The organism is Chloroflexota bacterium (genome assembly GCA_035652535.1).
GTDB lineage: Bacteria > Chloroflexota > UBA6077 > UBA6077 > SHYK01 > DASRDP01.
Genome location: DASRDP010000001.1, coordinates 1 through 51,553 on the forward strand (window position 1 = coordinate 1; position 51,553 = coordinate 51,553).

Sequence of the window (51,553 nt, forward strand, 5' to 3'; positions counted from 1 at the left end):
AAGGAGGTCCCGCGACCGATGATGGGAATCCCGCGTCGGCCCCAGATCACGCCGAAGATGTACGGGGAGATGGGCTACAAGGCGGCCATCCTGCCTGGCGTGCTTCCAGCGGCCGAGGCACTCGGCATCGCGGGGGTCCTCAAGTCGCTCATCGAGCACGATAGCGATGCCCCGTTCTTCGAGTCATTCCCCGATGGGGCGGAGCTGCGAGCTTGGACGAGCAGAATCGGCGGAGCCTGGGCCACGGATATCTCGAAAAAATACCATCCGGCCGCGGCGAGCCGAGGAGGCGGCGGACACTGATCGCGGGCAGGGGCGGCCATGGACGCTCGCGGAACCATGCGGCCGGTCGGAGGATGATCATGACTTCGGTACAGACGGACGCGGCGAAGGACCGTTACCGAACGCCAGGGGATCCGCTGCTGCTACCACGGCTGGGCGTTCGACGTCGATGGACGAGTGATCGACATTCCCGGCGAGCCATCGGCCGCGAGCATGAAGAGCCGGATCGTTCACAAGCGGCGGCTTCGCAGCGGCAGCGGCGCGGTCCACTACCGGAACTCCCAGGTCTCGATATTCCAGCTCATGTTCGACTCGCCCGCCACGAGCTTGGGCCCGGTAAGGCCGGACACGAACGCCCAGGGCTGGGTGACAAAGAAGAGCGAGATGGCCGGTAGCTGGTCGGCTTGGAGCTTGGCCATATCGACGAGCTGCTGGAGGCGCTCGGCACGGTCGAGGGTGGTGGCGTAGGCGTCGGCGAGCCGATCGAAGTCGGGATTCGACCAGCCGCCCCGGTTTCCGCCCTGCCACCGGTTCTCCGCCTTCGGGATGCGGACGGTCATGTGATTCAGCAAGGCCGGCTCGCCCACGGAGGTGTTGTTCACCCAGATGCCGGGGAACGTTGCCCGGAGCTGGTTGTCGCGCTCGAGTCCGCCGCCCACCACGTTCTGCTGCATCTCCAGCCCGAATTGGGTCCAGGTGTGGTCGAGAATCGCCAGCTCTGCCTCGTTGTCGGTGGCGGCGTTGGTGGCCAGCTCTGAGTGGAAGCGGCCGAAGGATGGACTCGTATAGATGCCATCTGCTCCGCGGCGGAATCCCGCGTCTTCCAGGAGCTGCTCGGCCGCCCGCGGATCGTACGTGTGCTTGGTGATGGCGCGGTCAATCGCCTTTCCGGTCTCGGTGAGGGGCGGGATCATCGTGTTGGATATCAGCGAATTGCCCTCGTAGACGGCCTCGTTGATCGGGTCTTTGTTGACCGTCATGGCGAGCGCTTTCCTCACCCGAAGATCCATGAGCGCCGGCTGTGTCAGCACGTCGGGCCGAAACTGGAAGAACGCGGCGCGCCACTGATTCGGGTGGAGGATCACCGTCCCGCCATCCGGTCCCCATTCGCGCCTGAGAATCGAAACTTCGGCGGTCCGAATCGAGGTGTCGGCTGAGAGCTGGACCACGCCCGAGAGCATGTTGGCCAGCGCCGTGTTGGAGTTGCTGATGAAGAGCACCTTGATCCGCTGAATCTTTGGCGGCCCGTTCACGTGGCCGGCGAAGGGTACCGCCTCGTAGAAGGCGCCGGGCTCCCAACGGTCGAGCCGAAATGGTCCCAGCCCGATGTACTCGGTGGTCCAGAAGGGGTGGTTGACGAAGGCGTCCCACTGGCCGTCGGCGTAGGTGCTTTCGAGAATGTGGCGCGGAAGCGCGGGAAAGTACGCGTCGCGCGTCGTAAAGCTCTCGGCGTCGGGGTATGGCTGCCGCCATGTGATCATGATCGTCCGCGCATCGGGAGCGCTCACCTCGTCGATCACGCTCATCGGACGACCGATGGCGCCCAGCTCGGGCGTCGAGTAGACGCGCCACGAGAAGACCCAGTCGTCGGCGGTAAGCGGCTCGCCGTCGTGCCACGTGAGGTTCGGCTTGAGGTGGTAGGACGTCTGCATGCGTCCATCGGGGAAGACCTGCCAGGAGTCCGTGTTGAGCTGGGGAAAGGCCTCGACGAGGTACGGGCGGGGAGTTCCCGTATCGTCGAGGATCGCCAGGTCCGCGTTGAACATGCGACTCGAGAGATACACGGCGACGCCCTGTTCCCGCAGCGACCGCTCGGCGAGCGTGAGTGGCTCGACGCGGACCGCGGCCACGAGGGTTCGCCCGGGCTCAGAGGGCGCGCTCGCCCCGGCCGGCGCGGCTGGCTCTCGCGTCGACGGCGCGGTCGCGCACGCCGCTGTGATGAGGAGAAAAGCCGAAGCCATTGCCCGCGTGAGCATCTGCGCATCCCCCGTCCGCCATCCGCGGCGAGGCAGATCGTATCATTCCGCTGCGATCGGTGCGCACGGTCGGGGCTGCTCCCGCGAAACAGCGTTGTCGCATCGGTCGAACGCGGCGCGTGGAGGCTCGCGTGCGAAACGGCTACCGGATCTACGACACAGACACGCATAGTCGCCCCTCGGCGGAGTCGATCCGCCCGTATCTCCCCGCTTCCGTGTTCGAGCGGATTCCCGACCTCGAGGAGCACCGGACGGAAATTCGCGTCGGGATGGCCAGCGAGAAGCGCGAGCCTCCCTATCGCCACTGGTATCGTTTCGACCGCGGGGGCGGCGGGTGGGGAGCCGACCGGCCGCGCATGCTGGGTGAGGCGGCGCCCCGGCCTGACGCGCAGCGCGAGCGCCAGGTCTTCATGGGCTCGCGCTATCCCACCGAAGGTGGCGGCGACTACGATCCGGACGCTCGTCTCCGCGACATGGACGACGAGGGGGTCGACGTCCACTTCATCGTGCATAACTCGAGTGCGAGCCACCCCGACCCTGAGTTGGACATGGAGTTCATCCGAGCGGAGCACCGCTACCTGCACGACTTCTGCGGTCGCGACCCGCATCGGTTGAAGAGCTGTCTGCTGGTGACGCCCCGGGCCGTGGAGGCCTCAGTCGCGGAGATCCATCGGTGGGGACGCGAGACCTGGGCCGTCGCGATCCATCCGCAGCTTCCGCTCGACTACCCCCTCGATCATCCTGATCTGCGCCCCATCTGGGCCGCTGCGCAGGACGAGGGCCTCGCCGTCATTCACCACAGCTTCTCGACCGGCTACCCCGGCTATCGCGATCTGTGGAGCAACCCGTTCCTCGGCCGCCTGGCCTCCCACCCCTGGGCGGCGATGCGGGCGGTCGCGGCATTCGTCGGGTCCGGCCTGATGGAACGCTACCCGGAGATCCGGTTTGGGATCCTGGAGTCTGGATTTGGCTGGCTACCCTTTTGGGGACGCCGAATGGACGACCAGGCCGTCTACATGGGCTACGTCGCCGAGGAAATCGAGGGCAAGCTCAGCGACTTTTTGACCGGAGGACGGTTCTTCGCGGCTATCGTGTTGCACGAGGGGCCCGAGATGGTCCGAATGGTGACCGACATGCTGGGCGACCATGTCCTCATGTTCGGGTCCGACTATCCCCACCCGGAGTCGCGCTTTCCAGAATCGGCGGATCGCGTCCTCGAGTGGCAGGCGTTGACCTCGCACGAGATGCGCAAACTCCTGTGGGATAACGCGGTTCGCTTCTTCGGCGAGCCGTGATGGCTACGTCCGCTTGAGCCTGCGCGCCCGGACCTCCCCCTGGGATCGCACGGCCACCCGATGCCAGATCTGCCCGCGGCGCATCGCTCCCAGGGAGGGCGCGCCTTCGGGTACTCCGCGAAAGTCCCACGTCATTCGATTCGCTTCAACGCTGCAGACGTACGGCTCAATCGTGGTCAGGTCCCATGGCGGGCACTCGCCTGAGACCTCCGCGATAACCTCGCCACCTTCCACGCGAACGGTGAGCTGCGGGTTCTCCAGCTCCACCTGGCCGACGCGCGCCTTGGATGCGCGCCAGCTTCCATGGGGGAGCGGATCGATTAATGTCGCGTCTTCCATGGTGAGAATCGATCTCCAGTTCGCGGCTGCGCCGCGGCGCGTGTCCCGCCGCGGGCTTCGAGACCGCTGAGTTCCGTGGATGATACCGATCTGGCTGCGAGACGAGCGATGGCCCGATAGTCATATCCCGAACGTCGCGCGCGATCACGCCCCAAGCGTGCGGAGCCAGCCCGGGCGGGTGAATTAGTTCGTCGACAGTGGAGCGGGGCGCCACGCGCGGACTTCCACCGCAACGGCGTAGCCGTCGCCGTCCGTTTCAACCTCCGCGAAGTCGCCGACGTATGGTCGCGGGGCGGCGCCGATGGCCCACGCAACCCAGCGTCGGCCGACGCGTAGCCCGTAGGCGTTCCACTCTTCGACCCATCCAGCCACCGTTGAAGCGGTTGGTCGATCTCGATGGTCCGAAACGTATCCCACGCGTCCATTTTAGAACGGGTGTGCTAAATTCGCCACTCCCGCTGGCGCGCTTTCGGTCGGCCGAGGCGACGGCTTAGCCGCTGCGGGCTCGCGCGGGCTGGTTCTTGGCGGCAGTGGATCGCGGCGCGAGGCTCCTGCGCGCCCAGAACACGGCCCGCACGGCGAGGAGGGCGCCGACAACGACTGCGTAGGCCAAGGGCTGGCTCACGTCGAGCTTCACGCGCCAGATGAAGTGCAGCACGGCCAGCCCGCCCGCGAGATAAATGAGCTGGTGGATCCGAGCCCAGCGGCGATAACCCAGCCGCCGCACCCACGCGTTGGTCGACGTTATGGCCAGCGGAGCCATCAGCACGAGGGCGCCAAAGCCCACCGTGATGAACGGACGCTGCACGACGTCCTCGACGATCGCGCGCCAGTCGAAGAATTCATCCAGGACGAGATACGTCAGGAAGTGAAGCGAGGCGTAAAAGAACGCGAAGAGCCCGATCTCCCTGCGCACGCGCATCTGCCACGTCCAGCCAAACAGCCGCTTAGCCGGCGTGCAGGCCAATGACGCGACCAGGAAGATGAGGGCGGTGAGGCCCAGCTCGTTCTCGACTTCGGCGATGGGGTTTGCGCCGAGCTGACCGGCCATGGCCCGCCAGAGAACGGCGGCCAGCGGCGCCAGGCTTCCCAGGAAGATCCCGGACTTGAGCCACGGATTTGGCTCGCGGCGTCGTGTCCGTCGGAACACGCCGGCGACGGGTATCAGATCGAAGACGGATTGCTGGGTGGAGGCCATCAGAAGTTGGCTCGTAGGTCCATGCCCGAGTACAGGCTCGCGACCTGGTCCGCGTATCCGTTGAAGGGAAGCGTCTTCCGCCGCTGGAACTCGCCGATCCGTCGCTCGGTCGCCTGGCTCCATCTCGGGTGGTCGACCTCGGGATTGACGTTCGCGTAGAAGCCGTATTCTCGAGGCGCGGCGACCGCCCAGGTGTTCTTGGGCTGCTCGCGGGTAAATCGGATCGTAACGATGGATTTGATGCCCTTGAACCCGTACTTCCACGGAACGACGAGCCGAAGCGGCGCGCCGTTCTGCTTCGGCAGCTCCTGGTTGTAGAGGCCCGTGGCGAGCAGGGTGAGCGGGTGCATCGCCTCATCCAGGCGAAGCCCCTCGACGTACGGCCAGTGCAAAATGGGCGAGCGTTGGCCCGGCATCTGCTCCGGGTCCAGCAGGGAGACGAACTCCACGTACTTGGCGTTCCCGGTTGGCTCGACGCGCTTGATGAGGTCTCCGAGGGGAAAGCCGTTCCAAGGAATCACCATCGACCACGCTTCTACGCAGCGCATGCGGTAGATCCGTTGCTGGATCGGAAACCAGGTGAGCAACGAGTCGATGTCGATGGTCTGCGGCTTCGTCACTTCCCCTTCGATGGAGACGGTCCACGGGCGCGGGCGCAGGGTGCTCGCGTGTCGCGCGGGATCGCCCTTCTCGACGCCGAACTCATAGAAGTTGTTGTAGGTCGTGACGTCGCGGAACGACGTCTCCGCCTCGTCCGTATCGAAGGGACTGCTTTCGGCAACTGGCGGCGTCGGCGCGTCAGCCGGCGCTTCCTGGGGCTGGTCCGGCGGCGGGCCATTGCCGATGAGCCACAGGAGTCCACCTCCCACCGCCGCCGCGGTGCCCAGGGTCAAGCCCGCGTTTTTGATGAAGGCTCTGCGGTTCAGGTAGAGCCTCTCGGGCGTAATCTCGCTGCTGGGAGGGTCGGGAGGTACGTCTCGCATTGTGCCCTCGGCTAGAACGGCCGTCTACCGGCGCTCTCTACTGTGGTTACGCTGCCCGAGAAGCCGCGGATGCTGAGCCGGCCGGCCGCAACGGCCCGAGCTGGCCGCCGCGGGCTCGGGATGATCGAGCCGCGCCTTGTCGTGGGGCGGTGGCTCATCCACTGCCGCATCTGCACAGCGGTGCACGGACTCGTCAACTTGGCGCCCATGCCGCTAGCTCGACCTCGTTGCCGTCTGGATCGTCGACGTAGATGGCGTCGACCGGGAGAAATGGGTGGGTACCGGTGCGCACTTCGAGACCAAGGCCCTCGAGGCGAGCGCGCTCGCGCGGGACGTCGTCGGGAGCGATCTCGAGACCGATGTGGTGCACCGATCGCAGTCGCCGATCCGCTGGAAGAGCAGGCGCGTCCGCCGGCCGCTGCACGAGGACGACCTGTGAAGGAAGGCCCGGTCCTGCCGCGCCGGCTCGGAGGAAGCGAGCGTTGGTGATAGTCGAAGGTGAGATGACGTCGAGCCCGAGAACGTCGCGATAGAACGCCGTTGACGCCTCCAAGTCCCTCACCAGGAGCACGACTTCGGCGAGCCTGCGAATTGCAGAAGGCATTCGGCCTCTCCTTCCGTGAACGGCAAGATCATCCACAATCGTCCGCAGACGTGGTCCCGAGGAGTTTGGCACGCGTTATGATTCTGCACCTTCGCGCCTGACGAAACAATTCGCACCCTGTAGAATGTGCGCGATGAAAAGCCCGCGCGAGCTGACCGAGCATTTCCGTCAGCACGGCCTCCGGGTGACGCCGCAACGTCAGCGGATCTTCGAACTCCTGGGCAGAACGCTGCCCATCCCACCGCTGAGGCGGTGTATGCGGCTGTCATCAAAGATATGCCGACGGTGTCGCTGAAAACGGTGTGTGAAACGCTAACCGAGCTTGTCCAATTGGGCGAAATGACCAGGCTAAACCTGGGAGCTGGCGCATGGCGTTTCGATCCCAATACGGACGCGCACCATCATCTCGTCTGCGTGGAGTGCGGCGCGGTCTGCGATTTCTACGCCGATTTCGGCCACATCGCGGTGCCTCCGGACCAGCAGTTCGGATTCGTGATCCGCTCGAAGGAGGTGACCTTCCGAGGCCTCTGCCGGAACTGCGCGGGCGCTCCATCGCGGACACGCCCGGGCGCCGGGCACGCGGAACCCCAAAACTGAAAAGGGAGAGCGAACCATGGCAACGCCACAAGCCGCAGTCCTCGATCGAAATATGGGGCGAAATCAGTGGTACGTCCACCTCAGCCGCGTAGAGGGGGCAGATGTCAACCACATCAGGCGCGTCCTCAAGAAGTACCGCGAGGACTGCGGCATGCTCCAGAGCGGGATCAAGACCGTCATCGCATTCGGCCCCTCGCTTCTCAAAGACCTGACTAACGACATCCCCAACGACTTTCAGCCGTACGAGACCTTCCGATCGATCGATGGGAGCGGGAGGGAAGCCAAGGGGACGCAGGAAGAGCTGCTTCTGTGGCTCCATTCCGACGACAAGGGCGAGCTCTGGAAGGCGCAGTACGACGCCCGGACCGCACTGAAGGGTCACATGAAGGTCGCGCGCGAGACGATGACGTTCATCTATCGAAATTCGCTCGACCTATCCGGCTTCATCGACGGCACCGGAAACCCGACGCCGGACCGCGACATCGAAGTCGCCATCGTGCCGAACGGGCAGCCGGGCGCTGGCGGCACGCACATCATCGCTCAGCGGTGGGTCCACGATCTCGAAGCATTCCACGCGCTCCCCATCGAGGAACAGGAGAAGGTGTTCGGTCGCCGGAAGACGGATTCCGAGCGACTCAAGGTACAGCCGCCGACATCCCACCTGTCGCACGTCGAACTGCGAGAGGGCCAGACCGGCGATGACACGAAGCCAAAGCGCGACGAGATCTCACGCCGATCGACCCCCTATGCCAATCCAGATGGCGTCGTCGGTCTCTATTTCCTCGGCTTCTGCCGGAGCCAGGCACCGCTCCGGGAGCGAATGCGCGCGATGTATGGGATGGACGGTCAGGTGCGCGATCGCCTGACCGACTTCAGCAACCCGGCGTCGGGCTCTTTCTACTTCGCGCCTTCCCTCGAAACCCTCAACGCGATCACAAACGTTTGAGCCGGGGGTAGTCGCGATGGGGGCGGTCCCGCCGAGCGGGACCGCCCCCATCGCATTCCAGCAGGCTTGCCACCCGGAGCGCGACCTCCGGGTATTTCTGACACGTCATCGGTGGGCGACGCCGCGGTGACATCGGGTCTCTCGGCGGAGCGGGCCGTCCGCGGAGCCGTGGTCGTCGCGTGCGCGGCGTTCGCGCTTTGGCTCCATACCGCAGCGTCGATCGGCTTCCAGGGGGGGCTCCATCCGACCACGCTCCGAGACTTCGGGGCCTTCTGGGCAGCCGGGGACGCCGCGAACGCGGGCCGTGACCCTTATCAGACCACGGCGCTGGCCCGCGCGGTCGTCGCGCCAGGTGGCACCGAGCGCGCGACGAACCTCAATCCGCCGGTCAGCGTGCTCGCCTTTCAGCTGCTCGCGCGCGTTCCCCCGGCCGTCGCGTTTCGCGCCTGGCAAGTCGGGTCCGCGCTCGGCTACGTCGGGATGGTGGCCGGCCTCACCCTTGGCGCCCGGCCCCATGCCTGGGGTCGAGCGCTCCTGGTCCTGCTCTGGGAGCCCTTCTGGTCCACGGTCGATCTCGGCCAGATCTACGTCGGGCTCGCTGTGGCAGTGCTCGTGGCGACCGCGCTCCTGCGCCGCAACCCTGCGGTCGCGGGCCTCGTGATCGGCGCCGTCGTCGCCCTCAAACCCCAGTTCGTCCTGTGGCCGCTTTTTCTCCTGGCGGCCCGGCAGCGAAGACCGGCCGTCGCGGGGGCGATCAGTGCCGCGGCGCTGTCGCTCCTGCCCGTCGTGTTCGGCCACGTGGACTGGTACGTCGGGTGGTGGCACGCCATCGCGCGATGGAGGTTCCTCGCGTTCTCGGACAATCTCTCGCTCGTGAGCATTCTCGCGCGCGCCGGCGTGCCCGACGGTCTCGCCGCCGTGGCGACGGCTGGCGTCGTGGGGACGCTGGTGGCGTTTGCACGTCATCGACGCATCGACTCGCAACGCGCGTCGACGGTGGGGCTCGTCGCGGCGATTCTTGCGGGCCCCGTGTCGTGGGTCGGGTATGCAACGGTTCTCGCTCCCGACGTCCTCATCCAGCCGAAGTGGTCTGAAGCCACGCTCGTCGCGGCGGCGCTCCTGGCCATCCCAGGAGCGCTCATCTGGTGGTCGGACCAAGCCGGCTTTCTCGCGTACGACGTCGCCCTCGCACACCTGTTGCTGGGCTCGTTCCAGCGGCCGCCAGATGCTTTCGAGGGACCTGTAGGTAAGGTCGAGAGGGCTGCCCACCAGCGCCTGCCCCCGGGCGCGTTGGCGGAAAATTGACCTCTTCTCGGCGTCCGCGTATCGTCGAGCCGCCGACGCTGGCCGCGCAGTCGCGCCCGGCCGGCGCATCACATCGCCGTGGAGGACATGTGCGAAGCCGGTTGATCGCCACAACCCTCGGTTCGGCCTTCCTGGTGTCGGCGCTCATGGGGAGCTGGGGCCCGCCGGCCCTGTCCCAAAGCAGCGAGGGCGCCGGGGACGGCATCACCTACGCCGCGCTCGGGGACTCGATCGCCGCCGGAGTCGGTGCGCGCGCCGGCTATCCGCAGCTTTATCGAGCGTCGCTCGAGGATCAGCTCGGCGTGTCCGTCCAGCTCATCGATTTCTCGCGTGGCGGCGCCACCAGCAGCGATCTCGTGGCGGCGCTCACCACCAACCAGGCGGTGCGCGACGCCGTAGCCCACGCGCAGGTCATCTCATGGAATATCGGCGGCAATGACCTCCTCGCCGCCCGAGCAGCATATCGGGCCGAGCGGTGTGGCGGGGACGACAATCAAGCCTGTCTCCAAACCACGGTCGATCGGTTCGAGCAGAACTGGGATCGAAGTCTCGACGAGATCGTCGCGCTCACCAGCGGGCACGCCGCTGTGGCGATCACGATGGACATCTACGATCCCTATGTGCGCCTCGATGCGAGTGCCGCCTCAGCCGGCGCGGGGTCGGACCTGGACGTGTTCGTGCCATATCTGGACGAGGTGAACCAGCACATCGCGACGACGTCCGCCGGTCGCGGTGTTGATGTGGCTTCGGTGCGGGAGGCGTTCAACGGCCCGAGCGGCCGTGACGACCCCGCCGCGAAGCGGCTGATCGCTGCCGACCTCCTCCATCCCAACGAGACCGGCCAAAAGATGATCGCCGATCTCCTCATGGACGCGGGCTCGTCCGACGTTGCTCGACTGCGCGCCCAGGTCCTACGCTGAGATCATCCGCGCCGCGACGCGGTTCGCCATTCGCACGCTGTAATTCTGCCCACGGTCCTCGGGATAGACCTGAAACATGTTGGCGAGGTAGACGCCGCGGAGCGGCGTTTCGTGGGGCGGGATGTGCTCGTGGTAATCGACCGTGACGATCGGCTGGGCAAAAGGCGCGGCGAACACGTGGGACTCCACGACCCAGCCCTCGTCGAAGTCGGGATTGATCCGGCGCAGGGCCGACGTGAACTCCTTCAGGACCTCTTCCCGGGGTTTTCGGAGCAACGGGTCGCTCATGGGGAGATAGTTGCCCAGGTACACGACGTGTAGTCCATCGTAGTCTGATGCGGGCATGAAATTCGTGTGCTCCACGACGGTGAGGAACGGGAAGCCGGGGTCGTGGATGTTGAGCCAGTAGGTGCGCTCCATGAGCTGGCGATTCAAGCCGAGGATGACCGAATGGGCGCCATAGTACTCGCCGGTGTCGTATCGACTTCGATACTCGTCCGGTAGGTTGACGGCCAGACGCATGAACACGCGCGTCGGCGTCGTCACGAGGAGCTGGTCGAAGTCGAATGCGCCATCCGAGGTGTCGACGTGCACGGAGTCGTCGGAGCGGATGGACTTCACCTCGGTCTTCAGCCGCATCTCGGCCCCGCTCTGCTCGAGCTGCTCGGCGAGGCGGGCGTACAGCCGATAGAAGCCGCCGCGAATGTAGCCCAGCCGCTGGCTCCGAAGGTGCACACGGGACCAGAACCACGGCATGGCGATCTGTTCCGCGAAGTCCCCGAACTTGGCGCGAAGCAGCGGGCCCCAGAACACCTGGTACGCCTCCTCGCCCATCCACCGCTTGATCCACGATGCCGCGGTCTGGCCCTCGAGGCGATGGTAGTTGCGCTCGAGCTTCAGATACGCGGCGCACGCCCCGAGGCGAACGCGATCGGCAAAGGGTAGCGGCGAGAAGGCGAGCACGTCGGTCGGTGAATCGAACCCATAGAAGCGCCCGCCGCACAGGGAGCTGACGTCCGGTCGCGGCCAGACGAGGGCGTGCTCCAGGCCTGCTTCGGCGATGAGCGCGCGCACGTCGCGATCCGACCGGAACAGGTGATGGTAGTAACGTTCGAGGTGAGCGCCGCCGATCTTGAAGGACGCCACGAGTCCGCCGACCTCCTCCTCGCGCTCGATGACCGTGACGCGCATGCCGGCTTGCGCGAAACGGAGGGCCGCGGTGAGTCCGAGGATCCCGGCGCCGATCACGCCGACGGCACGAGGTTGCGCCATGCCTGCTCCTGTTTCATCGACTAGTGCGTGCTCTCTCAGAGCGGTCGGACGGAGGGCGCCTCTCGCTGACCTGAAACCATTCAGCGAACTGCGCGCGCAGGCACCGCATCAAAGCGGCGCAAGAGCCACGATGTTTGGACATGGTCGAGACGGCGAGTCGCTCGCGTATGGAACCCGATGAGCTGCAGCTCGGTAAACGCGCGGCCGTTTCGATCGCGTTGCGTCCAGTCCCACGGTCCGCCATTCTGCGATGGGAGCCCGATCTCCTCCACGAAGGCACGGTCCATCAAGATCGGCTCCGCGAGCAGGCGCGATCCGGGGCCTCCTCGCCAGATTGTAAACCGCGTGTCCGAGTCGGGAAGCAACGCGTTGCGCCGAACGTGCGCGTTACCGGCGTACCGAGGATCGGTGAGGAGCCCCCGGCCCGCGAGGTCCTGGTATGAGATGCGCTCCTCGATCTGGAAGCACGCGATGACGAACCGAAGCTTGGCGCCCGCGACGATGAGCGTCTCGTTGAAGAAGATCCAGTCGCCGACCTCCATCTTGGCGAGGTTCGCCTTGGCTGGCTTCCACGGGTAGTCGCCATAGGTGAACGAGCGAAACTCGGGGTCGACGTGGCGAGGCACGTCGAGGGCGCGGTAGCGTGGCTCTTCGCGAATCCAGCGAATCTGCCAATCCCGGAGCTGGTGACAGGGTGACGGATCGCCGACGTTGACGAGAACGCCCTGCGCCACGGGACCCCCTGTTTATAATCCCCGTGATTCCGGGAGACGAACCCCGGGGAAATGGTTGTCTCGCAGAAACGGCGAAGCCATTTCTGCGAGACAACGTCTGGGTCTATATTTTGCTCTACCTCGACGGACTCAATCCCCCGCAGCGCGAGGCTGCCCTCGCCGTCCACGGACCGCTCCTCATCGTCGCCGGACCCGGATCCGGGAAGACCCGCGTCATCGTCCACCGGATCGCCCACCTCGTGCTCGGGGAGTCCGTCCGTCCGTGGAACGTGCTGGCCGTTACCTTCACGAACAAGGCCGCGCGCGAGATGCGTGAGCGGCTGGACGATCTGTTGGGGCGCGCGGGCGAGGGAATTGCTGTCGGCACATTCCACGCCCAATGCGCGCGAATTCTGCGACGTGATGGCGCCGTCATCGGCGTCGATCCGCGGTTCGCGATTTACGACGACGGGGATCAGATCGGGCTCGTTCGGCGGATCCTTCAGGAGATGGAGATCGACGAGAAGCGATTCCCGCCGCGAGCCTTCCTTTCGGCGATCTCTTCAGCCAAGAGTGAGCTGATCGACGAACGCTCGTATGCGCGCTCGGCGCAGGGCTTCTGGCAAGAACGGGTGCTGGCCGTGTTCAACCGGTACCAGGAGGCGCTCGCCGAGAACCACGCCCTCGACTTCGACGACCTCATCGGAGAGACGGTCCGCCTCTTCCGGGAGCGACCCGACGTGCTCGAAAAGTACCAGGACCGCTTCCTCTACATCCTCGTCGACGAGTTTCAGGATACGAACGTGGCCCAGTATCAGCTCGTGAAGCTGCTGGGCCAAAAGCACCGCAACGTATGCGTGGTTGGCGATGAGGACCAGAGCGTGTACTCGTGGCGCAAGGCAGACTTCCGCAACTTGATGAACTTCGAAGCCGATTTCTCGGAGGCGCGCGTCATCTTTCTCGAGCAGAACTATCGGTCGACGCAGACCATACTCGACGTGGCGCAGTCGGTCATCGGCGCCAACCAGGTGCGGAAGGACAAGCGGCTCTGGACCGAGAACGAGCGCGGCCAACCCGTTACGGTGCACGAGGCGTTCAACGAAGAGGACGAAGCGCAGTTCACGATTCGCGAGGTCGAGCGCCTGGTCCGGATGGAGGGAATCCGCTACAGCGACATCGCGGTGATGTACCGGACGAACGTCCAATCCCGGCCGCTGGAGGACGCGTTCGTGCGGATGGGCGTTCCGTACAAGCTGATTGGCGGCACGCGCTTTTACGAGCGGAAGGAAGTCAAGGACGTGCTGGCCTACCTGCGCCTCGCTCTGAACCCGCTGGATACGGTCAGCCTCGTGCGCATCCTGAACGTCCCGGCGCGCGGGATCGGCGATCGAACGGCGAACGAGATCCAGCGATGGGCCGGGCGGCATGGGCGATCGATCTTCGAGACGCTCGAGGAGGTCGCGACCGGCGACGGATCGGAGCCGGGCTCGGCCGGCGCGCTCCTGCAAACTCGAGCGCGCAACGCCGTGCGGGGATTCGTGGACCTGATTCGGCTCCTCGGGCGCGCAGCCCAGGAGATGACCCCGCTCGACCTGCTCGACTTGCTGCTCGAGCGCTCCGGTTACGCGGCATCGGTTCGTGACGGAACCGATGCGGGGGAGGAGCGGTGGGCTAACATCACCGAGCTCCGCACGAAGGCGCAGGCATTCGCGGAGCTGGCGCCGCCGCTCGGGCTGGCGGCGCTCCTCGAAGAGGTCTCCCTCGTCCAGGACGTCGATTCGTACGATCCGGCCTCCGACGGCGTCACACTCATCACGCTCCACGCCGCGAAGGGGCTGGAGTTTCCGTACGTGATCATCGTCGGCATGGAAGAAGGGCTCTGCCCGCATTCGCGGTCGATGGACGATCCGACCCAGATGGAAGAGGAGCGCCGGCTCGTCTATGTGGGGATCACCCGGGCCATGCGCGGGCTCTGCCTGGTCCACGCGCACCACCGGACGCTCTACGGCAACAGCATGATCAACCAGCCGTCGCGGTTCCTGGGGGACATCCCGCTGGAGCTGACGCGCGAGGCGTTTCCCAGCGTGCGCGCTCGAGGCCTCGTACCGAATGGGCGCGTCGCTGCTGGAGCGCAATGGCGACCGGTCAATGGGTCGACCGAGCCGGCTGCCGTTGCGTCCGCTGGCGCGCCGCAGCCGGCTGTCGAGCAGCAGTACCAGCCCGGCGACCGCGTGTACCATCCCGCCTTCGGCTCGGGAATCGTCGTGACCAGCGTGCTCGCCCGGGGTGATGAGGAGATCACCGTGGCCTTCGAAGGCAAGGGGGTGAAGAAGCTCTCCGTGGCCTACGCCCCGCTGCAGCGGAAGTAGGGATGGGGCGCCTCCAGTTCGCGGAGCGACGCCTGGCTGCCCTGAGGGGACGCAGCCTCGACCGCCGACTGACGACGGTCGCTCGCGGCGCGGACCCTTGGGTCGAGGTCGATGGGCGAAAGCTTCTGAACCTCAGCTCGAACAATTATCTCGGGCTCGCCAACCATCCGGTGGTCGTCGCCGCCGCGGCGGAGGCAGGGGAGAAGTACGGCTGGGGCGCGGGCTCGTCGCGCCTGGTCGCCGGATCATCGCCCCTGTGTGATCTCTTGGAGGAGCGGCTCGCGCAGTTCAAGGGGAGCGAGCGCGCCCTGCTCTTCACCAGCGGCTATACCGCGAACGTGGGATTGATCCCATCGCTCGTGGGGCCCGGAGACGTCGTCGTCGGGGACGAGCTGAACCATGCGAGCCTCATCGACGGGTGCAGGCTGAGCCGCGCCGACTTCTCGGCCTTCCGCCACAGAAACGTGGAGGCGCTCGACTCCCAGCTTGCGCGGGCGGTCCGACATTCGCCGCGCGGCAGGCGGCTGGTGGTGACGGACACCGTCTTCAGTATGGATGGCGACCTGGCTCCACTGGAGGCGATCGCCGAGGTGTGCGATCGATACGAAGCGATGCTGGTGGTGGACGAGGCCCATGCCACCGGGTGCATCGGGGCAGGCGGCCGTGGACTGGTGTCCCAGCTCGGGATGGAGGATCGCGTCACCGCTGCGGTCGGAACCCTCAGCAAAGCGCTTGGGAGCTTCGGGGCCTTCGTATCGGGAGAGCGCTTGCTCGCCGACTATCTCGTGTCGACGGCGCGAAGCTTCATGTTTACGACGGCCTTGCCGCCGCCGGTCGTCGCGGCATCGGTCGCCGCGCTCGATCTCCTCGAGGCTAACCCGGCGCTCGTCGACCAGCTCCAGGAGAACGCGGGCGTGCTCCGCGCGGCGCTTCGCGCGTCCGGATTCGATACGGGCGACTCAGAGACGCAGATCATCCCCGTGCTCGTCGGAGATTCGGGGACGGCAGTGAAGATGGCGTCTGCCCTTCGGCAGGAGGGCGTCTATGCCGTGGCCATTCGGCCTCCCACCGTGCCGGCGAACGCGGCCCGGATCCGCGTGTCGGCGATGGCGACCCACACGCGCGATGACCTGACATTTGCCATCGAGACCTTCGTGCGCGTCGGCGAGCGGATCGGTCTGCTCGCCTCAGCCGGGTCCGGAGCTAGCCGTGTCACCGGGTCCTGACGAGGCAGCCTCCGCCTCAACACTCGTCGCAGTGGAAGACCTCGATGCCGACGACAAGCGCTTCCTGTGGCACCCGTTCACCCAGCAACAGGATTGGGAGGCCGAGCCGCAGATCGTCATCGATCGGGGGGAGGGGTCGTTCCTCATCGACGATCGGGGGAACCGGTATCTCGACGGGGTGTCCTCGCTCTGGGTGAACCTCCACGGGCACGCGCGGCCCGAGATGAATCAGGCCATCGCCGCTCAGCTCGCCCGGGTCGCCCACTCCACCTTTCTCGGCCTGACCCACGCGCCCGCGGTGAGGCTCGCGCGGCGGCTCGTCGACCTGGCGCCGGGCCGCCTGTCGCGCGTGTTCTATTCGGACACCGGGGCGGCCGCTGTTGAGATTGCAATCAAGATGGCGCTCCAATACTGGCAGCAGTGCGAGCATCCACAACCCCGGAAGACCAAGTACTTCTCGCTGTGGAACGCGTACCACGGTGATACAGTCGGAGCGCTCAGCGTGGGCGGAGTTGAAGCGTACCAGCGCGTTTACCGACCGCTGGTGTTTCCGACCGTGAAGGCGCACTCAGCCCACTGCTATCGCTGCCATCTTGGCCTGAGTTACCCCGCCTGCCACATGGCGTGCCTGGATGAAGTCGACCGCCTTATCACCGAGCATGCTGACGAGCTGGCGGCCGTCATCATGGAGCCGCTCGTGCAGGGCGCCGCGGGGATGCTGGTCTATCCACCCAGCTACACGCGCGCCGTTCGGGAGATCGCGCGGCGGAACAACGTGCTTTTTATCGCGGACGAGGTGGCCACTGGATTTGGCCGCACGGGGCGCATGTTCGCCTGCGAGCATGAGGGCGTCGATCCCGACCTCATGGCCCTCGGGAAGGGCATCAGCGGCGGGTACCTTCCGCTGGCGGCGACTCTGGCGACCGAGGAGATCTACCGGGCGTTTCTGGGGCCCATCGACCAGGGGCGCACCTTCTACCACGGGCACACGTATACTGGGAACCCGCTGGCCTGCGCCGCCGGGCTCGCCAGCCTCGACATCTTCGAGCGCGAGCGGGTGCTCGATCACGTCTCGCGATCCATCGAGCAGCTCCGGGCGGGCCTGGCGCGGTTCCGGGAGCTGGAACACGTAGGAGACGTCCGGCAATGTGGCATGATCGCGGGTATCGAGCTGGTCCGGGACCGCGCGTCTCGGCTGCCATTTCCAGCCAGCGAGCGAGTCGGCGTGCAGGTCATCAAAGAAGCGCGAGCGCGGGGCGTCATACTCCGGCCCCTGGGTGACGTCATCGTACTCATGCCTCCGCTGTCGATCTCCGGCGACGAGATGCAGATACTTCTCGACGTAACGTTCGACTCCATCGCCGCCGTAGAGCAGCGAGTGGCCGCATGAGCGTCCCTGCCTTCGATCTCGGGGCACCTGCGGTCTTCGTCACAGGGACCGACACGGGAGTCGGGAAGACGGTCGTCGCAGGAATGCTGGTCGCCGCCGCGCGCCAATGTGGCGTGCGCGTCGGCGTGATGAAGCCCGTCGAGTCCGGATGCCGGAAATTCGACGGTCGCCCCGTCCCCCAGGACGCGGTGTTCCTGCGCGAGCTGGCGGGGTGCAGGACCCCGCTCGATGCCGTCACACCCTACGCCCTCGAGCATCCCCTCGCGCCCGCTCTCGCTGCCGAGATGGAGGATGTGGTCATCGACGTCGGGAGGATCGTTCTCGGCTTTCGCTCGCTCGCCGCTCAGTACTCATGCGTCGTGGTCGAGGGGGCTGGTGGCCTGCTCACTCCGCTTGCCGGGGGGCTGACGATGCGCGATCTGGCCGCGCAGCTTCGCGTGCCGGTGTTGATCGTGGCGAGAAACACGCTGGGCGCCATCAACCACGCGTCGCTCACGGTGGAGTCGGCGCGCGCCGCTGGTCTCGAGGTCCTCGGCATCGTCCTGAACCGCGTGGGGTTCGAACAGGACGCGGCGACGCGGACCAACGCGGTCTCATTGCGGCGCTGGGGGCGCGCTCACCTCATCGGCGAGGTGCCCTTTCTTCCGAGCCTGGACAGCGGGACGCTGGCCATGTATGGCTTTCACCTCGCCGAGCAGATCTCCATTGCGTGGGCGCGCGCGCATCCGCGTGACCTGCGGGCTCAGCACGCCGCGCTGCGACGCCGCCGCCGAGGCGAGCGGCGTGCGTGATCGAAAATGGGAGTATCGCTGTCGATGACGACCGACTTTCGCGCCTTGGCCGACAAGTCCATGGCGGGCATCGCCCTCAGCAGACAGGAGTGCGAGGCGGTGCTGCGCTGCCCGGATGATGAGATCCTCGCCCTCCTCGACGCGGCGTACCGGGTCCGCCTGGCGCACTGTGGAAATCGCGTCCACCTCCACATGCTCATCAACGCGAAGAGTGGCCTTTGCCCGGAAGACTGTCACTACTGCGCGCAGTCAAAGATCTCCGAGGCGGACATCGCGAAGTATCCGCTGGTGAGCATGGATGCCCTTCTGGACGGAGCTCGCCGGGCCTACCAGGCGCGCACCCGCCGCTATTGCATCGTCATCAGTGGGAGGGGCCCCACGCCGCGCGAAGTCGATTATCTGGTGAACGCGGTTCGTCGCATCAAGCAGGAAGTGGACGTGGGCATCTGCTGCTCTGTGGGTCTGCTCTCGGAGGACGACGCAGTTCGGCTCCGGGACGCTGGCGTCGAGCAGCTCAACCACAATCTGAACACGAGTGAGCGCTACTACTCGGAGATCTGCACCACGCACACCTATCAGGATCGCGTCGATACGCTGCACGCCGCCCGGCGAGCCGGCCTGAGCCTCTGTACCGGCGCCATCTTTGGCCAGGGCGAGACTGAGGACGACGTCATCGACGTGTGCATGGCGCTCCGAGACCTCGATCCGCAGTCGATACCCGTCAACTTTCTGCTGCCGATCCCCGGAACGCCGCTCGAGGCTCAGGGGCCGCCCACTCCCCAGCGGTGCTTGAAGATCCTGTGCCTCATGCGATTCCTGAATCCCCGTCAGGAGATTCGCGTGTCGGCCGGCCGGGAGGCGCACCTCCGCTCGCTGCAGCCCCTCGCGCTCTACCCCGCGAACTCCGTGTTCGTCTCGGGTTACCTCACGACGCCCGGCCAGCCGTATCAGGAAACGTGGAAGATGATCGAGGACCTCGGATTCGAGATCGAGACCCATGTCGGGGGGTGATGGCCGCCACGCGGCCCCGCTGGGCGGCCACCGCGTCGTCGTGACCGGCGTAGGCGTCGTCACGCCCCTCGGGTGCTCTGTCGCGGCGCTGTGGCGTTCGTTGTGCGAAGGACGAGCGGCCGCGGGGCCCATCACTCGCTTCGATGCATCGGGCTTCGAGGCGCGGATCGCCGCCGAAGTGCGCGATCCGGTCGAGATCGAAGGCGTGCCGGATCCGAAGCTCGACCGCTGCGCTCGGTTCGCCCTGGCCGCCGCGAGAGTGGCGTGGTCGGACGCGGGGCTCGGGCGGATCGACGATCCGTACGAGGCGGGCGTCGTCATCGGGTCGAGCCACGGCGGAGAGGCCACCGCGCTGAACGCCATCCGGACGCTGTGCACAGCCGAACGGCCGAGGGTGAGCGCGCGGCTGATCCCCCGCATGCTGGCGAACATGCCGTCCGCCCATGTGGCCATCGATCTCGGCCTCCGCGGCCCGAGCTTCGCCGTGACGTCGGCGTGCGCGACCGGCGCCCAGGCGATTGGCGAGGCCGCCGAGATCATTCGAAGGGGCGACGCGCGGATCATGGTGTGCGGGGGGGCCGACGCGTGCATCACCCCGCTTACCGTCGCTGGCGATCAGGCGGCTGGCGCGTTGTCGACGCGGAGTGACGATCCGGCTTCGGCCAGCCGTCCCTTCGACCGCTCCCGCGACGGCTTCGTGATTGGCGAGGGGGCCGGGATCCTGGTGCTGGAGGAGCGGAGCGCCGCGCTCTGGCGAGGGGCAAGAATCCGTGGCGAGATCGCCGGGTACGCGGCTACCACCGACGCGCACCACGAGACGCGCCCGGATCCTGATGCGGAGCCGCTCGCGCGCGCCATCGATCGCGCCGTCGAAAAGGCGGGCATCTCGCGCAGTGAGATCGATGCGATTTTCGCCCATGCGACTGGAACCGTGATTGGGGATGCGGCGGAGGCGGCAGCGTTTCGCCGGGTCTTCGGCGATGGCCTGCGTGAGATCCCGGTCACGGCGATCAAAGGCGGGCTGGGCCATCTCATGGGCGCGGCGGGCTCGGTTCAAGCCATCGTGGCGCTCCAGGCCCTGGACCATCAGATGCTGCCGCCCACGCGCAATTGCGATGATCCGGACCCGACCCTCGGGCTGTCGATCGTGGCCGGCGAGGCGCGGCCGGCGCGGCTCTCCACCGTGCTCTCGACGTCGTCCGGTTTTGGCGGACATAACGTCGCGCTGGTCCTTCAGGGCTCCAGGACGCAAGGAGCTGGCCGCATCGTGTGATTGTGGCTCGACGGTCGGCGGTTAGCTGGGCCTCTTCGCGGAAGCCCCCAGTGGCCAGCGATCCGTCGTGACCCACAGGGCGGAGCCGTCGGTCGCCAGCTCGACGGTTCCGTGCAGGTCGGTCCGAAACAGCGACGTGTCCGCGAGCAATTCCACGGTATCTCGCGAAGGGCGGCCGGCGTGGTCGCCGCTGGCGACGGAGATCACGGCAACAGACGGCTGCACCGACCGCAGGAGCTGGGCGCTCACGGCTCCATTTGGCCCTGCCCACGGCACGAGGATCGCGTTCGCGGAGATCGGCCACCCCGCGCGTTCCGCGCGGAGCGCCTCCTGGGCTGTTGCCGACGGCGCCATGAGGACGCTCACCGAGCCGCGACGGACCCGGACCAGCAGGCTCCGCTGCGGCGTCGGGTCTCGGTCGCTCGGGGCTGCCGTAGCCTGAGTTGGGAACAGGTCGAGAGCTACGCCCGCATCCAGGGCGACGCTGATCGGCGCATCCACGGTCACGACGTGGTCGGTCCCTGACGCGAGAGCCCACTGCTGCGCGGCGGCCGACGCGATCGAGTCCGCCGTGCGAAACGCAATGGCGGGCTGATAACGCTGAACCGCGGCCGTTGCGCCCGGAAGGCGCTCCCTGTCAGCCCGAGTGAGCACCGCAATGGCCAGGCTGTGCTCGACGAGGCCCATCCGTCGGCCGAGCTGTTCGAGAACCGCCGCCGGCGTTGCGCCACCATCGATCAGGACGCTCTTCCCCGCGGGCGTCCGCACCAGCACCGCGTCTCCATCGCCGACGTCCAGGATGCTGATGCTGAGCGGACGGTCGCCCCCCACGGCCGGCGCCCAGGTGAGGCCCAGGCCGATGGCGAGGACGCCGATGGCCGAGGCAGCCGGTCGAGCTATCGCCGGGCGCATCGCGGCGGACCACAGGTCCTGTCCCTCGGGCGTCCCCGCCAACGCCCAGCCCAGCAAGGCGACGGCGTAGGCGACCGTAAGAGACGGGGGCACATCGCCGATGCCCGCGATGGCGACCGGTATGCGAGCCGCGGCCTCGATGATCGCCACCATCGCCACGGTCGGGATTCCGACGACCCATGCCGCCGCCGACGCCAGGGGCGGAGCGCCCAGCATGATCGGCAGCGTGAGGAAGCCGCCGATCGTCGCCCAAGGGATCAGCGGCGCAACAAGCAGGTTCGCGAGCGGCGAGACGATCGAGACCTGGTGAACGACGGTCGCGAGGATGGGGAGCGTCGGCAGCTCCGCCGCGATCGTGGCGGAGACCGGATCGCGGATGGCGCTGGGCATCCAGGGGAACAGCGCGGCGACGCGCGGCTGAAGGGCGATGAGGCCGAGCGTGGCAAGAGCCGAAAGCTGAAAGCTCAAGTCTGTGACGAGCAGGGGGTCAATGGCGATCAACAGCGCGCCCGTGAGGGTCAGGGCGAGCAGCGCGTCTCGGCCGCGTCCGGTCCTGATCGCGACCAGGCCGATGGTCGCCATGATCGCCGCGCGCAGGGTCGGTCCTCCGGATCCGGCGACGGCGGCAAAGAGCCAGACGCCTCCAAGAGGGAGCAGCGTCGCGACGAGCCGCCAGCGCGAGGCGAGCCGCGCGAGCGCCGCTGCGACGAGGGTGACGTTGTAGCCCGACACAACCACGATGTGCGTCGTGCCCGAGGCGACGAGCGCACGGCGAAATTCCTCGCTGGTCCCGCTGGTCGCTCCGACGAGCAATCCGCCGAGAAGCGCCGCCTCCGGCTCCGGTAGCGTCCGGTCGATGGCCGCGGAGATGCGCCGGCGAGCCGCGGAGAGCGCGAATTCGATCCCATTTGGCGCGCCATCGCCCGTCACAGCGATTCGCGGATAGGCGGCGACAGCCGCGACGCCGCGCGCCCGCAGCCTGGCGCCGTCGGCCGTTTCGGGGCGAACCGGATCGAGTCGAGCCGCGACCTCGACTCGATCCCACTGGACGACCGGAGCCAGGGCCGGAAGATACAGAAGGACGAGCCCCGGCGGAGGACTTGCCGATTCCGGACTGATTACCCGATCGACACTGACGTACGCACGTGCCGTTTGCCCGCGCTGCTCGACCGGCGCCACGATCACGCCTGACGCACGAATTTCAGAGGTTGGCGCATCCGTCCAAGGTTTGCCCCAGGCTTCGAATCCCACGGCGGCGCGCCAAATGCCGAGCGCCAGCGCTGCGACCGCGAAAAACATGGCGCTCTGAACCCGCCTGAGCACGAGGCAGGCTGCGGCCGCCGCGACGGCGCCGCACGCGACGGTCGAGCCAACGGGGAGCCAGAGATCGGCGACACGGCCAGGGACCGCCGCGACGAGGGCCGTCCCGACGATGAAGAGCGCGCCGCAGACTGGGACGGCGCTCGATCTCGGCATCAGTCGACGGAGATTAGTGTCTTGATGCGCTCATAGGTCGATGCAGTGACGAGCCGCTCCTCGCGGAGCTGCTCGATGCGCGCGAACGGCCCGGCCGCCGTCCTCCGATCTACGATTCGGCCGGCCGTCACGGGCCCAATTCCCGGTAGAGATTCCAGCACTCGCTGGCTCGCCGTGTTGATGTTGATCGTGGGGCTGCCGGGCGGGGCCGCCGCCGCGCTGGAGCCCGAGGCGGCCGCCGAGGACCGCGGCGGCTCCGTTCCGGTAGCCTGATCCTCCGAGCGTTTCATCGGGATGACGAGCTTCTGGCCGTCGGCGACGCGCGCCGCGAGGTTCAGCTCGCTCAAGTCGGCCTCGTCGGTCGCCCCGCCCGCCGCGTCGATGGCCTCAAAGACGCGCCCGCCGGTCGCCAGGACATAGACACCGGGCGCTGATACAGCGCCGTCCACGTGGACGTAGAGGATCGACGTTGGCGTTGGAATCGGATCGAGCGGCCGGACTTCGATGGGTGCCGGTTGCTGGCGCCCGAGATTCAGCAGCATGACGAGGAGTCCGGCGGCGAGCGCGGCCGCGACGGGAACGCCATTGGCCATGAGCCAGCTCTTCACGTGAGTCTTTCCAAAGAGGCTTGGCGCGCGTCACGCGCCTGCGGACCTTCAGCGCGCATCGGCGCCCGTATGGTACGCAGCGTGCCGCTTCTTGTCACGGATGGCGCGTTGCCGTGCCCCGGATTCTCTGCTAGAGTAGGCTCGCGTACCTCAGGGAGGGAGTCAGATGAACACGTTTTTCGCCGTCGTCATCGGACTTGTCGCAAGCTACCTGGGCTACAACCAGTACGCGCGCAGAATCGACCGCGAGGTGATCCAATCGGATCCCAAGCGGATGACTCCGGCTCGGCTGTACACGGACGGCGTTGACTTCGTGCCAACGAGCCGGAATGTGCTCTTTGGCTACCACTTCAAATCTATTGCCGCGGCCGGGCCTATCGTTGGCGCGATCACCGCGGCGAATCTGTGGGGCTGGCTTCCGGCCATCATCTGGCTCGTGCTCGGAGTCGTCTTCATCGGCTGGGTGTCGGACTACACGGCCATCGTCGTCTCGATCCGAAACGAGGGGAACAGCCTGAGCGCGATCGCCCATCGGCTCATCGCTCCACGCACCCGCATCATCCTGTTCATTTTCATCTTCTTCTACCTGCTGCTCATCGGCGGCGCCTTCGGCGGGATCCTAGCTGACGTCATGAACTCCCAATCTCAGGCGCCGCTCGGCATCATCGTGCTCATGCTCATGGGCCTGCTCCTGGGCCAGATGCTGTATCGGTGGCGCGTGCCGTTGATCGCCGCAAGCCTGATCACCGTCGGCGTCACGTTTGCCGCGATCCTGCTCGGCCCGGCCAGCGCTGGCTTCTTCAAGGATGGATTGGACGGCGCGATCAACGCCATCACCGGAGGCCAGCCCGTCGTGCAGTATTTCGATCCCACGGTGGCCGATCCGAAGACCGGGCTCATCGTCGGGGCTGACAGGCAGATCCTGCCCAGCTTCATCTTCTGGGCGCTCTTCATTCTGGCATTCTGTTACTTTGGGTCCGTGCTTCCTATCTGGCGCTGGGCCCAGCCGGTCGTCTACATCGGCTTCTGGATCACGGCGACGGCGATGCTGCTCGGTCTGGCCGGGGCTGCCCTGGCGCTGTTCCTCAAGCCCGACGTGGCCATGCTCAAGCTCGCTGCGTTTAAGGGTTGGGACACCGGGGTCGGTGGGGCGCTCCAGCCCATCTGGCCCATGTTGTTCGTAACGATCGCGTGCGGCGCAATTTCCGGCTGGCACGCCCTGTTCGGATCCGTGGGGACGGCGCGGCAGCTCGAGTACGAGACCGACGCGCTCCCAGTTGGCGGCGGATCGATGTTCATGGAGTTCCTGCTCGGCCTCCTCGCGCTCCTCGCCGTAAGCGTTGGCGGTGGAGGAGGCGCGGGCGCCTTCGCAAACGGCCTGGCCAGCTTCATGAATGTGTTCGGCATTCCGCTGGAGTACGGGCGCGCGCTGGCGTTCGCCGCCTTCGTCGTCATCGTCCTCGTGGTCACCCAGCTCGTCTTCCGAATCATGCGGGTCACCTTGGCCGAGTGGCTCGGCGATGCGTGGCCGGCCCTCCGAAACATCCACGTTTCCACGATCGTGTCGCTCGCGCTGGCGTTCTTCTTGGTCATGACCGGGACGTGGATCTACCTCTGGCAGCTCTTCGGGGGCGCCAACCAGCTCATGGCGTCGCTCTCGCTGCTGGTGGTCACGGTGTGGCTCGTGTCTATCGGACGCAAGGCGGCGTGGGTCGGAATTCCGATGCTGTTCATGTACGTCACCACCGTTGCGGCCAACCTGGTCACCGCCTATAACCTCTATGTCACGGTGTTCGTCGCCAACGTTGGCCAGCCGGGCCGAATCATCCCCGTCATCGGGTCCGGGCTGATGATCGTCGTTGCGCTGCTTCTCGTCGGTGCGGCGCTCGTGATCGGGTACGACGGTTGGCAGGCGTTCCGTCGCTATCGGGCACAGCCGGTCGTCCGGGCGGCCGCGCCCGCTTCATAGAGGGTGTGGGGCGACCGGTCGTGAACGTACAGCGGCTGCGTCGCGCCATCGGCGAGTTCCTTTTCGGCATGGCGGGTTACGAATTCGCCCGCGAGGCCGCGCACATGCGCAGCGAGCTGAACGTCTTGCTCATGCTGATGTGCTTCGGGGACGTGATCGGGGTGCCCGTCATGCCGCCGACGTACGCGTTGCGGCTGCTTCCTTACATCGCGAGGGACCTCGATGCATGGAAGCGGAGCGTGCTGCGGGAGAGGCACCCGCTGGACAAAGAAGAATTCGATCTGATCGAGATGTAAGGAGGTTTGCGCGATGGAGCCCGAGAGTGAGCCGAAAGGACTCCGAGGTTTCCTCCGCGGGTTCAAAGAAGTCGTGTACGGCATGGCCTCCCACGACATGGCGCGGCAGGCCATCCGGACGCGCGCGAGCATGGAGCACCTCTTCATCTTGACGACGATGGGGGACCTGCTCGGCGTGCCGATCCTCCCGCCGTATTACTCGATGCGGCTCCTGCCCTACGTCGTTCCGCAGGTCGCCACCTGGAAGCGCCGAATGCTGCGCGAGAAGGACATGACGGATGCCCTGTCGTAGCCGGCGTCCGCCGTTGTGCTCATCTGTGCCGCCAGCTCGCTCCGATCGACTGGTCTTCCCAAACGGTGGCTGAACAGGGGCAGGTGAGACGCCTGCGAGACGCGTTCGAGCGGCACCCGGATCGCCGGTACATCATGTTCGGTGGGAAGGGCGGACTCGGGAAGACGACCTTCTCCGCTGCGACGGGCTACTGGCTCGCCAAACAGGGCAAGCGAGTCCTGATCTTCTCGGTCGATCCGCAGGCGAGCCTCTCGGACATCTTCCAGCAAGACCTCTTCGGAAAGGGCGCGGTGCCCATCATGCCCAACCTTTGGGCCCAGGAGATCGACGCCGACCGTCGCATCCGCGAGTACCAGGACGAGATCAGACAGAAGATCCTCGACATGTACGGCTTCGATTCCGTCCCCGAGGAGATCGAACAGTACATCCAGGCGGCGGCCGCGGAGCCGGCGATGGAGGAGAGCGCGATCTTCGACGCCGTCGTCGACATCGTGGTCTCCGGCGAGTACGACTACTACATCTACGATCTCGTCCCCCTCGGCCACGCCCTCTACTATCTGTCGATGGCGAAGATCTACGACGAGTGGATCAGCAAGATCACCAAGCTTCGGGAGGAGATGCGCGAGTACGAGAAGGTGGCTTCGGTCATGAAGCGGCAGAAGGTGCTCGAGGAGGACCAGATCCTCGGCGAGCTGCAGTACATCAAAGGTCGCATCAGCACCTCGGCCCAGATCCTTACTGACCGCCAGAAGACGGCTTTCTTCTTCGTGATCATTCCCGAAGAGATGGCCATCCTGGACACGCGGAAGGCGGCCGAGCTGTTCGCGAAGTTCGACGTGCCCATCGCAGGCTACGTCGTGAATCGCGTGGTGCCGGAGCATCTCTTGCGTGGGGAAATCCCCGCGTATCTGCGCAACCGCATCGGCATGCAAAAGGGGTATCTCGACGGCATTCGCACCGGGTTCGGGTCGCAGGTGCTGGCAGAAGTCCCGGAGATGGAACGCGACGTGACGGGGCTCGCAATGATCGATCGGCTGGCGGGCATGATGTATGGCGACTGACCCTGGGAATGTCCGCGAGGCGACGGCGCCGCTCATCGCGGAGTCGATGGCGGCATTTCTGACGCGCAATCCGGTGAAATACGTGTTCTTCGGTGGGAAAGGTGGCGTCGGGAAGACGGCGATGGCGGGCGCCCTCGCGCTCTGGCTCGCGGCGAGCGGCAAGCGGACGATGCTCTGCTCCACGAATCCCGTCCATTCTCTGTCCAGCCTCCTCGGCCAGGACGTCTTCGGTCGGCCCAGCCTGGTCGAGGGTTCGGAGAACCTCTGGGCGTATGAGATCGACACGAAGGAGACCATCGAACGTTCGAAGACGGAGATCAAAGAGAAGATCCAGTGGTTCCTGAAATTCGCGGAGATCTCGACGCGCGCGGATGAGTTCGTGGAGTCCGCCACGATGAACCCTGCCTTCGAAGAATCCGCAATGTTCGAAAACATGATCGACCTCATGTTTCGCGACGAATACGATGCCTATGTGTTCGATACGGCCCCGACCGCCAATGCACGGCGCCTACTGGGAATGTCGAAGGTCTATACGCTGTGGGTCGACAAGATGCTGCGTTCGCGTGAGGAGGCGCGCAGCCTCCGGGAGATGCTCTCGTTCACCAAGAAGAAGGAGGAGGACCCGCTCCTCGAGTATCTCCTCGGCTTTCGGGACAGGATGGCGCATGCGCGGGCCCTGTTGACCGACCCGGCGAAGACCGCGTTCTTCTTTGTGACGTTGCCCGAGGCCCTGCCCATCGCCGTCATTACGCGGTTCATCGGATGGTTCGAGGAATTCGGCATTCCAGTCGGCGGCGTGGTCGTCAACATGCTCATCGACGGCGCGTCCGTATCCGCTGACGCGGCGGAATTCGTGCGGAATCGCGTCGCGATGCAGAATGAGCACATGGAGACGATCGCCGAGAAGTTCGGGGACTCTGTTCGGGCAGTCGTTCCGTTGTTTGAGACTGAGGTGCGCGGGATCGCTATGCTCGGCCGACTCTCCCAGTCCCTGATGGCTCACGACTAGCCACCTGGCCCAGCCGCGCCGATGACGATCTGGGCATTCGTGTCCGACATCCACGGGAACGCGAAGGCGCTGCGTCGCGCAGACGCGTGGTGTGCGGACCACCGCGTGGAACGGATCGCGTGTCTTGGCGACGTTATCGGCCGCGGTGACCCGGAGAGCTGCGTGGAATGGGTCATCGACCGCGCGGACATTGCCGTTGTTGGCAACCGCGACCGAGATTATCTGGGGCGCGTTCGGCCTGAGCTGCAGGCGGTGGTGCAGTCGTGGCCGAACGAGGCCAGCGCGGCCGACTTTGTCGTGTCTCACGGTGACCCGCGGCTCCACCGTACCCTCAACACGCGCGCGATCGGCGATGGGTTTCGTCGCGCGGTCACGGCCATGGAGGAGCGCGGCGCGCGCCTGTGGTTTTTCGGCCATACCCACCACGCACGCGTGTGGCGCGTCGACGGAGCAGCCGTTCAGCAGATTGCCGAATGCCGCGTCGAGCTGCGACTCGGCGCCCTGTACGTGGTGAACGTCGGCTGTGTAGGGCTCCCGCTTCCGGGAAAGGGACCGCCGTCGATCGTGCGCTACGACGACGTGGCCGGGGATGTCTGGCTCGTTGGGATGGGGCGGTGACCCATTCTGGCCCGAAAAGTCGACTGCTATACTCGTGGTGCGACTCTGAATGGGTGTGAGACGGTGAAGGAACCGACGTCTGTCTATCTCGACCACGCCGCGACGACGGCCGTGGACACCCGAGTGCTCGAGGCGATGCTGCCCTACTTCGTTGAGCGATATGGAAACCCCTCGGGCTCCTACGCCCTCGCTCGCGACTCCCGACGGGCCATCGACCGTGCGCGCGACACGTGCGCGTCGCTTCTGGGCTGTCGAGCCGCGGAAGTCGTGTTCACGAGCTGCGGCAGCGAGAGCAACAACCTGGCGATTAAGGGGGTCGCCTTCGCCACGCGCGAACGCGGCCGCCACATCATCACGTCGGCCGTGGAGCACCACGCCGTCCTCCACACGTGTGAATACCTCGAGCGATATTTCGGATACGAAATCACCTACGTCCCCGTCGACGGATACGGGCGCGTGGACCCGGACGCGGTTGGACGCGCCATTCGGCCGGACACCGTTCTGGTCTCCGTGATGCTAGCCAACAACGAAATCGGGACCATTGAGCCGATAGCCGAGATCGCGGCCGTGGCGCACCAGTCGAGGGTGCCCGTCCACACGGACGCCGTTCAGGGAGCTGCCAGTCTCGACTTGAACGTCGACCGGCTTGGTGTCGATCTCCTATCCCTCTCCGCGCACAAGTTCCAGGGACCCAAGGGCGCCGGGCTGCTGTTCATCCGTCGCGGCACACCGATCCTTCCCCAACAGCAGGGGGGAGGGCAGGAGCGGGGCCTGCGCTCGGGCACCGAGAACACGGCGGGCATCGTGGGGATCGCCACGGCGCTCGAGCTCGCGCAGGAAGGACGCGTCGCGTACGCCAGCCACTGTCAGGTGCTCCGCGACGCGCTCATCGAGGGTGTTCGGCGCAACGTCGACGACGTCGTGGTCACTGGCCACCCGACGGAAAGGCTTGCAAACAACGCGAGCTTCGCGTTCCGTGGCGCCGATGCGGAGGCGATCCTCATGGCGCTTGACGCCGAGGGGATCGCGGCATCCGCGGGAAGCGCGTGCACGTCCGGTACCCTTGAAGTGTCGCACGTCCTAAAGGCGATCGATCTGGACGACGAGCTGGGGGGCGGAAGTCTTCGGCTTACGCTCGGGATGGAGAACACGATGGACGATGTGAACCGCGTCGTGTCCGTGCTCCCTGGAGTGATCGATCGAGCCCGCGCCGCTCGCCGGATGTCGGTGGGCTGACGAGGAGCCCGTTCAAGGGCCCGCCCCCTCCGATAGGCCTGTCTTGCGCGAAGCCGAAGGGCTCGGGGCGAGCGGACGAGGACAGGCGGAGGCGCCTGTCATGCTGCGCGAAGCCGAAGGGATCCGGGCGAGCGGACGAGGACAAGCGGAGGCGCCTGTCATGCTGCGCGAAGCGAAGCATCTGTGGCTTGCGAGAACCTTCAGGCTGACGGACGGAGGCGGCGCGGAAGCCTCGAACGGAGCCGGTGGCGCGGGCTAGCTTCCCCGGTCGTCGTCCGGATCGATTCCGGCCGCTTTCTGGATGGCGGCGACGAAGCTCTGCTCGGGCACAGCGCCGACGAACGTAACCTTGTCGTTGATGATCGTCTTGGGAACTCCGGTCACGTTGTATTCGCGAGACAGCTCGGGAAATTCATTCGCCTCGATCACGTCCGCGGTCACGTGGTCGAACTCGATCGCCATCTGGTGGGCCAAACTGGCCACTCTCGGACAGTGCGGTCAGGTGGGTGTGACAAATACCTGCAGGTGGATCGGCTCGTCGATGGCCGCCAGGGCGTCGCGTGTCGCCTGGGAAAGTGCGGTCTGGTGCTTCGACACGGCCTGGATGTCCTGAATCAGCGTCGAGAATTCGTAGCCCGCGGGGGCTCCGAAGTAGCGGACGCGCCCTTCGTCGCCCGAGGCGACCAGTAGCGCTGGCACGCGCGTTATGCCGTACCGTTCGGCGACTTCCCGCTCCCGCTCGAGATTGTGAATCTCCAGCGTCAGCTTGTCCGACAGGCTGGCGATCTCTTCGATGAGCTGCTGCACATCCTTGCAGGTTTCGCACGACGGACGTCCAGGGATAAACAGCGGCGACGGAGGGATGGTGAAAAGGATCAGCCGCACAGGATTGCCGAGGTTCTCCTCGAACATCTTCGCGATGCTCGCTCGATCTTTGTCGCTGATGAAAGCCATCGCTCCTCCGTCCCGGCAATTCTAGCAGGATTGAGATTCGGTAGGCCTCGGCCCGATGAAAATTCGGACGTCTCGACTGCCGAGCCGCCGAGGGCCTGCCGCAGATACGACGACGGTATCTCCCCAGCGGACGAGATGTGGCCCGAGTCGGTCTCGCCATTGCGCCCGGGCAGTTATGGAAAAGCAGGCGCCCGGCGCCAGCGGGCGGCCGAGCCGCGGGTCGTCGCGGGCGCGAACCGAACCGGGGCCCGGGAAATCATCGCCGATCCCCTGGCCGCGAATGACCACGCCGGTTCGAATCCCGCCCGCGCTCGCGGCCTCCCCTGCTGCCTGAACCTCACGAATCGTCCGGTCGCTGCGTACCCGGTCGAAGGCGCGATACCACGCGTCGGCGCACGCGGTCGCCCCGTCCATCCAGCTCGGTGGGGGCGGCGCGACGGCTGCCATCTGAACGCCTCGGGAGCGGTAGCCAAGGTAGCGGCCTTCCGCTCGGACCACGAGCGTGCTGTCCTCCCCGGCGGTACGTCCGATCGGGATAGGCGACGACGCGCCGACGTCCGTCCAGCCCCGGAGCGCTACCTCGATCGTCGTCGTGAGATCGCCGCCGGCTTCGATGGCCGCCTGTACCGCCCGCGCGGCGATCTCACGATCCGAGGCGCCGCGTGCGAGATGGGCGCACGCGGCAATGAGGGCCGCATCGGAGACGGCGGCGGCCCGCTCGAGGGCGTGGATCTCCTCCGGGCTCTTGATGAAGCGCGCCTCCTCCATGAGGCCGGTCGCGCCAACCCAGCGGGCATGCGAAAAGACCTCGCGGAGCGTCACGAGGGTCTGGTAATTGAATCGGCCATCGGGTTCGCCCACCGTTGGATCGAGCCCGACGATGCCGATGATCTTTCGGTCGGCTTCGAGCTCTTCCAGGCGTTCGACGATGCCGGCGATCCATCGTCGGCTCACCACCCGGATGTCCGGCGTCCAGGCGATTGCTGCGCTGCCCACGCGACCTCTACTGGTCAGCGCCGTGACCGGGCCATCCGGCGCGACGATCGCCGGGCCAATGTCGAAAGCCATCTGTGTCAGGTATCGGCTATCGTCTTCGGTGGGAACGATCAACACGTCGATTCCAGCCTCCGCCATGAGCGTGCGCACCGTCTGCCATCGACGATCGCGCTCGGCGAGCGTGAATCCCTCGACCTGGTAGTCGCCCAAACCCGCTAGGTCCATATGTGGCGCTATTATCCGAGCGCACAGCCGTCGCGCGCTATCGACCCCCATGCAAACGTTTGGACCCATCCACGGATGCAGCGCTTCGTAATCCTTGGCCTCGTGTGCCTCGCGACCCTTGTCGGGAGTAGCCCGGATCTGACCGGTGTGCGCATCGCCCAACTGGCGGCGCCGTATCGCTGGGGAGCCGTCGGCTGGGAGGCCGAACATCTCGCCGAGGGCGCGGGAGAGATCGCCAATCAGCTCTTTCATCCCTCCGACGATCAGTCCGTCGTCGCGGACGTTCGTGCCCTGCTCCAGAGTGCCCGGGCGGGACCGGTGGGCGGCGATCGTCGCGTGTCTTCGCTCGTAGCCGGCGTCGTCGCTTTCGAGCTGCGCCGCCACGGCGCGCCGTCACTTGGCCGTGTCGTCGTGCCGCCAGTCACCCTCGCCCTGACCCAGCCGCTCCAACTGCTCGTGGTCTCGCCGCGCGATGAGATTCGCGAAAGCTACTGGGCCCTCCTCGAGGGCGGTACGCCGTCCACCGTCGCGCCCGTCCTCGAGAAGGCCGTCGAAGACCTCGGGGTGTCGGCGCTGGTGGTAGACCGCATTGCCATCGCCACCTATCCGACCCTGATTCCGGTCGATACGTCCCCGGCTGCCATCCTCCAGACGGCTGCGCACGAGTGGACGCACACGGCGCTCTTCTTCACCAGGCTCGGTCAGGCGTATGGCTCCTCGCCAAGCGCTCGGGCCATCAATGAGACGACGGCAGATATCGTTGGTGCCGAGATCGGCGATGCCCTTGATCGGAACGCCGGCATCGGGACCAAGACGGAGGAGTCGCAAGCCAGAGATCGCGCCTTCACTGCGCGCATGCGAGCGATCCGCCAAAGAGTCGATGTCCTCCTCGCGGAGCACGAGGTGGACCGAGCGGAGGCGTATATGGAGGAGCAGCGGCTCCTTCTGGTGAGCCAGGGGTATCGGATTCGCCGTCTCAACCAGGCGTACTTCGCGTTTTTCGGCAACTACGCGGAGGGGCCGTCCGCAACGACCGAGATCGTCGACTCCGTGCGCGCCATCCGAGATCGCAGCGGGACCCTCGCGGATTTTTTGGGCGAGGTGGGGCAGGTCACAACCATCGAAGAGCTTCGCGGCCTCGTTGCCCGCAAGGCGGCGCGATGAGCCCGCTGCGCGCGCGGGACCTGCCGTCCGCTTACCGTCGGGCGATCAGGACCGTCTTGAAGGCGTAATACGCGAGAACAACGCTGAGGAGAAGCCCGATCGGGCCGTCGGTCCAGCCGGCGAGCACGACGTACCGGCGCCAGAACTCGCGGATCGGCGCCGCGACGAGAGCGCGCACACGCGGGCGGGCGCCGGCGGTCCGCAGCGATTCCGCCTCCAGCTCCGCGTAACGGCGCTGCTTGTGGATGATTTGTCCGATCGAGGTGTAGTTGAGGTGAAGGAGCGGCTCGTCGAGGTAGTCGGACGGGCCGTTCAGCAGCACCGTCTCGTGGACAGCGCGGGCTGGGTCGTACGTCGCGGCGCCGCGTCGCAGCAGGCGGAGCTGGTAGTCCGGCCACCACCCGCCGCCGCGGACCAGTCTGCCGAGAATGACGTTGTGTCTCGGTATCCAGTAGCCAGTGGGCTGGGGCTCATTGGTCGACAAACCGCGACCAGAGGTGGCCTCTCTGATCTCCGCGGCCAGCGCGCTCGAGACGCGCTCGTCCGCATCGACGAAGAAGACCCAGGTCCCCGAGGCCAGCGCGAGCGCGCGGTTTCGGAAGTCGGAGAATGAGCGAAACGGAGCCTGTTCGACTCGATCGGCGAGGGGGGTAGCCACCGCCATCGATTCGTCCGTCGTGGCCGCGTCGACGAGGACCAGCACTTCGTCTGCCCATCGGAGGCCCGGAAGTCCCTCGCGAAGGTTCTTCGCTTCGTTGCGAGCGATGACGCACGCAGTGATGGACGGGTGGGGCGCGTCGGTTGCTCGGCCGCTCATCGCACCTGGTGGAGCGTACGCTCAATTCCAGCGATGCGCGCATCCCGGTCTGCGTCGGTGGCCGAAGTCCGGTCGCGCCGCAGCTGGCGCCGCACGTGGGCGAGGCCCAGGGTGGTGATGAACCGAGCGGCCGCCCGGAACATCGGCGAACGGTGCTTGCGATGGAGCCGGGCGCGGCTGGCGTACAGATGGACGATGCTGTCCGCCCGAGCGCGCGCGGCGCTGCGTCCGCCGTGATGGACGACCGCCGCGTCGGGAACGTGCGCGACAACCCATCCGCGCTTCTTCGCCCGGACGCACCAGTCGACCTCCTCGCAGTAAAGGAAGAACGCCTCATCGAGGGGCCCGACATCGTCCCATGCGGCGCGTCGGATCAGCATGCAGGCGCCGAGCGGGTGGTCGACCCGAATTGGGCGGCCGTCAGTCGAGGCGAGCCGCCCGTTCAGGCGCGTGCGCAGAAGGCGCGCCGGACGGGGAAAGAACTCGAGCCACGTCATGAGGAGGGTTGGGTAGGTGAAAGCGGAATCCTGCGGCGAGCCGTCCGGGAAAAGAAACTGGGGTCCGGCTGCCGCCACCGTTGGGCAGCGCCGCGTCAGCGCGACGAGTCGTGGCAGCGCGCCGTGGAGGAGCTCCGCGTCGGGGTTGAGGAGCAGGAGGAATTCACCCGTGGCGCGGGGCGCGGCAACGTTGACCGCCGCGGCGAACCCGCGGTTCGCGGGCAGGGTAATGACGCTTGTGGCAAGAGAGAAGCGGCGCGCTTCCGCGACGGTCGCGTCCGTCGACGCGTTGTCTACCACCAGCGTCTCGACGGGCATGCCCGCATGCGCGCGAATGGAGGCCAGGCAGCGACCGACGTAACCTTCGGATTGATACGTCACGACAATGACTGAGACGGTCGGCCGCTCCTCGACCCGCGGATCGGAAGGGTCCCTCACAATCGGCGATGGTAGCAAGGGGGAGATGCTAGAATCCAGCGGATCTGCTCGATGTTGATTGATACGCATGCCCATCTGAGCGCACCCGAGTTCGTTGACGACCTGCCGACGGTTCTTGCGAGCGCACAGTTGGCGGGCGTTGCGCGCATCATCTGCGTTGGCTATGACGTGGCGACGAGCCGTCGAGCGATCGAACTCGCCGAAGCCGACCCACGAATCTTCGCGACGGTGGGTGTACACCCAAACTCGGTGGCCGGCGAACGGTCTGACTGGCAGCGCACCGTCGAGAAGCTCGCTCAACACGAACGCGTCGTCGCCATCGGAGAAACGGGCTTGGATTACTACCGGACGTTCACACCTGTCGCGGCGCAGCAAGCGGCCCTGCGGTGGCACCTCGATCTGGCGTCGACGATGGCCCTCCCCATCGTAATCCACAACCGAGAATCCGACGAAGATTTGACGAGATCGCTCCTCGATTGGGCGCACGCGCAACCACTCCCGCGGCAACGGGGTGTTCTCCACTCCTTCTGCGGGAGTCGAACCATGATGCAATCCTGTGTCGACGCGGGATTCGCCGTCTCGTTTTCGGGAATGGTGACTTTCCAGAATAAGTCGCTGGCGTTCATGGCGGACCTGGTGCGCGAAGCCCCGGCTGAGGCGCTGCTGGTCGAGACCGATTCGCCCTACCTGGCGCCCGCGCCGTATCGCGGACAGCGAAACGAACCGGCTCGCGTCCGGGAAGTTGCGGAGCGGGTGGCCGCGATACGCTCTGTGCCCTTGGCCGAGATCGAGGAGGGAACGACGCGGAACGCGCGTCGCATCTTCGCCCGGATCGGTGCGGCCGCAATTGCATAGCTCTGCGCTTCGACTGTTCACGCCGATCGAAGCGGACCTCCTGGCGGTGGAGGAGCGCATCGAGCGGGTCACGGACATCGAGCCGCCGATCCTCCGCGACGCTCTTCGGCACGTCATGCTGGCGCCCGGCAAGCGGATTCGGCCCGCACTCACCATTGCCTGTGGGCGTCTCTTTCGCGACGCGACGGCGAGCCTCCATTCGATGGCAGCGGCGGTGGAGTATCTCCATACGGCCACGCTGATCCACGACGACGTGGTCGACCAGCCGAGCTTGCGACGCGGCGCCCCAGCGCTCTACAGCCTCGTGGGCAACTCGGTTGCCTTGCTGGCTGGCGACTACCTCTTCGCCCAGGCGGCGGCGACGGCGAGCGAGACGAACAACTTGCGCATCATGCGCCTCTTCGCTGAGTCGGTCATGACCCTCTGCGCGGGCCAGATCGATGAGTGTGCGCGAATCGGCGACGAACGGCAGGAGATCGATCGCGATAGCTACTACCGAACGATCGATGCCAAGACCGCGGCGCTCTTCGTCCTGGCCTGCCACGCGGGTGCGATCCTGGGCGAGGCCTCGCTCGCGCAGACCGAGGCCCTCCGGCGGTACGGCCGCCTGCTCGGCCTCGCCTTTCAAATCGTCGACGACGTGCTGGACCTGGTGGGCGACGAGTCCGCGATGGGAAAGCCCGTGGGGAGTGACTTGCGGCAAGGGCTCGTAACCCTACCGGTCATCTATCTCCGGGATGAGATCGCCGAGGATCTATTGCGGCAAGCGTTTTCCGACGACGGCGCGAAGGAGCAAGCGATCGAGCAGATCGCGGACCGCGCTCGAGAGAGCAACGCGGTCCGCCGAGCCTATGCCGAAGCGCGGCATCTGTGCGACGAGGCGGCAGCGGAGCTGGAAGCGCTGCCAAAGGGCTCCCACCGCGAGCTGCTGTGGGAGCTGACGCGCACGGTCATCGATCGGCCGAGCTGAGCGGCGCGTGCCCTGGGGTGCGCATGGACTAGAAGCCAGTCGCGCTCGGCTCGAGGTACTCCCGCGGAGTCCATCCACGGTTTCCCTGGCGATCTTCCACCTGGCGCCATGCGCGTCCGTCGCTGTTTGCGTCCGGCCCGACGATGCGTAGAACGGTGCCGTCGCGGTAGGCGACGATGCCCGGTGATCCCGCTCGGGCCTCGCGTCGAATGAACGCGCCGGTCCCGCCGGTGTTTGCGATCCGGACGAATTCGGCCCGACCATTCTCGGTCGGAGTGGCGGCCACGGTTGCCGTCGATGTCGGATCTACCATCGCGAACGCGGATTCGTCATCGTCGGGTACATCCACGTCCTGCTGGACGACAATGGGAACGTCGGCAGGGGTGCGGGCGGTGAACCGGCTGCCGAGCAGGCCGAACGTGATAACGGTGAGAACGAGGACCAGCAACGTTGCCGCTCCGGCCGGTGCAATCCATCGCGTATTGAACTGGCGGCGTTCGGCCACGAATAGCCGGCCGCACCACTCGCATTCGTGCGCGGCCGGGTCGTTTCGCCCTCCGCAGCCTGGGCAAAGCACCATTGCTCGTCTCAACCTGTCAGCGGTGATCCACCCGAAATTGTATCGTTTCGCAACCGCGTCCGAACGATCGAAGGCCCTGATCTGGAGGGTAGAATTCGATCGGGGCTCGTGTGGGGCCCGCGGCAAGGATCTGGGGAGCGGATATGCACAACGGCGCCATCAGACCCGGGCTCGACGTCTCGAGCGCTCTCCAGCGCGTTGTGCGGGAACGACGAATCGCGGACGTCGCGACCGTCGTCGCGACCTCGAGTAGAGCGAGGGTCCCGCTCGCGGCGAAGCTCCTGGTCGAAGACGAAGGCGCCGTAGTCGGGACGCTGGGGAGCGCAGAGCTGGACGAGGCGGTCATTCGCGACGCGCGCCGCCACCTCGAATCGCGAAAAAGCGAGGTTGTGGCGTACCGATTTGGAGTTGAGACCGAGCAGGAGGAGGTCGAGGTCTTTCACGAGATCATCGAGCCTCGTCCGCAGCTCTTGGTCGTCGGGGCCGGTCACATTGCCGTACCGCTCGCCCGATTCGGAAGTCAGCTCGGGTTTGAAGTCGTCGTTGTGGACGACCGCGAGAAGTTCGCTAATCGAGAACGCTTTCCGGATGCCGACCGCGTAATTGCCGCGGGCTTCGGAGAAACGCTTCGGGATTATCCGATCAATCGGTCGACATTTGTCGTGATCATTACTCGTGCCCATACGTACGACGAAGAATCGCTGCGCCTCATTCTTGGCAGGCCGACCGCGTATCTCGGGATGATCGGCAGCCGGCGCCGGGTCCAAACCGTGCTCCGAACCCTTGCGGCCGAGGGGTACGACCATGACGTCTTGGGCAGCGTGCGGGCGCCGATCGGACTCGATGTCGGATCGGAGACGCCTGAGGAGATCGCGCTGTCGATCATCGCCGAGGTCGTCGCAGTGCGACGCGGCGGGACTGGCGTCCCCCTTTCCCAAAAGGGTCGACCGATTGCCATCGGACAGGGAGGGAGAAATGTCTCCGACGGGTGATCTTGCGTGGCTGCTGGACCAAGCGAACGAACGGATTGCGCGAGGCGAGCGGGTTGCAATGGTGACGGTCGTGCGCACGCGAGGCTCGACGCCCCGCAAAGTGGGAACCAAGATGCTGGTGTTCGAAGATGGGCTGTTCGCCGGTACCGTGGGCGGCGGCTGTGGGGAGGCGGACGTGCTTCAGGAAACGCTCAGGGCGATGGAGTCCGGTGAGCCCACACTGTTCCACGTTGATCTGACGGCGGATGAAGCGGAGGAGAGCGGCGACGTCTGCGGCGGCATCATGGACGTCTTTATCGAGCCGCGCCTACCGGTGGACGAGTCACCCAGAAATTGACGCGGGAAATGGCATTCCCACGAATTCGTGCCAATCCCGCAGGATGCGGCGATCACTGGGAAAAGCCAGATCCGGCAGGGCCGATGGCCGAAACAACCCGACCTCGGTAACCTCGTCGCCCGCGGCCAGACAGCCACCGACAGCATGGGCGACATAGACGGCCAGGACGACCGGATTGCTGGTCTCCGAGTAGAGCCCGAGGAGCCGGTCCACCTCCACGATGAGCTGTGTCTCCTCGCGGACCTCTCGTACGGCCGCGGCCTCGACCGATTCCCCCCGGTTCACGTAACCGGACGGGAAAGACCAGAAACCCCGTCCAGGATTGATGGCGCGGCGACCCAAGACGAGCTTCTGATCGATGGCAATAACGCTCACCGCCACGAGCTTGGGGTCTTCGTAGTGGATGAACCCGCAGCTTGCGCAGTGAGGACGGTCAAGGCCGGCGATGAATTGCAGGTCGAGGGGCGCTGCGCAGTGGGGACAGAATTTCATGCGCGACCTCCGGGCGCGAATAGCGTTCGATGGAAAGTCTCTTGCGACTTCGCGCCCGCGCGACGCTTGCCGACTGAAAGCATTGCTGCGCGCAACACGTTCCATTCACGGCACATTGGCAGCTCGCTACGGCTATCATAGCCACGGTGCGTGGCGTACCGCAATGGGATGTTGCCTTGGTAGCTCGTACGGCCGCGCGAACCTGTTCGCCGGTCGCGAGTTGGCGTTGGATTCATTGGCGGCTCCCGGTTCGCTTCTGTACAATGGTGCGGAAACCATGCGCGGAAGTGGCTCAGCGGTAGAGCATCACCTTGCCAAGGTGAGGGTCGCGGGTTCGAATCCCGTCTTCCGCTCCAGTGCACCGGCGCGGGGCTCGTCTGCTCTAGACTGAGCCCTTTTTGTTCGTCCATTTCCCAAATCGAGCCCGCACGTCAGTCGCGCTGCAGTGTCGAGCTGCTCACTGGAATAGCGATGAAGGTCGAAACCGAACAACTGGATCAAGGCGAGATCGCCCTTTCCTTCGAGGTGGAGGACGCGCGGGTCGAGCGCGCGATGGATGCCGCGTATCGACGGGTGGCGAACCGCGTCGACATCGCGGGGTTTCGGCGTGGAAAGGCTCCGAGACCTCTCGTCGAACGCGTGATTGGTCGCGAATCCCTGATGCAGGAAGCTCTCAACCAGCTCTTGCCAGAGGTCTACGAAGAAGCGCTGCGTGAAACGAACATCCAGGCGATCTCGGAGCCAGAATTCGACGTCGAGAGTCTCAGCCCGTTTCGTGCCAAGGCAACGGTGCTGGTTCAGCCCAACGTTGCGCTCGGTGCCTACGAATCGATCAAGCGGGAGCCGACGTCCGTCACCGTCTCAGAGGACGAGATCGCCGGGGTCCTGCAGCAGTTACGGGAGCGCCACGCCGAGTGGGTGCCAACTGATCAGGCTGCCGCCGCCGGTGATCGCGTGACGATTGACGTATCCGGTTATGCAAATGGCGAAGAAGTCGTGTCACAGGAGGACGTAGATTACGTTCTCGATCTAGAGGGCAGCACGCCCATACCGGGATTTGCGGAGAAGTTAGTCGGTGCCACCGCTGGTGAGACGCGCGAATTTCGGCTGGCGGTGCCGAGCGAGGACATGGCAGAGAAGCTCGCGGGGAAAGAGATCGATTTCACCGTCACGGTCAAAGACGTGAAGGCGAAGGATCTGCCCGAACTGGACGACTATTTCGCAGCTACCGTCGGAACGTATAAAGACCTCGGCGAGCTGCGGGCCGATGTCGAGCGGCAGCTTCGAGAACGGGCAGAGGCGACGGCTGAGCGCTCCCTCCGGGATGAGATCGTCGACGAAGCGGTAGCGATGGCGACCGTGGAGCTTTCCGACAAGCTCATCGACTATCACGCCCACCGATCCTGGGACCGCCTCGGACGCGATCTTGACAGCCGCGGGCTCACAATCGAACAATACGCACGTTTTCGCCGCATGAGCGAGGACGATCTCCGTTCTGAGGTGCGCGCCGAAAGCGAGCGCACGCTGCGACGAGACTTGGTGCTGCGATCCATAGCGAGCGCGCAGCAGCTCGACGTTTCTGACGAGGACGTAGATGCGGGAGTCCGCGCGGTCTTGAGCGCGGACGGGGCCGACGACCGCGCCATCGCGCGCGCTCTTCGGTCGGCAGAGATCCGTGATCGCGTTCGCTCGACCCTGCGCGAATCCAGAGCGGTACAATGGCTAGTGGACCATGCGGTGCGCGAGTCTGCACCAGTTCCAGCCGGCGATCCCGAGGAAGAGGGGGATCGAGCGTGACCACGAGCCGACCGAGCAATGTGCTCGTCCCGATGGTCGTCGAAAGCACCAACCGGGGCGAGCGAGCCTACGACATTTACTCGCTCCTGCTGAAGGAGCGCATCGTATTCCTTGGCACCCCGATCGACGATCACGTCGCAAATCTCATCATCGCCCAGCTCCTTTTCCTCGAGCGGGAAGATCCCGATCGGGATATCGTGCTCTACATTCACTCCCCCGGCGGTGTCATCACGGCGGGTCTCGCAATCTATGACACGATGCAGCTCATTCGGCCGGACGTGTCGACGATCTGTATCGGGATGGCCGCGAGCATGGGTGCAGTGCTCTTGGTCGGTGGCGCGCCGGGTAAGCGATTCGCGCTTCCCAACGCAACGGTCATGCTGCACCAGGCTGCCGGTGGGTTCGAAGGAACCGCCGCGGACATCGAGATTCGCGCGCGCGAGATCCTTCGGCTCCAGACGCGGATACGCGACATTCTTCATCAGCACACCGGACAGCCGATGGAGCGCATTATTCGTGACTCCGATCGCGATTTCTTCATGACGCCGGAACAGGCACTGGAATACGGAATCATCGACCAAATCATCGGCCGGGCAAAGACCGGCGCTCCCGATTTACCGGAGGGGAGCGCCAAAGCCACATCGGATGGAACGGGCCAGACGTCCACCGAGGAGCCGGCGAGCGCGACCAGCTAGGCGCATCAGGAGCCCATTTGGGGGGACCATGGTTACCACTCGCGGGAGTCGCGGCCCATACCATTGCTCGTTTTGTGGAAAGAGCCAAGATCAGGTGCGACGGCTCATCGCGGGCCCCGGCTCGGTCTACATCTGCGACGAATGCGTCGAGCTGTGTCGCGAGATCATCAGTGAGGAGAATGCGCCGGCCACGAGGTCCAAGCTCCCAGCCTCGAAGCTGCCGACTCCGAAGAAGATCTACGACCAGCTGAACCAGTACGTTATCGGACAGGACCGCGCCAAGAAGGTCCTGTCCGTCGCGGTCTACAACCACTACAAGCGGGTCAATGCTGGCATGGAGATCGACGACGTCGAGCTCCAGAAGAGCAACATCCTCATGGTTGGCCCGACCGGCTCCGGTAAGACACTGCTCGCCCAGACCCTCGCCAAAATCCTGGACGTCCCGTTCTGCATCGCCGACGCGACCGCCCTGACCGAGGCCGGATACGTTGGCGAGGATGTGGAAAACATCCTGCTCCGACTTATTCAGTCCGCAGACTTCGACGTATCGCGGGCAGAGCGTGGCATCGTCTATATCGACGAGATCGACAAGATCGCCCGTAAGGCGGATAACCCGTCCATCACCCGCGACGTCTCGGGCGAAGGCGTTCAGCAAGCGCTCCTGAAGATCCTTGAAGGCACCGTTGCCAACGTGCCGCCCCAGGGCGGTCGAAAGCATCCGCACCAGGACTTCATCCAGATCAACACCACGAACATTTTGTTCATCTGTGGCGGCGCGTTCGAAAATCTTGACTCCGTCGTCGCGAGCCGCCTTGGGGCCAAGCGAAGCCTCGGATTCCAGGCGACCCCGAAGGTCGCGGATGACGCCGCGATCTTGCTCCGCCAGCTCACCTCCGACGATCTCTTGAAGTACGGGCTGATTCCGGAATTCGTCGGCCGACTCCCCGTCGTCGTGAGCCTCGAACAGCTGGACAAAGAGGCGCTCATGCGCATCCTCATCGAGCCGAAGAATGCGCTGACGAAGCAGTACGCGAAGTTCCTGGCCCTCGACAAGGTCGAGCTCGTCTTCACCGAGGACGCGCTCGAGGCCGCGGCGGAACGGGCGTTGAGCTATCGCACCGGCGCCCGTGGCCTCCGTACGCTGATCGAGGAGGTGCTGCTCGACGTGATGTACGAGATTCCCTCGCGCGGCGACGTGAAGAAGTGCGTCATCAATGCGGACACGATCATTCAGGGAAAGTCACCGATTCTGTTGACGCGAAACGATCGGGTCATCGAGACGAACAAGGTAAACGACGCATCGGCCTGAGGGTTCGCGTGAGTTGTGAATACACAAAGGCCCGGGCGGTCGCCCGGGCCTTTCCGTATCCGACCGTACCCGTCAGCTGGCAGCTGTCGTGTACCAGTGCGTGTGGCGCTCCGCGGGTAGCCGCTTCCCCATCGTCTCCTGATCCGAATAGCCGAGGAAGATGCACGCGACCGGGCGCTCCTTCTCGGTCAGCCCAAGGACGGGTCCGACGAAGTTGTAGTCGATCCAGTCCCCGGTGCTGGGGTAGCTGCCGAGGCCGCGCGCGGTTGCGGCGATCAGGAGGTTCTCGATGGCGCACCAGCAGGCCGCGTAGTTCTCCCGGTCCATGATCGGATTCTCGTCCCCGACCATGGAGACGATGATGATCGCGGGCGCCGAATAGCACTTCTTGCGCGCGAAATCCAGCGCCTCTTCGCTCACCTGTTCACCTTTTCGCTCCGCGGCCGCGGTGACGGCGGCCTGCCGAGCCGAGACGAGCCGTTCCCGCCCCGGTCCGGTGAAGACGTGGAAGCGCCACGGGTGGGTCAGGTGGTGATTCGGCGCCCAGTGGGCCGCGTCGATGAGCTCCTCGATCCACTCCTTCGGGATCGGCGTGTCGAGATATTCCTTGACCGCACGGCGCGTGCGGATGGCCTGAAGCGCATCTTCGAGCGGGCGCTCGTCCTGCACTCGAGGTGTTGCCGTCGCCATCTCATCCACCATATCGAAGAATTCGCGAGTATTCTACACGGCCTGCTCGGCTCGCTTCTCTGCGGCTTGTCAGGCGAATCGCGCCAGGATAATCCCAAGCTCGTAGAGGAGAAAGATCGGGACGGAGACGATTGTCTGATTGAACGGATCCGGGGTGGGGGTGATGATCGCGCCGATAACGAAGGCCGCCAGCAGCGCATACTTCCAGTAACGGCCGAGCTGCTCGGCGTCCACCACCCCCAGCTTCGCGAGGCTAAACATCAGCAGCGGCGTCTCGAATACAACGCCGACCCAGAAGAGGAACGTCGAGACAAACGAGACGTACTCCTCGAAGCTCCACGTCACCTGGACGTACCCGGAGCCGAACCCGGCGAGAAAGCGAACCGCCGCCGGGATCACGACGAAGAACCCGAAGACCAGCCCCAGACAAAAAGACAGGCTGACGCCTGGAACGGCAAACAAGAGGAAACGGCGCTCGTGCTGATGAAGGGCCGGCAGGACGAACAGTAAGGCCTGCCACACGATGATGGGCATCGCGAGCGCGGCACCGGTCACGAGCGCAACCTTCATATACACGCTGAAGGTCTCGGTGGGTCGAAGGACCTGGAGGTGAACGTCCGACGGCCGCGTCAGTAGGTCAATGACCGGCCAGGTGAGAAACACCGCCGCGATCGCCATTCCGACGAGCACGGCCAGACCGGCGATGATGATGCGACGACGCAGCTCGGCGAGATGCTCGAATATGGTCATCTCGCGGTCCTGAAACGCCTCACCCATCTGGGCGGCGCTCCGCAGCTGTGTCTCGCGAACCGTGGAGGGCGTCAGCCGGTGGAGCTGGCGTCAGAGCCGGCCGGAACCGCGCTCTGATACCGATCATCTGAGGTCAGTCGAGGTGGTCGTGAAGGTAGTCCATAGCGTCTTTGACGGTCTTGATCTTCTCCGCGTCCTCGTCTGAGACCTGGATGCCGAACTCTTCTTCGAGCGAGATGATGAGGTCGACCATCTCCAGCGAATCTGCGTTGAGATCGTCGATGAACGACGCGTCGGGCACCACCTCGTCCTCGGACACTCCAAGCTGCTCGGCAATGATCTTGCGAAGACGCTCGTCCGCACTATTCGCCATGGCCATTCGATAACTCTCCCGTCTCGATTGGGCGGGCTCTCCGGATGGAGCCCGCGCTGAAGCGTCCACGTACGTGACTCACGGCTGGGGAGGCGGTTCCGTTCTCCGCTGGTCATCCACGACGCGCCCGAGAACGCCGTTCACAAACCGACTCGAGCTGTCGCTCCCGTAGCGTTTGGCGAGCTCCACGGCCTCGTTGATCGCGACGCCGACGGGTATTTTAGACGAATTGAACGTTAGCTCGTAAACACCCAGGCGCAGCAAATTCCGGTCGATCGTGGAGATCTGCGCGATGGGCCACGCCGAGGCATGGCGCGCGATCTGCGCGTCAATCTCCCTGCGGTGGGCGATGATCCCGCTAATCAACTCCTGCGCGTACTGCACGACCGGCCCGCTCGCCCGGATGTCGGCGGCCATCCGTTGGAGGACTTCCTCCGGCGCGTGGGCGGACACGTCGATCTCGTACAGGGCCTGGAGCGCGAGTTCGCGTGCCCGTCTACGGCTGCGAGGCGACGCGTCCGACGGCTGCTCAGCGCTCGCCATTGGGCTCGGCCGAGGCGACCGGAAACGTCCATTGCGTATGAGCGCCGTGGCGTCGGAAGCCGTCATCGCGCAGGACCGCGAGCTGGTAAGGAATGCTCGTCTTCGGGCCGATGATTCGCGTCTCGGTCAAGGCACGCTCCATCCTGCGCATCGCCTCTTCCCGGTCGGTTCCCCAGGCGATGACCTTGCTCAGCAGCGAATCGTAAAACGGCGGGGGCTCATATCCGGAAAAGACGTGAGAGTCGACGCGGATACCCGGTCCTCCCGCGGCGTGGTACTCGCGGATGGGACTGAACTCTGGCCCAAAGTCGCGGTCGGGATCCTCCGCCACGATTCGGCACTCCATCGCGTGGCCCTGGACGCGAATGGATTCCTGGGTAAACGGAAGCGGTTCGCCTGCGGCCAGGCGAATTTGCAGCTTGGCGATGTCGATCCCCGTCACCATCTCGGTGACCGGATGCTCCACCTGGAGGCGAGTGTTCATCTCGATGAAGTAGTACGCGCCGTCGGGATCGAGGATGAACTCCATCGTGCCGACGCTTCGAAACGACGCGAAGCGCGCACCGCGGACAGCCGTTTCGCAGATGTCGCGCCGGTGCTCTTTGGACAGGGCGGGAGACGGCGCTTCCTCGAGGAGCTTCTGGTGTCGACGCTGAAGCGAGCAATCCCGCTCGCCGAGGTGGACTGCGTGTCCGTCGTTGTCGACGGCGAGCTGCACTTCGATATGGCGTGCCATTGGGACAAACCGCTCGACGTAGAGATCGCCGTTGCCGAAGCTCGCCAGCGCCTCCGCCTGCGCAATCTGAAATGCGCGCACCAGCTCCTCGTCGTTGGCGGCGGTCCGCATCCCCCGACCGCCGCCGCCCGCGTCCGCCTTCAGCATCACCGGGAAGCCGACCTCGGCGGCGGCCGATCGAGCCGCCTCGAGATTCGGCACGATCCCCTCGCTGCCCGGCACGATCGGGAGACCCGCGGCTGCCATGAGCCGACGGGCCGCAACCTTGTTGCTGAACTCCTCGATCACCCGGGCAGGAGGCCCGACGAACGTGAGGTTGCATCGCGTGCACGCTTCGGCCAGATACGCGTTCTCCGCGAGGAAGCCATATCCCGGGTGGAGCGCGTCGCATCCAGTGATCAGCGCGGCGCTGACGATGTTGGGAATGTTCAGGTAGCTCTTTTCGCTGGGACCGGGTCCGATACACACGGTCTGGTCGGCGAGCCGCGCGCCCAGCGATTCGCGATCGGGCTCCGAATGCGCCAGGACGGTCTCGATTCCGAGCTCCCGGCAGGCCCGAATGATCCGAACGGCAATCTCGCCCCGATTCGCGACGAGGAGCCGGTGGATCGTCATCCCATCACCATTCCGCCGTCCACGTGGATCACCTGGCCGGTTATATAGGATGCGCGGTCGGACGCGAGAAATGAGACGACGCTGGCGACTTCATCCGGCTGACCGGGTCGCGCCAGGGGCACCATGTCGAGGAATCGCCGGCGTGCCTCGGCTGCCACGGTGGCCCACATCTCGGTCTCGATGTATCCAGGCGCCACGACGTTCGCGGTGATGCCCCGGGACGCGACTTCGCGAGCGACGGACCGCGTGAAGCCGATAAGTCCAGCCTTCGCCGCGGCGTAGTTTGCCTGGCCAGCGTTGCCGGCGATGCCGGAGATCGAGCCAATGCAGATGATCCGCCCGCTTCGATTCCGCACCATACCGCGCAAGACGGCGCGCGTGCACAGGAAGGGTCCGCGAAGGTCAGCGCCGATCACGTCGTCCCAGTCATCGTCCTTCATCCGGAGAAGGAGCCGGTCGCGGGTAATTCCGGCGTTGTTGACCAGCACGTCGATGCGCTGAAAGCGGTCCAGCACCGCCGCCGTCATGCGCTCGACGTCATCGGCGTTGGCGACGTCTCCCTGCACGGCGAAGCCCTCGGACCCCACGGACGCCATTTCCGCGACGACGTCGTTCGCCGCGTCGGCGCTGGCGAGGTAGTTGACGGCCACGTGCGCGCCGTTGCGCGCGAGGTCGAGCGCAATCGCGCGCCCGATGCCGCGGGCGGCCCCGGTGACGAGCGCCGTTTTTCCGCTGAGGGACAACGGTCCAACTGTGGCCGGCTCAGTCACCCGTCATGCACGCTCGAATGATCTGGGCCGCGCGTTCTGCGGCGTCGGGCGATCCGACAGCGAGGACGCGAGCCTTCGGCGCGATCCGTCGCACGAGGCCGCACAGGACGTCTCCCGGCCCGATCTCGAGGAATGTGTCACATCCGAGGGCAACCAGCGCGTCGACGGATTCATGCCATCGGACCGGTCGAGTGATCTGGAGAGGCAGCTCGGATCGAAGCGCGCCGGCACTGCTCGCCAGCTCGGCGCTGGTATTCAAGATGACGGGGACGCGGGGAGGTCGAATCTCGATCGATTCGACCATCTCAGAGAAGTCGCGAGCCGCCGCAACCATGTACCGCGAGTGAAACGGCCCGCCAACATTGAGCGGCAGAACGCGGCGCGCTCCGTTGGCCACAGCCGCCTCGGCCGCGCGTCCGACAGCGACGCGGTCGCCGCTAATGACGATCTGTCCCGGTCCGTTCAAATTTGCCACCTGAACCGTTCCGTCGGTCCCAACCGAAGCTTGTTGGCACACTGTCTCCAGCTTGCTCGGCTCGATCCCGATCACCGCTGCCATCGTGCCATCGCAGTTTGCCGCGTCCCTAGCCATCAGCTCGCCGCGCCGATGGACGAGCCGCAGCGTGTCCTGCACGCTGATGGCGTCCGCCCAGCACATGGCGGTCAGTTCTCCCACGCTGTGACCGCCCGCGAAGGCAGCGGGAACCGGAGTTCCGAGCATGTCCTCAAGGTACCAGGCGGCGGCGATGCTCGCCGTGACGACAGCCGTTTGCGCCACGTCTGTCCGCGTGAGGTCGGTAAGGGGTCCCTCCGCGCACAAGCGCCCGAGTGGCAGACCGGTGATGGATTCAGCGAGGCCAAAAAGCTGCTCGACGCGGGGGCTTGCCGAGCGCAGCGCAGTAGCCATCCCAACGTGCTGCGAGGCCTGGCCGGGAAATAACACCGCGAGGCGTCGCGCGGCCGATGGATCGCGTGTCTCGGGCGGCTCAGTCACGCGGGCGCTGCCGCGCACCGGCTAGGAGAGGGGCCGCGCGGTGTCCTTCACCTCGAGTACGTGGTGACCGTTGTACGTTCCGCAGAACGGACAGACCTGGTGCGTCGGCTTGAGGCGATGACACTGCGGGCAGGGACCCAATTGTGGCAATGCCGCGTGCAGGTGGCTGCGGCGATTGTTTCGACGACGGCGCGGGATTTTCTTCTTTGGGAGTGCTCCCATGTGCTCCTCTCTGGGCGGGCCCTCGCTCGGGGTGGTCTCATATTCGGGTTGGAATAAGCGTCGTGAATTCTACCGAATTCCGATCGGCGTCAGCTTCGCCCGGTCGTCTTTCGATCGAGCAGCGGAGCGAGGGCTGAGAATGGTGACGAATCGACGTCGGAGGGGCAAGCGCAGGCTTGCTCGTTGAGGTCCGCGCCACAAGTCGGGCAAAGGCCCCGGCAATCGGGGCTACAGACGGGTTGGAGCGGGGCGTTGGTGAGGAGGTACTGGCGGACCAGCTCGGTCAGATCGAGAACGTGATGCTCGTCGATGCGCAGCGCCTCGTCCTCTGCAAGCTCCAGCGGCGCGCCGGTCGTGATGTTGATGCTCGGGCGGAATTCCTCCTCGAAGTCCATCGAGATCGGAAAGGGAAACGGATCGAGGCAGCGGGAACACTCGACCTCGATGACGGTATCGATGTGCCCGCGCACCACGATTGCATCCTGGGTACGGAACAGCCGGGCTCTCCCACGGACGGCGGCGGTGGTTACAAACTCGGGACCGAATCGCGGATGTTCGTCGAAGATCTCGATGTCGCGATTGGTGCCCGGTGGGGCCTTGAGGAGCGCGGCAACATTGTGCGCCAGCATCGTTTCGCTCGGGAGACTATCCGCACCAGCTTCGGTCTCGACTCATTTTATCGAACCGGTGCCGCTTGACCCCCATTCCGGATTGTCCCGCCCGTAGCCACCCGAGTCGAAATCGGCGGCAGGCTGAGCGCTTTCGCGCCCTTCGTGGAGCGACTGGAGCCCGTTCCGGACGGTCGTGGCGAGGCTTTCCAGGTGGCGGTCCAGCTCCATGAGCACGCGATACACGTAATCATCCGCCTCATCGCGGACCTTGAGCGAATCTCGCTCCGCCTGCGCCACGATCTCGCTCGCGCGCGCTTGCGCCTGCTGCGTCACGTGGTGATCGCGAACACGCTCCTGCGCATCCGCTTCGGCCATCTTGATAATGTGGTCCGCGCGGGCGCGGGCCTCGTCCAGCAGCGCTTCGCGCTCGGCGTTGACCATGCGCGCCTGGCGAATCTCGTTTGGAAGGCTGAGCCGGATTTGATCGATGATCGCAAAACATTCCTCGTCGTCGATCAGCGTTCGGCTGGTGAACGGAAGGCGCGAGCCGGACCCGAGGACCTCCTCGAGCCGTTCGAGGAGGTACAGGATGTCCATCGAGCCCGGTTCGTTCGTCGGCGGATCCATCATGGCATGCCCTCGACGTCCCGCTTGAGCGCGGCCGCCACGGGCGCGGGAACAAGCGTGTCCACGCGTGCGCCGAGACGCGCGACCTCCTTCACCAGTGTAGAGCTGAGGTGCGCGTGCTCCAGCGACGTCATGAAGAAGATCGCCTCGACGTTTCGGTTCAAGTGGCGGTTCATGAGAGCGACCTGGAATTCGAAATCGAAATCGGAGGTAGCCCGTAGTCCGCGGATGATCGCTCGCGCTCCCCGCGACACGGCATAGTCTACGGTGAGCGAGGCATAGCTTGCGACTTCAACGTTGGCCAGATCCGCAGTGGTCTCCCGTACGAGTTCGACCCGCTCGTCGGTGGTAAATCGCAGGCGCTTGTCGGGTTTGTCGTACACGGCGACGATGAGGCGGTCGAAGATGGTCGACGCGCGGCGGATGATATCCAAGTGCCCGTTGTGAATGGGGTCGAAGCTGCCCGGATACAGTGCAACCAGGTCGCCTGTGGATCGCGATTGAGCCGTTGCCATCGCTCACTCCAGACGAGGGGTTGGGCCGGAAGGGAGAGATCGCTCGCGCCTTGCTCTCTTGTGGCGCCTTCAGTTCTCGTCGTTGCGAAAGAGCGAAACCGCCGTCGTCCCGTAATTCCTGGTTCGCAAGGGCTGGAGCTTGCCGACACGGGCTCCAAAGTCGCGGGACCGCGCATGCTCGAGGACGAGAATACCCCCGGGCTTTAGGATGGCATTGCGCCCGATAGTCTCGAGCACCTCTGGCACCGTGGGTTCATCGTACGGAGGATCGGCCAGTATTAAATCATACGTTGCGCTGAATGTCGACACGGCCGCCTGGGCACGCAGGCCGTGGATCGAGGCCTGCGATACAAATCCAGTCCGCTCGAGATTTGCGCGAATCGCCGACCGGGCACGCGCGTTCGCCTCAACGAAGTCGACGAACTCCGCGCCCCTGCTGAGGGCTTCAATCCCAAGTGCGCCGGACCCCGCGTACAGGTCCAAGACCCGGCGGTAGGGGAAGGCTACCTCCTCGGCGTCGAGGTCTTGGCGTCGCATCGCTTCGGCAGCAAGCATGGAGAAGATGGCTGCCTTGACCTTGTCGGTCGTCGGACGGATGTCGAGCCCCTTGGGGACATAGAGGGGACGCCCTTTGGCGCTCCCGGCGACGACACGCACCGTCAGTTCGCTTCGCCGGAGCTGCTCGCCAACGCGTGGACAGCTCGGGCGAGGGCGGCATGCTCCGATCGCTCGAGTCGCGGGTCCGATTCCAGCACACGGCTGGCGGCGCCCCGGACTCGCTCGAGGAATTCGAGATCGGTGAGCCGAGCGATGCGAAGGGGTGGAAAGCCGCTCTGCCGAAATCCGGAGAATTCTCCCGGTCCGCGCAACCGAAGGTCCTCCTCCGCGAGCTCCAATCCACTGGTCGACCGCGCGACGACGTCGAGCCGTTCCAGCGATTCCGGCGACTCCGTGCTGGCAATCAGGTAACAGGCCGCCGGCGCACTGCCGCGTCCGACCCGTCCGCGAAACTGGTGGAGCTG

At 65.6% G+C, this 51,553-nt stretch carries 54 protein-coding genes, 1 tRNA gene and 2 pseudogenes; 28 read left to right on the plus strand and 29 right to left on the minus strand.

Annotation, left to right across the window (positions count from 1 at the left end; translation table 11 throughout):
* The coding region (locus VFC51_00005; protein HZT05389.1) for a hypothetical protein at positions 1-303 on the plus strand (303 nt) is incomplete at its 5' end.
* 108 nt (positions 304-411) lie between these two features.
* Positions 412-480, plus strand: a pseudogene (locus VFC51_00010) (Rieske 2Fe-2S domain-containing protein).
* Positions 481-551: 71 nt separating this feature from the next.
* Here the strand turns inward: VFC51_00010 and VFC51_00015 are convergent.
* Complete coding sequence (locus VFC51_00015) at positions 552-2,258, minus strand: ABC transporter substrate-binding protein (GenBank protein HZT05390.1); 1,707 nt, start codon at positions 2,256-2,258, stop codon at positions 552-554.
* Between the two features lie 131 nt (positions 2,259-2,389).
* On the opposite strand from VFC51_00015, the gene VFC51_00020 reads away from it, so the two are divergent.
* Positions 2,390-3,553: an amidohydrolase family protein gene (locus VFC51_00020; protein ID HZT05391.1), complete on the plus strand. Its 1,164-nt coding sequence runs from the start codon at positions 2,390-2,392 to the stop codon at positions 3,551-3,553.
* Between the two features lie 3 nt (positions 3,554-3,556).
* On the opposite strand, the gene VFC51_00025 is transcribed toward VFC51_00020, so the two are convergent.
* The 4 genes from VFC51_00025 to VFC51_00040 form a co-directional block, all read right to left on the minus strand.
* Positions 3,557-3,892, minus strand: a complete 336-nt coding sequence (locus VFC51_00025) for a hypothetical protein (GenBank protein HZT05392.1) — start codon at positions 3,890-3,892, stop codon at positions 3,557-3,559.
* Between the two features lie 490 nt (positions 3,893-4,382).
* Positions 4,383-5,090, minus strand: coding sequence for a protein-methionine-sulfoxide reductase heme-binding subunit MsrQ (locus VFC51_00030; GenBank protein HZT05393.1), 708 nt, complete (start codon positions 5,088-5,090; stop codon positions 4,383-4,385).
* Complete coding sequence (gene msrP / locus VFC51_00035) at positions 5,090-6,073, minus strand: protein-methionine-sulfoxide reductase catalytic subunit MsrP (GenBank protein ID HZT05394.1); 984 nt, start codon at positions 6,071-6,073, stop codon at positions 5,090-5,092. The genes VFC51_00030 and msrP overlap by 1 nt, the downstream gene beginning before the upstream one ends.
* 193 nt (positions 6,074-6,266) lie before the next feature.
* The gene (locus tag VFC51_00040; GenBank protein ID HZT05395.1) at positions 6,267-6,677 is read right to left on the minus strand and encodes a VOC family protein; all 411 of its coding nucleotides are present in this window, start codon (positions 6,675-6,677) and stop codon (positions 6,267-6,269) included.
* Between the two features lie 613 nt (positions 6,678-7,290).
* Between VFC51_00040 and VFC51_00045 the strand changes: the two genes are divergently transcribed.
* The 3 genes from VFC51_00045 to VFC51_00055 all read left to right on the plus strand — a co-directional run bounded on the left by VFC51_00045 (position 7,291) and on the right by VFC51_00055 (position 10,445).
* Positions 7,291-8,220, plus strand: coding sequence for a Dyp-type peroxidase (locus VFC51_00045; protein ID HZT05396.1), 930 nt, complete (start codon positions 7,291-7,293; stop codon positions 8,218-8,220).
* 126 nt (positions 8,221-8,346) lie between these two features.
* Positions 8,347-9,525: a glycosyltransferase family 87 protein gene (locus VFC51_00050; GenBank protein ID HZT05397.1), complete on the plus strand. Its 1,179-nt coding sequence runs from the start codon at positions 8,347-8,349 to the stop codon at positions 9,523-9,525.
* A gap of 89 nt (positions 9,526-9,614) precedes the next feature.
* Entirely contained in the window at positions 9,615-10,445 is an 831-nt protein-coding gene (locus tag VFC51_00055) for an SGNH/GDSL hydrolase family protein (protein ID HZT05398.1), read from the plus strand.
* Here VFC51_00055 and VFC51_00060 read toward each other — a convergent pair.
* Both VFC51_00060 and VFC51_00065 read right to left on the minus strand, forming a co-directional pair.
* Complete coding sequence (locus tag VFC51_00060; protein ID HZT05399.1) at positions 10,437-11,717, minus strand: NAD(P)/FAD-dependent oxidoreductase; 1,281 nt, start codon at positions 11,715-11,717, stop codon at positions 10,437-10,439. The two genes, VFC51_00055 and VFC51_00060, sit on opposite strands and share 9 nt — an antisense overlap.
* A gap of 80 nt (positions 11,718-11,797) precedes the next feature.
* The gene (locus tag VFC51_00065) at positions 11,798-12,451 is read right to left on the minus strand and encodes a hypothetical protein (protein HZT05400.1); all 654 of its coding nucleotides are present in this window, start codon (positions 12,449-12,451) and stop codon (positions 11,798-11,800) included.
* Positions 12,452-12,561: 110 nt separating this feature from the next.
* Between VFC51_00065 and VFC51_00070 the strand changes: the two genes are divergently transcribed.
* Genes VFC51_00070 through VFC51_00095 form a run of 6 tightly spaced genes read left to right on the plus strand, consistent with a single transcriptional unit; the run spans position 12,562 to position 20,490 of the window.
* On the plus strand, positions 12,562-14,799 hold the full coding sequence (locus VFC51_00070) for a UvrD-helicase domain-containing protein (GenBank protein ID HZT05401.1): 2,238 nt from the start codon (positions 12,562-12,564) through the stop codon (positions 14,797-14,799).
* Positions 14,800-14,801: 2 nt separating this feature from the next.
* A complete protein-coding gene (gene bioF, locus VFC51_00075) occupies positions 14,802-16,025 on the plus strand; it encodes an 8-amino-7-oxononanoate synthase (protein HZT05402.1) in 1,224 nt (407 codons plus the stop codon).
* Positions 16,009-17,415, plus strand: coding sequence for an adenosylmethionine--8-amino-7-oxononanoate transaminase (bioA, locus tag VFC51_00080; protein ID HZT05403.1), 1,407 nt, complete (start codon positions 16,009-16,011; stop codon positions 17,413-17,415). The genes bioF and bioA overlap by 17 nt, the downstream gene beginning before the upstream one ends.
* Positions 17,412-18,206, plus strand: coding sequence for a dethiobiotin synthase (bioD, locus tag VFC51_00085; protein HZT05404.1), 795 nt, complete (start codon positions 17,412-17,414; stop codon positions 18,204-18,206). Before bioA ends, bioD begins: the two co-directional genes overlap by 4 nt.
* Positions 18,207-18,230: 24 nt before the next feature.
* Entirely contained in the window at positions 18,231-19,217 is a 987-nt protein-coding gene (bioB, locus tag VFC51_00090) for a biotin synthase BioB (protein HZT05405.1), read from the plus strand.
* Positions 19,204-20,490 (plus strand): beta-ketoacyl-[acyl-carrier-protein] synthase family protein, encoded by a 1,287-nt coding sequence (locus tag VFC51_00095; GenBank protein ID HZT05406.1) that lies wholly within the window; start codon positions 19,204-19,206, stop codon positions 20,488-20,490. The genes bioB and VFC51_00095 overlap by 14 nt, the downstream gene beginning before the upstream one ends.
* 21 nt (positions 20,491-20,511) lie before the next feature.
* Here VFC51_00095 and VFC51_00100 read toward each other — a convergent pair whose 3' ends face one another.
* Positions 20,512-22,878: a ComEC/Rec2 family competence protein gene (locus VFC51_00100; protein HZT05407.1), complete on the minus strand. Its 2,367-nt coding sequence runs from the start codon at positions 22,876-22,878 to the stop codon at positions 20,512-20,514.
* The gene (locus VFC51_00105; protein HZT05408.1) at positions 22,878-23,486 is read right to left on the minus strand and encodes a ComEA family DNA-binding protein; all 609 of its coding nucleotides are present in this window, start codon (positions 23,484-23,486) and stop codon (positions 22,878-22,880) included. The genes VFC51_00100 and VFC51_00105 overlap by 1 nt, the downstream gene beginning before the upstream one ends.
* A gap of 166 nt (positions 23,487-23,652) precedes the next feature.
* Between VFC51_00105 and VFC51_00110 the strand changes: the two genes are divergently transcribed.
* The 7 genes from VFC51_00110 (at position 23,653) to VFC51_00140 (ending at position 29,967) form a co-directional block, all read left to right on the plus strand.
* The gene (locus VFC51_00110; GenBank protein ID HZT05409.1) at positions 23,653-25,455 is read left to right on the plus strand and encodes a carbon starvation CstA family protein; all 1,803 of its coding nucleotides are present in this window, start codon (positions 23,653-23,655) and stop codon (positions 25,453-25,455) included.
* A gap of 20 nt (positions 25,456-25,475) precedes the next feature.
* Complete coding sequence (locus VFC51_00115) at positions 25,476-25,751, plus strand: hypothetical protein (protein ID HZT05410.1); 276 nt, start codon at positions 25,476-25,478, stop codon at positions 25,749-25,751.
* Positions 25,752-25,764: 13 nt separating this feature from the next.
* Positions 25,765-26,043 (plus strand): hypothetical protein, encoded by a 279-nt coding sequence (locus VFC51_00120; protein HZT05411.1) that lies wholly within the window; start codon positions 25,765-25,767, stop codon positions 26,041-26,043.
* A gap of 83 nt (positions 26,044-26,126) precedes the next feature.
* A complete protein-coding gene (locus VFC51_00125) occupies positions 26,127-27,104 on the plus strand; it encodes a TRC40/GET3/ArsA family transport-energizing ATPase (protein HZT05412.1) in 978 nt (325 codons plus the stop codon).
* Entirely contained in the window at positions 27,094-28,113 is a 1,020-nt protein-coding gene (locus VFC51_00130; protein HZT05413.1) for an ArsA family ATPase, read from the plus strand. The genes VFC51_00125 and VFC51_00130 overlap by 11 nt, the downstream gene beginning before the upstream one ends.
* Positions 28,114-28,134: 21 nt before the next feature.
* Positions 28,135-28,731 carry a metallophosphoesterase family protein gene (locus tag VFC51_00135; GenBank protein ID HZT05414.1) on the plus strand — a complete coding sequence of 199 codons (597 nt, stop codon included), beginning with the start codon at positions 28,135-28,137 and terminating at the stop codon, positions 28,729-28,731.
* Positions 28,732-28,794: 63 nt separating this feature from the next.
* Entirely contained in the window at positions 28,795-29,967 is a 1,173-nt protein-coding gene (locus tag VFC51_00140) for a cysteine desulfurase family protein (protein HZT05415.1), read from the plus strand.
* A gap of 255 nt (positions 29,968-30,222) precedes the next feature.
* On the opposite strand, the pseudogene VFC51_00145 reads toward VFC51_00140, so the two are convergent.
* The 3 genes and pseudogenes from VFC51_00145 to VFC51_00155 form a co-directional block, all read right to left on the minus strand.
* Positions 30,223-30,453, minus strand: a pseudogene (locus tag VFC51_00145) (thioredoxin family protein).
* A 12-nt stretch (positions 30,454-30,465) separates the two neighbouring features.
* Entirely contained in the window at positions 30,466-30,921 is a 456-nt protein-coding gene (locus tag VFC51_00150; protein HZT05416.1) for a thioredoxin family protein, read from the minus strand.
* 21 nt (positions 30,922-30,942) lie between these two features.
* Complete coding sequence (locus VFC51_00155; GenBank protein ID HZT05417.1) at positions 30,943-32,142, minus strand: aminopeptidase P family N-terminal domain-containing protein; 1,200 nt, start codon at positions 32,140-32,142, stop codon at positions 30,943-30,945.
* A 75-nt stretch (positions 32,143-32,217) separates the two neighbouring features.
* Between VFC51_00155 and VFC51_00160 the strand changes: the two genes are divergently transcribed.
* On the plus strand, positions 32,218-33,306 hold the full coding sequence (locus VFC51_00160) for a hypothetical protein (protein HZT05418.1): 1,089 nt from the start codon (positions 32,218-32,220) through the stop codon (positions 33,304-33,306).
* Positions 33,307-33,337: 31 nt separating this feature from the next.
* Here VFC51_00160 and VFC51_00165 read toward each other — a convergent pair whose 3' ends face one another.
* Together VFC51_00165 and VFC51_00170 are read right to left on the minus strand one after the other, a co-directional pair.
* Positions 33,338-34,123, minus strand: coding sequence for a glycosyltransferase family 2 protein (locus tag VFC51_00165; protein ID HZT05419.1), 786 nt, complete (start codon positions 34,121-34,123; stop codon positions 33,338-33,340).
* Positions 34,120-35,133: a glycosyltransferase family 2 protein gene (locus VFC51_00170; protein ID HZT05420.1), complete on the minus strand. Its 1,014-nt coding sequence runs from the start codon at positions 35,131-35,133 to the stop codon at positions 34,120-34,122. The genes VFC51_00165 and VFC51_00170 overlap by 4 nt, the downstream gene beginning before the upstream one ends.
* Between VFC51_00170 and VFC51_00175 the strand changes: the two genes are divergently transcribed.
* Both VFC51_00175 and VFC51_00180 read left to right on the plus strand, forming a co-directional pair.
* Positions 35,110-35,913 (plus strand): TatD family hydrolase, encoded by an 804-nt coding sequence (locus VFC51_00175; GenBank protein ID HZT05421.1) that lies wholly within the window; start codon positions 35,110-35,112, stop codon positions 35,911-35,913. The two genes, VFC51_00170 and VFC51_00175, sit on opposite strands and share 24 nt — an antisense overlap.
* A complete protein-coding gene (locus VFC51_00180) occupies positions 35,906-36,883 on the plus strand; it encodes a polyprenyl synthetase family protein (protein ID HZT05422.1) in 978 nt (325 codons plus the stop codon). Before VFC51_00175 ends, VFC51_00180 begins: the two co-directional genes overlap by 8 nt.
* 28 nt (positions 36,884-36,911) lie before the next feature.
* Here VFC51_00180 and VFC51_00185 read toward each other — a convergent pair whose 3' ends face one another.
* Positions 36,912-37,331: an SH3 domain-containing protein gene (locus VFC51_00185; GenBank protein ID HZT05423.1), complete on the minus strand. Its 420-nt coding sequence runs from the start codon at positions 37,329-37,331 to the stop codon at positions 36,912-36,914.
* A gap of 275 nt (positions 37,332-37,606) precedes the next feature.
* Between VFC51_00185 and VFC51_00190 the strand changes: the two genes are divergently transcribed.
* Both VFC51_00190 and VFC51_00195 read left to right on the plus strand, forming a co-directional pair.
* Positions 37,607-38,455: an XdhC/CoxI family protein gene (locus VFC51_00190; GenBank protein HZT05424.1), complete on the plus strand. Its 849-nt coding sequence runs from the start codon at positions 37,607-37,609 to the stop codon at positions 38,453-38,455.
* A complete protein-coding gene (locus VFC51_00195; protein ID HZT05425.1) occupies positions 38,439-38,792 on the plus strand; it encodes an XdhC family protein in 354 nt (117 codons plus the stop codon). The genes VFC51_00190 and VFC51_00195 overlap by 17 nt, the downstream gene beginning before the upstream one ends.
* On the opposite strand, the gene VFC51_00200 is transcribed toward VFC51_00195, so the two are convergent.
* Positions 38,778-39,284 carry an NUDIX hydrolase gene (locus VFC51_00200; protein HZT05426.1) on the minus strand — a complete coding sequence of 169 codons (507 nt, stop codon included), beginning with the start codon at positions 39,282-39,284 and terminating at the stop codon, positions 38,778-38,780. The two genes, VFC51_00195 and VFC51_00200, sit on opposite strands and share 15 nt — an antisense overlap.
* Positions 39,285-39,565: 281 nt before the next feature.
* Between VFC51_00200 and VFC51_00205 the strand changes: the two genes are divergently transcribed.
* From VFC51_00205 to clpX, 4 genes are all read left to right on the plus strand, one after another.
* A tRNA-Gly gene (locus VFC51_00205) sits at positions 39,566-39,640 on the plus strand.
* 115 nt (positions 39,641-39,755) lie between these two features.
* Positions 39,756-41,081, plus strand: a complete 1,326-nt coding sequence (gene tig / locus VFC51_00210) for a trigger factor (GenBank protein HZT05427.1) — start codon at positions 39,756-39,758, stop codon at positions 41,079-41,081.
* Complete coding sequence (locus VFC51_00215) at positions 41,078-41,776, plus strand: ATP-dependent Clp protease proteolytic subunit (protein ID HZT05428.1); 699 nt, start codon at positions 41,078-41,080, stop codon at positions 41,774-41,776. Before tig ends, VFC51_00215 begins: the two co-directional genes overlap by 4 nt.
* A gap of 28 nt (positions 41,777-41,804) precedes the next feature.
* On the plus strand, positions 41,805-43,085 hold the full coding sequence (gene clpX / locus VFC51_00220) for an ATP-dependent Clp protease ATP-binding subunit ClpX (GenBank protein HZT05429.1): 1,281 nt from the start codon (positions 41,805-41,807) through the stop codon (positions 43,083-43,085).
* A 72-nt stretch (positions 43,086-43,157) separates the two neighbouring features.
* Here clpX and VFC51_00225 read toward each other — a convergent pair whose 3' ends face one another.
* From VFC51_00225 to VFC51_00285, 13 genes are all read right to left on the minus strand, one after another.
* On the minus strand, positions 43,158-43,775 hold the full coding sequence (locus VFC51_00225; GenBank protein ID HZT05430.1) for a nitroreductase: 618 nt from the start codon (positions 43,773-43,775) through the stop codon (positions 43,158-43,160).
* Between the two features lie 69 nt (positions 43,776-43,844).
* A complete protein-coding gene (gene tatC, locus VFC51_00230; GenBank protein ID HZT05431.1) occupies positions 43,845-44,552 on the minus strand; it encodes a twin-arginine translocase subunit TatC in 708 nt (235 codons plus the stop codon).
* Between the two features lie 106 nt (positions 44,553-44,658).
* Positions 44,659-44,898: an acyl carrier protein gene (locus VFC51_00235; GenBank protein ID HZT05432.1), complete on the minus strand. Its 240-nt coding sequence runs from the start codon at positions 44,896-44,898 to the stop codon at positions 44,659-44,661.
* 78 nt (positions 44,899-44,976) lie between these two features.
* Positions 44,977-45,441 (minus strand): transcription antitermination factor NusB, encoded by a 465-nt coding sequence (gene nusB / locus VFC51_00240; protein ID HZT05433.1) that lies wholly within the window; start codon positions 45,439-45,441, stop codon positions 44,977-44,979.
* On the minus strand, positions 45,428-46,792 hold the full coding sequence (locus VFC51_00245) for an acetyl-CoA carboxylase biotin carboxylase subunit (GenBank protein HZT05434.1): 1,365 nt from the start codon (positions 46,790-46,792) through the stop codon (positions 45,428-45,430). The genes nusB and VFC51_00245 overlap by 14 nt, the downstream gene beginning before the upstream one ends.
* Entirely contained in the window at positions 46,789-47,535 is a 747-nt protein-coding gene (gene fabG / locus VFC51_00250) for a 3-oxoacyl-[acyl-carrier-protein] reductase (protein HZT05435.1), read from the minus strand. Before fabG ends, VFC51_00245 begins: the two co-directional genes overlap by 4 nt.
* 19 nt (positions 47,536-47,554) lie before the next feature.
* Complete coding sequence (gene fabD / locus VFC51_00255; protein ID HZT05436.1) at positions 47,555-48,574, minus strand: ACP S-malonyltransferase; 1,020 nt, start codon at positions 48,572-48,574, stop codon at positions 47,555-47,557.
* Between the two features lie 3 nt (positions 48,575-48,577).
* A complete protein-coding gene (rpmF, locus tag VFC51_00260) occupies positions 48,578-48,778 on the minus strand; it encodes a 50S ribosomal protein L32 (protein HZT05437.1) in 201 nt (66 codons plus the stop codon).
* Positions 48,779-48,867: 89 nt separating this feature from the next.
* Positions 48,868-49,407 (minus strand): DUF177 domain-containing protein, encoded by a 540-nt coding sequence (locus tag VFC51_00265; GenBank protein ID HZT05438.1) that lies wholly within the window; start codon positions 49,405-49,407, stop codon positions 48,868-48,870.
* A gap of 42 nt (positions 49,408-49,449) precedes the next feature.
* On the minus strand, positions 49,450-50,019 hold the full coding sequence (locus tag VFC51_00270) for a hypothetical protein (GenBank protein ID HZT05439.1): 570 nt from the start codon (positions 50,017-50,019) through the stop codon (positions 49,450-49,452).
* Positions 50,016-50,531, minus strand: coding sequence for a pantetheine-phosphate adenylyltransferase (coaD, locus tag VFC51_00275; GenBank protein ID HZT05440.1), 516 nt, complete (start codon positions 50,529-50,531; stop codon positions 50,016-50,018). The genes VFC51_00270 and coaD overlap by 4 nt, the downstream gene beginning before the upstream one ends.
* Positions 50,532-50,600: 69 nt before the next feature.
* Positions 50,601-51,188 (minus strand): 16S rRNA (guanine(966)-N(2))-methyltransferase RsmD, encoded by a 588-nt coding sequence (rsmD, locus tag VFC51_00280; GenBank protein ID HZT05441.1) that lies wholly within the window; start codon positions 51,186-51,188, stop codon positions 50,601-50,603.
* Between the two features lie 2 nt (positions 51,189-51,190).
* Positions 51,191-51,553 (minus strand): DNA helicase RecG (locus VFC51_00285; GenBank protein HZT05442.1); only part of this gene is annotated, 363 nt, incomplete at its 5' end.

Excerpts from the sequence above, each read along its gene's own strand:
- VFC51_00015 (HZT05390.1), bottom strand. The coding sequence starts at position 2,258 with ATGCTCACGCGGGCAATGGCTTCGGCTTTTCTCCTCATCACAGCGGCG.
- VFC51_00025 (HZT05392.1), bottom strand. The coding sequence starts at position 3,892 with ATGGAAGACGCGACATTAATCGATCCGCTCCCCCATGGAAGCTGGCGC.
- VFC51_00030 (HZT05393.1), bottom strand. The coding sequence starts at position 5,090 with ATGGCCTCCACCCAGCAATCCGTCTTCGATCTGATACCCGTCGCCGGC.
- msrP (HZT05394.1), bottom strand. The coding sequence starts at position 6,073 with ATGCGAGACGTACCTCCCGACCCTCCCAGCAGCGAGATTACGCCCGAG.
- VFC51_00040 (HZT05395.1), bottom strand. The coding sequence starts at position 6,677 with ATGCCTTCTGCAATTCGCAGGCTCGCCGAAGTCGTGCTCCTGGTGAGG.
- VFC51_00045 (HZT05396.1), top strand. The coding sequence starts at position 7,291 with ATGGCAACGCCACAAGCCGCAGTCCTCGATCGAAATATGGGGCGAAAT.
- VFC51_00060 (HZT05399.1), bottom strand. The coding sequence starts at position 11,717 with ATGGCGCAACCTCGTGCCGTCGGCGTGATCGGCGCCGGGATCCTCGGA.
- bioF (HZT05402.1), top strand. The coding sequence starts at position 14,802 with ATGGGGCGCCTCCAGTTCGCGGAGCGACGCCTGGCTGCCCTGAGGGGA.
- bioD (HZT05404.1), top strand. The coding sequence starts at position 17,412 with ATGAGCGTCCCTGCCTTCGATCTCGGGGCACCTGCGGTCTTCGTCACA.
- bioB (HZT05405.1), top strand. The coding sequence starts at position 18,231 with ATGACGACCGACTTTCGCGCCTTGGCCGACAAGTCCATGGCGGGCATC.
- VFC51_00095 (HZT05406.1), top strand. The coding sequence starts at position 19,204 with ATGTCGGGGGGTGATGGCCGCCACGCGGCCCCGCTGGGCGGCCACCGC.
- VFC51_00100 (HZT05407.1), bottom strand. The coding sequence starts at position 22,878 with ATGCCGAGATCGAGCGCCGTCCCAGTCTGCGGCGCGCTCTTCATCGTC.
- VFC51_00110 (HZT05409.1), top strand. The coding sequence starts at position 23,653 with ATGAACACGTTTTTCGCCGTCGTCATCGGACTTGTCGCAAGCTACCTG.
- VFC51_00120 (HZT05411.1), top strand. The coding sequence starts at position 25,765 with ATGGAGCCCGAGAGTGAGCCGAAAGGACTCCGAGGTTTCCTCCGCGGG.
- VFC51_00130 (HZT05413.1), top strand. The coding sequence starts at position 27,094 with ATGGCGACTGACCCTGGGAATGTCCGCGAGGCGACGGCGCCGCTCATC.
- VFC51_00135 (HZT05414.1), top strand. The coding sequence starts at position 28,135 with ATGACGATCTGGGCATTCGTGTCCGACATCCACGGGAACGCGAAGGCG.
- VFC51_00150 (HZT05416.1), bottom strand. The coding sequence starts at position 30,921 with ATGGCTTTCATCAGCGACAAAGATCGAGCGAGCATCGCGAAGATGTTC.
- VFC51_00155 (HZT05417.1), bottom strand. The coding sequence starts at position 32,142 with ATGGACCTAGCGGGTTTGGGCGACTACCAGGTCGAGGGATTCACGCTC.
- VFC51_00160 (HZT05418.1), top strand. The coding sequence starts at position 32,218 with ATGCAGCGCTTCGTAATCCTTGGCCTCGTGTGCCTCGCGACCCTTGTC.
- VFC51_00165 (HZT05419.1), bottom strand. The coding sequence starts at position 34,123 with ATGAGCGGCCGAGCAACCGACGCGCCCCACCCGTCCATCACTGCGTGC.
- VFC51_00175 (HZT05421.1), top strand. The coding sequence starts at position 35,110 with ATGTTGATTGATACGCATGCCCATCTGAGCGCACCCGAGTTCGTTGAC.
- VFC51_00170 (HZT05420.1), bottom strand. The coding sequence starts at position 35,133 with ATGGGCATGCGTATCAATCAACATCGAGCAGATCCGCTGGATTCTAGC.
- VFC51_00190 (HZT05424.1), top strand. The coding sequence starts at position 37,607 with ATGCACAACGGCGCCATCAGACCCGGGCTCGACGTCTCGAGCGCTCTC.
- VFC51_00195 (HZT05425.1), top strand. The coding sequence starts at position 38,439 with ATGTCTCCGACGGGTGATCTTGCGTGGCTGCTGGACCAAGCGAACGAA.
- VFC51_00200 (HZT05426.1), bottom strand. The coding sequence starts at position 39,284 with ATGAAATTCTGTCCCCACTGCGCAGCGCCCCTCGACCTGCAATTCATC.
- tig (HZT05427.1), top strand. The coding sequence starts at position 39,756 with ATGAAGGTCGAAACCGAACAACTGGATCAAGGCGAGATCGCCCTTTCC.
- clpX (HZT05429.1), top strand. The coding sequence starts at position 41,805 with ATGGTTACCACTCGCGGGAGTCGCGGCCCATACCATTGCTCGTTTTGT.
- VFC51_00225 (HZT05430.1), bottom strand. The coding sequence starts at position 43,775 with ATGGCGACGGCAACACCTCGAGTGCAGGACGAGCGCCCGCTCGAAGAT.
- tatC (HZT05431.1), bottom strand. The coding sequence starts at position 44,552 with ATGGGTGAGGCGTTTCAGGACCGCGAGATGACCATATTCGAGCATCTC.
- VFC51_00235 (HZT05432.1), bottom strand. The coding sequence starts at position 44,898 with ATGGCGAATAGTGCGGACGAGCGTCTTCGCAAGATCATTGCCGAGCAG.
- nusB (HZT05433.1), bottom strand. The coding sequence starts at position 45,441 with ATGGCGAGCGCTGAGCAGCCGTCGGACGCGTCGCCTCGCAGCCGTAGA.
- VFC51_00245 (HZT05434.1), bottom strand. The coding sequence starts at position 46,792 with ATGACGATCCACCGGCTCCTCGTCGCGAATCGGGGCGAGATTGCCGTT.
- rpmF (HZT05437.1), bottom strand. The coding sequence starts at position 48,778 with ATGGGAGCACTCCCAAAGAAGAAAATCCCGCGCCGTCGTCGAAACAAT.
- VFC51_00265 (HZT05438.1), bottom strand. The coding sequence starts at position 49,407 with ATGCTGGCGCACAATGTTGCCGCGCTCCTCAAGGCCCCACCGGGCACC.
- VFC51_00270 (HZT05439.1), bottom strand. The coding sequence starts at position 50,019 with ATGATGGATCCGCCGACGAACGAACCGGGCTCGATGGACATCCTGTAC.
- coaD (HZT05440.1), bottom strand. The coding sequence starts at position 50,531 with ATGGCAACGGCTCAATCGCGATCCACAGGCGACCTGGTTGCACTGTAT.